Source organism: Acinetobacter sp. Gutcm_16 (genome assembly GCF_028649355.1).
Taxonomy (GTDB): Bacteria; Pseudomonadota; Gammaproteobacteria; order Pseudomonadales; family Moraxellaceae; genus Acinetobacter; species Acinetobacter johnsonii.
Window position 1 is genome coordinate 76,134 of record NZ_JAQSUV010000030.1, and the last position, 57,671, is coordinate 133,804.

Genomic DNA, 57,671 nt, shown 5'->3' on the forward strand with positions numbered 1-57,671 from the left:
GTTAGAGCACCGCACTCATAATGCGGGGGTCACAAGTTCAAGTCTCGTCATAGCCACCATTTTAAAAGACCAAGCTCTCAGCTTGGTCTCTTTTTTTGTGCGTAAAAAATAGATTTGAATATGTCGATATAAAAAAGCCCAAACAGATGTTTGGGCTTTTTTATTGGAACAGCAACTTATACGCCAGCTTTCCAGCCATTCATGATTGGGTAGCGACGTTCACGGCTAAATGCACGTGAGCTGATACGCGGACCAATTGCACCTTGGCGACGTTTGTATTCATTGAAATCGACCAAACGAATCACTTTTGCAACCACTTCAGCATCAAAGCCTTTGGCAATGATGTCATCTTGGCTCATATCTTCTTCGATATAGGCATACAAAATGGCATCCAGTACATCATATGGCGGTAAAGAGTCTTGGTCTTTTTGATCTGGACGTAACTCAGCTGACGGTGGGCGAGTAATCACACGCTCAGGAATCACAGGCTTGTCTGAAATGCTATTTCGGTATTTTGCAAGTTCAAACACAATGGTTTTATACACATCTTTCAGTACGGCAAAACCACCGACCATGTCACCATAGAGCGTGCAGTAGCCCACCGCCAATTCTGATTTGTTGCCTGTAGACAGGACCAAATTACCAAATTTGTTGGATAAACCCATCAGCAGTGTACCGCGGGCACGCGCTTGTAAGTTTTCTTCAGTTGCATCCGCAGGGCTGTTGCCAAAGAACGGATAAAGCGTTTGCATAAAGCTGTTTACAATCGGGTTGATTTCAGCAATCCCAAAAGTCACCCCCATACTCTTCGCTTGTTCAGCAGCATCTTCTACACTGATTTGAGCGGTATAGGTATATGGCATCATTACGGCTTGGACTTTATCGGCGCCAATGGCATCGGCTGCAATGGCAAGAGTTAGAGCTGAGTCGATCCCGCCAGATAAACCCAAAATCACCCCAGGGAAACCTGAGCGCTGCACATAGTCACGAGTCGCCATCACTAAGCTTTGATAAATCTCTGCCATAGTGTCTAAAGCAGGCGGCAGCGCATTGGCCTTAAAGGCTTGTTGTTCTGCTTCATATTCAGCGAAATACAGAGACTCTTTAAAGCTTTCTGCTTGAAGTACAATCGAACCATTTTTGGCAATCACGAAGCTTGTACCATCAAAGATCAGGTCGTCTTGACCGCCGACTTGGTTGGCATAAACCAAGTTGAGGTTCATTTGTTTCGCCAATGCAGACATGGTTTCAACACGGTGCTGTGGCTTACCGACTTCATATGGTGAAGCATTTAAGACCAAAGCCGTTTCTACATTGAGCTGTGCCAATTGTTGTACCGTTGAAAGTGACCAAACATCTTCACAAATCAACACACCAAACTTATGACCCAGATATTCAAAAACAAGATGTTGATGCCCTTCGGTGAAGTAACGCTTTTCATCAAACACGCTATAGTTTGGCAAGTTTTGTTTGTTATACACACCCAAAACTTGTCCATCTTTCATGACCGCAGCGGCGTTGTAGCGTTGACCATCTTCGGTTTGGTTGACAAAACCAAAGACCATCACAATGTCTTTTACTGTTTTAAGTTGTTCAAAAACTTGTTGCGTGCGTTTGGTTAGGCTTGGACGTAGAAGTAAATCTTCTGCTGGGTAACCAATGCTCGAAAGTTCTGGAAAAATAATTAAATCAGCATTTTGTTTTTTTGCTTCATTGGTCTGTTCCAACATTTTTTGGGCATTTGCTTCAAGGTTGCCAATGTGCGGAGAGAACTGTGCAAGTGCAATTTTAAAACTTTTCATTTCCAACTAAATCCTATACCTATAGGGATATACACGACGATTGAGTTTGTTATAGCTATAAGTTCTACGTGGTGTAAGTGACGATAAACAAATAGAAGTATTAATCAATAATAAGTGCGAATACTATATACGAAATGCGATTTTTTTTAAGGGATATTCTAAAAAAAATCCGTAAATGTCCTTAAAAAGAACAATTTATTCTAATGTCTTTATGGAGTGTGATTGTGTGGTTTCAACCGCTTTTACAAAAAATACAGCAAAAGTTTGAACTTAAAAATCGGCCCTTGACTGAAGCTGAGAAAAAGCTTGCCAGCAGTATTTTTGGGAACAGTCTGAACATGGATTCGGTTCGAATTATCGCGCATCGGGCAGTGTTGCCTCATTATGCGATTAGCCCGAATGGACATGTCTATTTTAATATCAAAGACTGGTGCGAAAACTTTGCCGATCAATCCATTCATCAACAAGCTTGGTTGATTCATGAGCTAACACATGTTTGGCAAATTCAACAGGGACTCGCTGTAGTCCGTAAGGCGCTTTTTAACCGTCAATACCGTTATGCATTCAAACAAGGCAAGCAGTTTTTAAGCTATGGGGTCGAACAACAGGCGCAAATGGTGCAAGACTACTTTCTCAAAAAACACTATGGCGAAGAGTGCTCAGCCTATGAACAGTGTATTCCCTTTTTGGCACACAAAGCCTCGTTCTGACCCCGATAGATAAATCTGTAGAGTGATTGTTAGACAACAGATTTTAAAGTCATAAATTGCAAATTATTTGAAGAAAAATGCCAGTGGCATAGGGGAAACGGCCTCTTATTTTGAATGCAAAGAGATGGTGAAAATCGTGAGATTGAGCCTGAAAAATGAGCTAAAAATAAGAAGGAATGTCCTATGCGTATCGCTCTTCCGTTGAAAGGCAAAGCCAGCCAAATTTTTGCAGGACCCGTATTCGATGCTGAAAAACAGTCTGCGATTATTCCGATTCGGCATATGAAATTTGACTTTGAAGCTGAGAAAATTGATCCCAAATTTTACTTAAATGCGGAGTTAGCCAGTGCTTACTTTGCATCACTCTCGATCTTTCTGACCTATGGTGAAGACTTGGTGATTGATACTGCCCGTTATCACCGCGATTTCCTCACAGACCCTGTATTAAAACAACGTGTGACGTCTTTGATTGGGCAGGAGGCATTGCATTCAAAGCTACATGAAGAATTGAACGATACTTTTAAACAGGTTGATTTGCCGGTTGGCATTTTTCGTTATTTAGCCGAAATCGTTTTTGATTACGGTTTTAACCGTTTACCACAACCGATGAAATTGTCTTTGATGGCAGGTATTGAACATTTTACCGCGGTGTTGTCTGAATACATGATGAACCATGAAGAGATTTTCTTTGATTCTCAAGATGAAAAGCAACGGGCGATTTGGATGTGGCACATGTTAGAGGAATCTGAGCACAAAGACATTGCATATGATGTGTTTCAATCACTTTCTAATAACTATGCTTTGCGTATTGCAGGCTTTTTTCCAGCCCTTATCACCATTTTGCTGCTGATTTCCATGGCGTCAGTTTTTGTCCCGTTTTATCGCAAACCGTCTAATTTGGTGAGTCTCAGTTATTGGAAGGATGTGCCGCGCAGTTTCAGCCTCTTGTTTGGGCTGAAACGAGGTGTTTATGGCAGTAGTTGGATGCATATTTTTGACTATTTACGTCCGAGCTTTCACCCGAATGACTATGACACTTCTGCATTTTTAGATTATTACAAAGAGCGTTTACTACACCCTGAAACAGGAGTATTAACCCCCTATTTCACTAAAGAATTTACTCCAGTACTGAAATCATAAAAAGGAGGTTATGACATGGGACTGTTGAGTAAAAAAAATAAACCAAGTGAAAAGGCTTACGCAGTTGTAACTGGTGCAGGTAGCGGAATTGGTCGTAGCTTTGCACTGGAACTGGCAAAGCGCGGTGGTGATGTCATCTGTTCAGATATTGATTTAAGCTCGGCACAGGAGACGGTAGATTTGATTCAGTCGATGACATCTACGTCAGCCTATGCAGTGCATTGTGATGTTGGATTAAAAGAATCTGTACACGCTCTGGCGGAGCAAGCGGAACAGCTTTTGGGACATCCTGTCACCTTGCTCATCAATAATGCCGGAGTTGGGCTAGGTGGTAAGTTTGATGAGGTGTCGCTGGGGGATTGGCAGTGGTGTATGCATGTCAACCTGTGGGGGGTAATTCATGGTTGCCACTACTTTGTCCCCAAATTTAAACAGCAAGGTTTTGGTGCCATCATCAATGTGGCATCAGCTGCGAGCTATACTGCAGCCCCTGAGATGACAGCGTATAACGTGACAAAGTCTAGTGTTTTGGCACTATCAGAAACCTTAGCTTCAGAACTTCATGCTTATAACATTGCAGTCAATGTGCTATGTCCGACCTTGGTGCCGACCAATATTATGAAGAATGGCCGCTTGCCGAGCCGCTATTCTGGACTGGCTGACAAACTGCTAATGAACCATGCGTTTACCACCAGTGATGCTGTTGTAAAAAAAACATTAAATCGCTTAGATGCAGGCAAGCTTTATACCATTCCTCAACCCGATGCCAAATTGTTTTGGTGGATGAAGCGGGCATCACCAAGCTTATACGTCAAGCTTTTAGGTTTGGGTTATCCACTGTTTAATCAAATCACAAAATAAGAATAGAGAAAAATGAATATGGAAACGCAATTAGAGATAGAGCAAGCAGATGTGCAAGCACCGTCTGATCAAATGCGAGATCAAACTACGACGCCAAAAAGTACGGAAGCTCAACCTAAGCAAACCCGTAAAAAGGCTGTGCTTCGTCCTAAAGCCGCACATACTTACGATACCATTGTTGTAGGTGCTGGGATTTCGGGCATTGCTACGGCTTATAAAATGAAACAAGTCGGCTATCAGGACTATCTGGTTTTAGAAAAGGCAGAGAGAGTTGGTGGTACGTGGCGTGATAATAATTACCCTGGTTGTGGCTGCGATGTACCTTCGGCATTGTATTCATTTTCCTTTGCACCTAGTCATCAATGGAGCCATTTATTTGCGAAACAACCTGAAATTTTAAGTTACTTGGAACAGGTGGTTGAGCAGTTTGAATTACAAGACAAAATCCGCTTTCAGCATGAGTTGCTCAGTGCAAAGTGGAATGAAGAGGCGAATATTTGGCAACTTGAAACTTCTCAAGGGACATATCAAGCACGAACCGTGATCTTTAGCACAGGGCCGATTACAGAACCATCTGTACCTAAGATTAAAGGGATAGAAGGATTTAAAGGAGAAATGTTCCATTCAGCCCGTTGGAAACATGATTATGACTTAACGGGAAAGCGGGTTGCAGTGATTGGAACAGGTGCATCTGCCATTCAGTTTATTCCACAAATTCAGCCGTTGGCGAAAGAGTTGATCGTATTTCAGCGGACTGCGCCGTGGGTTTTGCCCAAAGCGGATATGCAGCTCAATGCTACAGTGAAGTCGTTGGTCGCCAAATTCCCGATGATTCAGCAAGGCTGGCGGAAGAGTGTTTCCAGTATTTTAAATGGGATCAACTTTGGGCTACGTCATCCTTCACTGCTGGAGCCAGTCAATGTTTTAAGCCGTCAATTATTAAAATTGCAAATACAGAATGACGCCTTACGTAAAGCCGTAACGCCTAACTTTTCGATCGGCTGTAAGCGGCTTTTATTTGCCAACAATTATTATCCAGCACTGCAACAAGACAATGTCACGTTGTTGCCACAAGGTTTGGTCGAGATTGATGGGCAGAGTGTCATTGCGGCAAATGGGGAGCGATTTGAGGTTGATGTTATTATCTGGGGAACCGGTTTTGAAGTGGCACATCCTCCGATTGGGCAACGTGTATGGAATGCACAAGGCGAGCGATTGGCTGACCTTTGGAAGTACGGTTCTCCAGAAGCGTACTTGGGCACAAGTTTGGAAAATGTGCCGAATGCCTTTTTGGTATTGGGGCCAAATATCTTGGTCTATGACTCTTTTATTGGGATTGCTGAAGCGCAGATTCAGTACATTGTAGATGGTCTACTAAAAATGAAGCAGCAAGGCTTTAAGCGTATGATGGTAAAACGTGATGTTCTGCGTTATCACAATGCTAAGGTGCAAACCCATTTGAAAACCACAGTATTTAACCGAGGTGGTTGCTCAAGCTATTATTTGGATCAAAATGGGCGTAACTTCGCGGCTTGGCCGTGGTCATTGGCCGAGTTAAAGCAACATTTATCTGCGCTTGAGCTAAAACACTACGATATAGTTGAGGCTTAAGTAGCTTCATTAATAATAAAAAAACCTGAGTTTGTTCGGGCCTATTAATACTTTAAGAGCGTCATTCGTGAATGGTAGGTTTAGAGTTCAACATATAAAAAAACCACCCATGCGGGTGGTTTTTTGTCTATCAACGCAGACCGAATTAACGGTTGATGTCGCGTTGAACTTCGCCAGTGTAAAGCTGACGAGGGCGACCGATCTTGTACGGACCGCTGTGCATTTCTAACCAGTGGCTGATCCAACCAACAGTACGTGCAAGCGCGAAGATCACTGTAAACATTTCCGTCGGGATACCAATCGCTTTAAGGATGATACCTGAGTAGAAGTCTACGTTCGGGTATAAGTTACGTTTGATGAAGTATTCATCAGAAAGCGCGATACGTTCAAGTTCCATAGCAAGAGCAAGCTGTGGATCGTTGATGCCAAGCGCACCAAGAACTTCGTCGCAAGTTTCTTTCATTACTTTCGCACGTGGATCGAAGTTTTTGTACACACGGTGACCGAAGCCCATGAGTTTAACTTCTTTAGTTTTCACTTTTTCCATGAAGTCAGCAACGTTCTCTACAGTGCCGATTTCATCAAGCATCTTAAGAACAGCTTCATTCGCGCCGCCGTGAGCAGGGCCCCAAAGTGCAGAGATACCCGCAGCGATACATGCATATGGGTTCGCGCCAGTAGAACCAGCTAAACGTACTGTAGACGTAGAAGCATTTTGTTCGTGGTCTGCGTGAAGCGTGAAGATACGGTCCATTGCTTTAGCAAGGATAGGATCTACTTTGTAATCACGGTCTGCTGGAGTAGCAAACATCATGTATAAGAAGTTTTCAGCGTAGCTTAAGTCGTTACGTGGGTAAACAAATGGTTGACCAACAGTGTACTTGTAGCTCCACGCAGCCAAAGTAGGTACTTTAGCAATTAAGCGAATCGCTGTAATTTCACGGTGATCAACATTTTCGATGTCTAAGTTGTTGTGATAGAACGCAGAAAGCGCACCAACTACACCAACCATGATCGCCATAGGGTGAGCATCGCGACGGAAACCATTGAAGAAGCGGCTAACTTGATCGTGAACCATAGTGTGGTTACGAACTTTAGCATCAAATACTTCTTTTTGTTCAGCTGTTGGAAGCTCGCCATTGAGAAGTAAGTAGCAAGTTTCTAAGTAGTCAGCTTTAGTTGCTAATTGGTCGATTGGGTAGCCACGGTGTAAAAGCACACCTTTGTTACCGTCGATGAAAGTGATTTTAGACTCGCATGCAGCAGTAGCCATAAAACCAGGATCAAAAGTGAAGTGACCTGCGGCCAATACATCCTTAACGTCGATTACATCTGGGCCCAATGTGCCGCTGTAAATTGGTAATTCAATTTCTTTGCCATCAAGCTGTAAAACGGCTTTTTTGCCAGTTGCTTCAGACATTCAATAGATCTCCTGTCCTGGTGAATGATTTATCTGACTCGAAATACTCATCTTTTAATGCACGAATCAGACGGATTAAAAATTTGCTCTAAGAGTAGAGAGTGCTGAAATTTTGTCAATTATACTTATGGATAAAATGATGACTTCCGAAGTTATAGTTAAGATTTAATCCATTAAAATTTGCATAAAATCACAGCACCGACACACTATAATAAGTTAATTCAAGGAGCAAGTGCATAAATAAAAAATGTTGCTGGCGCAATTGTAAGCAGTTTTATATTGAAAAAAGCGCTTGAAAAGAAACAGAATTCAAGTCGTCATATATTTACATTTATTATGATTCTCGTAACTTACGCATCATTTTAAAAAGAAAATGCTGCTTTCGTAGTCATTGTTAAAAACAATAAGTGACTCAAAAAAAATGATTTAATTGTATAAAAAATAGCTTGTTTGGTATTTCGAAAACGATATATAAGTCACTTTTTTTATTTATACGGATGTGAAAAAATTGTTTTAATTAAAATTTATTACGAGATATTTCAATCTTGTAGGGGATTAATCTGTTGCACCAACATCATGCATATTTATGCCACTATATTAAAATAAAATAATGAACATTTTATATATAAATAAAAAATGATTAAAATAAAGCAGTGAAATTAGCCAGTTTTAAAAACAAGACTTTTTTGTGCATCTTTAGTCTAAAGTCGAATTTTACCGTTTTTGTATAAATTTTAGCGCTTGAATTTGGTGTTTATTTTATAAAAACCAACCATATAGCTGAGATTTGAAGCTAAAGTATTGTAGCGCAAGGTATTTATCTATGTGTTAATGATTCTTATTTAAAGAATTTTTATGCAAAAAGGCCAAGGGCATTGTTTGTATTTTGATAGTTCACGTCTTATAATTCAGTGTCGTTTTAAGTTCAAACGCTATTTAATTTAGAGTTTTAAAGTAGCTGCTGAACAATGCCAGCTTTCCTTCGAATTAATTCCAACAAACTCCGGATGGAGTTTTTACTTACAGGATGCCCGCTGTGAAAAGCAACAGACCTGTCAATTTGTCCATGGGTCAAGTTTTAGAAGTAAACTTAAAATCCCCTGTGGCTATTGCATCAATCTTACACCGTCTATCAGGTGTCATCGTATTTTTACTCGTACCGGTACTTCTATGGATCTTAGACAAGTCATTGTCTTCGCCTGAAGGATTTGCTCAAGTTCAGGCTATTTTTAATAGCTTCATTGTGCGTTTTGTCGTATGGGTATTTGTAGCCGGCTTAATTTTCCACTTTATTGCGGGCGTTAAGCACTTACTTGCAGATATCGGTATTGCTGAAGAACTGCAAAGTGGTCGTATCGCAGCTACTATTTCATTGATCTTGTCTGCAATCGGTATTGTTGCGGCATTTGTATGGATTGTTATCTAATGAAAAGTGCTACTGGTTTAACGGGTTCAGGTTCTCGCGATTGGTTTATCCAACGTGTAAGTGCTGTCGTATTAGCGGTTTATACAGTTGTTGTTTTAGGTTGGATCCTATGCAATGGCGGTTTTAGCTATGAACAGTGGTACGGCTTTATGATGACAGCTCCAATGAAGATTTTATCTTTATTGGCCGTCTTATCTCTTGTTGCACATGCTTGGATTGGTATGTGGCAGGTATTCACTGACTATGTGACTACTCGCCAAATGGGTCCTTCAGCTTCAGGTTTACGCCTTGTACTGACTTCAGCAGTAATTATTGCTGTATTTGCATATGCGATCTGGGCAATCCAGATTTTTTGGGCGAATTGATAGGAATAGATCATGGGCGCTATAACCCCTAAAGAAGATTACACAAATATTCCACACGAAACTTTCGATGCTGTCATCGTTGGTGGTGGTGGTTCAGGTATGCGCGCGTCTTACCAACTTGCTCAAGCTGGTTTGAAAGTTGCTGTTTTAACTAAAGTATTCCCAACTCGTTCGCACACAGTTGCAGCGCAGGGTGGTATTGGTGCATCTCTTGGTAACATGCAAGAAGATAACTGGCACTACCACTTTTACGACACTGTTAAAGGTTCTGACTGGTTAGGCGACCAAGACGCGATCGAATTTATGACGCGTGAAGCGCCACAAGTGGTTTATGAGTTAGAACACTTGGGTATGCCATTTGACCGTAACGCAGACGGTACGATTTACCAACGTCCATTCGGTGGTCACTCTGCAAACTACGGTGAAAAAGCGGTTCCACGTGCATGTGCTGCTGCTGACCGTACAGGTCACGCACTTCTTCACACGCTTTATCAAAGCAATGTGAAAATGGGTACGCAATTCTTTGTTGAGTGGATCGCGCTTGACCTGATTCGTAACGAAGCGGGTGATGTTCTTGGCGTAACAGCAATTGACCAAGAAACGGGTAAAATTGCAGTATTCCAAGCTAAAGCGACATTGTTTGCTACAGGTGGTGCGGGCCGTGTTTACCGTGCATCGACCAATGCTTATATCAACACTGGTGACGGCCTTGGTATGGCTGCGCGTGCAGGTATTCCATTGCAAGATATGGAATTCTGGCAGTTCCACCCAACGGGTGTTGCTGGTGCAGGCGTATTGTTAACTGAAGGTTGTCGTGGTGAAGGTGCAATCCTTCGTAACGATGCTGGTGAGCCGTTCATGGAACGCTATGCACCAACTTTAAAAGACTTGGCGCCACGTGACTTCGTATCACGTTCTATGGACCAAGAAATTAAAGAAGGTCGTGGTTGTGGTCCGAAGAAAGACTACATTTTGCTTGATATGACGCACTTGGGTGCTGAAACGATCATGAAGCGTCTTCCATCTGTATTCGAGATTGGTAAGAAATTCGCGAACGTTGACATCACCAAAGAGCCAATTCCAGTTGTACCAACAATTCACTACCAAATGGGTGGTATTCCAACGAATATCCACGGTCAAGTGGTTGTGCCTGAAGGTTCTGAAACTGAAGCATTTGCAGCACATTATGACAAAGATAGCGATATCTATTCGACTAATGCGGGCGATCGTAACTTTACGAAACCTGTTAAAGGCTTCTATGCAATTGGTGAATGTTCTTGCGTGTCTGTACATGGTGCAAACCGTTTAGGTACGAACTCGCTACTAGACTTGGTTGTATTTGGTAAAGCTGCGGGTGAGCACATCATTGACTACGTGACTAAACATCACGGTGATGAATACCAACCGCTTCCTACGACTGTACTTGAGCAAACTGTTGCACGTATCCGTAAATTGGATGACTCAACAACTGGTGAAAATGCCCAAGAAGTTGCAGATGCAATTCGTGACATCGTTCAAGACCATGCTGGTGTATTCCGTACAACTGCACTTCTTGAAGAAGGTGTGAAGCAGATTCTTGCGATTGAACCGCGTGTACGCAATATTCACTTGAAAGACAAATCTAAAGTATTTAACACTGCGCGTGTAGAAGCTTTAGAAGTTGAAAACTTGTATGAAGTGGCTAAAGCGACATTGATCTCAGCAGCAGCTCGTAAAGAGTGCCGTGGTGCGCATACGGTTGTAGATTTTGAAGAGTCGCCTGATCACCCAGCTTACCCATATGGCCGTCGTGATGATGAGTGGATGAAGCACACATTATGGTTCTCTAGCGATAACCGTCTTGAGTACAAGCCAGTACGTTATAAGCCATTGTCTGTTGCTGCAATTCCACCTAAACCACGTACATTCTAATTGGGAGAAGTAAGATGAGTAGAGGTACTCGTACATTTAATATCTACCGCTACGATCCTGATAAGGATGCAGCGCCGTACATGCAAACTTTCAAGTTAGAATTGACTGATAAGCACCGTATGTTGCTTGATGCACTTCTTGCATTGAAAGTACAGGATGAATCATTAACATTCCGTCGTTCATGCCGTGAAGGTATTTGTGGTTCGGATGGTGTAAACATCAATGGTAAAAATGGTTTAGCGTGTCTTTGGAACCTAAACGACTTACCAGAAGTGATCACAGTTCGTCCTTTACCTGGTTTACCAGTGGTTAAAGATTTAGTTGTGGATATGAATCAGTTCTACGATCAGTACAACAAAATTCATCCATTCTTGATCAACAACCAACCTGCGCCGCCAAAAGAGCGTTTACAGTCTCCTGAAGAGCGTGAACACTTAGATGGTTTATACGAATGTATTCTTTGTGCATGTTGTTCAACTTCATGCCCATCATTCTGGTGGAACCCAGACAAGTTCTTGGGGCCTTCAGCATTGTTGAATGCATACCGTTTTATCATCGACTCTCGTGACACAGCAACTCAAGAGCGTTTGGCTCGTCTAGACGACCCATTCTCGCTATTCCGTTGTAAAGGCATTATGAACTGTGTATCAGTCTGTCCTAAGGGTTTGAACCCAACTAAAGCAATCGGTCACATCCGTAACATGCTTTTAGATGTAGCGGGTTAATCTGTAGGCTGATTTATCAGTTAAAAAAAGCACACCTTCAGGGTGTGCTTTTTTATTTGTATAGCTATATTTTTGCAATTAAAAATAAAGTTGAGTGAAAGTGTGTGGTTGGCACTATTTTTGTTTGTGATAGGTGGCTTTTGTGAAAATTGCACCAGATTGGTGAAAAGCGCGGCGATTTAAAACAAATGTCATAAATAAGTGCAAGTATGAGTCTGCAAAAAAAGTTATGAAGATGTTAAGATAGATGTTGTTGATGGGGAGGGCATATTGAAAGATGATGCTCTCTTTTCGTATGTGTTTTTTGGAGTAGACTTTGGTCTACGTTGAAACTCAGTTTTATTTAAAGCACCATATATTAGATGAAATTTTGATATGTGTATTTCGCCAATTTATGAAAGGTATGTGTCAAAAAAATCAATTGAAATATGGGGAGTATGTTAAAATTTTTGCACGTTTATATTTAAAAAATGCGCGCTAAATATGTACATTAATTCAACATTTAAGCCGCATTAGAGCGAGTATAAATGAAGGGTTAGTCGCTTTAGAAAAAATAATGCAATGCCTTATTTTTTCTAAGTCGATTTGCAAAAAATTGCTCGGTTTTGGCCGGGTATGAATGAATGAGTGATGATGCCGCTGAGGGCGTTATGATTCATTGTCACATTGGGTAATTCTAATGTAGTGATAACGCCTCATGGCATCCGCCTTATGGGGACTAATGTCATGTTACCAATTTGACATTACTAATCATGGGTTCGCTTAAAAAGCATCCTGAAATGTTTTTGCAATAGGAAATGGGTCCACAAATGCAAGAAGTTGCTGACGCATTGCGTCTTGACACTGAACTTTCCGCTGATAGTGCAGCGTATATTGAAGAACTTTATGAGCAGTACTTGGCTGCACCAGACTCAGTAGAAGCTGACTGGCGTGCATACTTCGATAAATACCCGAAAGGTGATCAACCACACAGCAATGTACGTGAGCAATTCTTATTACTAGGTCGTAATTCAAGTCGTGTTCAAGCAGTGGTACAAAGTTCTGTTAGTACAGAACATGAACGTCGTCAAATTGGCGTACTACAACTGATCGCAGCGTACCGTAACCGCGGTCACCAAAAAGCGAAGCTTGATCCTTTAGGTTTGGCAAAACGTGAAATCGTGCCAGATCTTGACCTTGCTGCACATGGTTTAACCCAATCTGATTTAGACACTGTGTTCAATACAGGTAATCTTTTGATTGGTAAAGACGAAGCAACTCTAGGTGAAATGGTTCAAGCCATGGAAGCAACGTACTGTGCTTCAATTGGTGCAGAATACATGCACATTGTTGATACCAAAGAAAAACGTTGGATTCAACAACGCCTTGAAGGTGCGCGTGGTCAATTCAATTTCACTGCAGAACAGAAAAAACACGTATTAGAGCGTTTAACTGCGGCTGAAGGCCTAGAAAAGTTCCTAGGCAATAAATACGTTGGTGCAAAACGTTTCGGCGTGGAAGGTGGTGAATCTTTCATTCCAATGGTTGATGCTTTGATTCAACGTGCAGGTTCTGTAGGTTGTAAAGAAGTGGTCATTGGTATGCCGCACCGTGGTCGTTTAAACCTTCTTGTAAACATCATGGGTAAAAACCCAGCAGACCTATTTGGTGAGTTTGAAGGTAAGAGCTTACATAAAAAAGGTTCTGGTGACGTTAAATACCACCAAGGTTTCTCTTCAAATGTAATGACTCAAGGTGGCGAAGTTCACTTGGCATTGGCGTTTAACCCATCACACTTAGAAATCGTTGGCCCTGTGGTTGAAGGTTCAGTACGCGCACGTCAAGTTCGTCGTAAAGACATTGGTGGTGATGATGTTTTGCCAGTAATTGTTCATGGTGATGCTGCATTTGCAGGTCAAGGTGTTAACCAAGAAACCTTCCAAATGTCACAAACACGTGGCTATACAGTGGGTGGTACGGTTCACATTGTGGTAAATAACCAAGTTGGTTTCACAACATCTGATCCACGTGATGCGCGTTCTACAGAATACTGTACGGACATCGCGAAAATGATCCAAGCACCGATTTTCCATGTGAACGGTGATGATCCTGAATCAGTATTGTTTGTTGCACAATTGGCACATGACTTCCGTCATACTTTCCGTAAAGACGTTGTCATTGACATGTTCTGTTACCGCCGCCGTGGTCACAACGAAGCGGACGAGCCAGCTGCAACTCAGCCAATGATGTATCAAGTCATCAATAAGAAAACGACAACACGTGCGCTGTATGCAGACCAATTGGTTCAAGAAAGTGTATTAGACCGTGCTAAAGCAGATCAAATGGTTGAAGACTACCGTGCTGATTTAGAAGCAGGTAAGCACGTTGCAAATGCATTGGTACTTGAACCAAATACAAAAATGTTTGTAGATTGGGCACCGTACTTAGGACATGACTATACAGACGTATGGGATACAACATGTTCTGAAGATCGCTTGAAAGAGCTTGGTCGAAAAATGCGCGAGCTTCCTGAAGGTTTTGTGATGCAGCGTCAAGTTGCAAAAGTGATTGATGATCGCTTAAAAATGCAAACTGGCGAAATGCCATTGAACTGGGGTGCTGCAGAAACTTTGGCTTATGCATCTATTTTAGATGATGGCTATTTGGTTCGTTTGACTGGTGAAGACGTTGGTCGTGGTACCTTCTCACACCGTCATGCAAAACTGCATAACCAAGTGGATGGTTCAACATACATTCCACTTTGCCATATCAAAGAAAATCAACCACGTACTGCTATTTATGACTCATTGTTGTCTGAAATGGCGGTGTTAGGTTTTGAGTATGGTTATGCAACGACTCTGCCTAAGAGTTTGATCATTTGGGAAGCACAATTTGGTGACTTCGCAAACTGTGCACAGGTGGTAATCGATCAGTTCATCGCATCAGGTGAAACCAAGTGGGAGCGTGTGTGTGGTTTAACCTTACTTCTTCCTCACGGTTTTGAAGGTCAAGGCCCAGAGCACTCATCTGCACGTTTAGAACGTTTCTTACAGCTATGTGCTGAAGACAACATGCAAGTGATGACACCGACTACGCCTGCACAGATTTTCCATGCTTTACGTCGTCAAGCGATTCGCCCAATTCGTAAGCCAATGATCATCATGTCACCGAAGTCTTTACTTCGTCACAAGCTTGCAACGTCTACTTTAAGTGAACTTGCAAATGGTACATTCCAAACTGTGATTGATGAAATCGACAACATCAACAAAGCAGACGTAACACGTTTAGTGCTTTGTGGTGGTAAGGTTTACTATGACTTGCTTGAGAAACGTCGTGAGCAAGAGTTGAATAACACTGCAATCGTTCGTATTGAACAATTGTATCCATACCCTGAACAACGTATTGCTGAAGTTCTTGCTCAATATCCAAATGTGAAAGACATTGTTTGGACGCAAGAAGAGCCGAAGAACCAAGGTGCTTGGTTATTTATTGCTCCTCGTCTATATGATGATGTAATGAAGTCGGCTAAACCAGTACGTATCAGTTATGCAGGTCGTGAAGCTTCTGCTGCACCGGCTTGTGGTTCACCATATTTGCATGCAAAACAACAAGCTCAGCTCGTAAATGACGCTTTAGCGATCGTAGCTGAATAACAGGAGATTCTTAGTAATGGCAACCGAAATTAAAGCACCGGTATTCCCTGAGTCAGTTGCGGACGGAACAATCGCAACTTGGCACAAACAACCAGGTGAAGCAGTATCACGTGATGAAGTGATCTGTGATATTGAAACAGATAAAGTTGTTTTAGAAGTTGTTGCTCCTGCTGACGGTACAATTGCATCGATCATTAAAGGTGAAGGTGACACTGTTCTTTCAAATGAAGTGATTGCACAGTTTGAAGAAGGTGCTGTATCTGGCGCTGCGCAAACTGAAGCAGTTCAGTCTGAAGCGAAAGTAGAACAAGCAGTTACTCAAACTGAAGCGGGTGCTGCACCAGTCGTTGAACGTGCTCAAGTTGCTGATCAAGCGCCTGCTGTGCGTAAGGCATTGACTGAGTCTGGTATTCCAGCTGCTGATGTTGCGGGTACAGGTCGTGGTGGTCGCATCACAAAAGAAGATGTAGCAAATCACCAAACTAAACCAGCAGCTCCAGCTGCAGCACCATTAAGTGTTGCTGTGGGTGAGCGTGTTGAAAAGCGTGTTCCTATGACACGTCTTCGTAAGCGTGTTGCAGAGCGTCTACTTGCTGCAACGCAAGAAACTGCAATGTTGACAACGTTTAACGAAGTGAACATGAAGCCAATCATGGAAATGCGTGCTCAATACAAAGACGCATTTGAGAAGCGTCACGGTGCGCGTCTTGGCTTTATGTCTTTCTTTGTTAAAGCGGCAACTGAAGCGCTTAAACGCTACCCAGCAGTTAATGCTTCAATTGACGGTGATGACATTGTTTACCACGGTTACTATGACATCGGTGTAGCAGTATCTTCTGAGCGTGGTCTAGTTGTACCTGTACTTCGTGATACAGATCGCATGAACTATGCTGAAGTTGAAAATGGTATCCGTGACTTTGCTTACAAAGCACGTGATGGCAAATTGGGCATCGAAGACATGACTGGCGGTACATTCACCATTACTAACGGTGGTACTTTCGGTTCATTGTTGTCGACTCCGATTTTGAATACACCACAAACTGCGATTTTGGGTATGCATAAAATCCAAGAGCGTCCAATGGCTGTAAACGGTCAAGTAGAAATCTTACCGATGATGTATTTAGCGCTTTCTTATGACCACCGTTTAATTGATGGTAAAGAAGCAGTTGGTTTCTTGGTAACAATCAAAGAATTGTTAGAAGAACCAGCTAAATTGATCCTTGACCTTTAATTCTAAAGAATAAAACATGGGCTTAGAGCGATCCTCTAAGCCCATTTTTGGAGATAAAAATGTCTCAACAATTTGATCTTGTTGTAATTGGCGGTGGCCCAGGTGGCTATGAAGCAGCGATTCGTGCAGCGCAATTAGGTTTTAAAGTTGCTTGTATCGAAAAACGTATTCACAAAGGCAAACCATCTTTAGGTGGTACTTGCTTAAACGTGGGTTGTATTCCTTCTAAAGCTTTACTTGATTCTTCTCACCGCTACGAAGATACAGTTCATCATTTAGATGATCACGGTATTACAACAGGTGAAGTGAAGTTTGACTTGGCTAAACTTCTTGATCGTAAAGATAAAATCGTAAACCAATTAACTATGGGTATCGACGGCCTTCTTAAAGGGAATGGTATCGAATGGTTAAAAGGTACTGGTAAATTACTTGCTGGTAAAAAAGTTGAGTTTGTTTCTCATGAAGGTGAAACTCAAATTTTAGAGCCAAAATATGTGATTCTTGCATCTGGTTCTGTGCCTGTAAATATTCCTGTAGCTCCTGTTGATCAAGACATTATTGTTGATTCAACTGGTGCTTTAGAATTCCAAGAAGTTCCTAAGCGTTTAGGTGTTATTGGTGCTGGCGTAATTGGTTTAGAACTTGGTTCAGTATGGCGTCGTTTAGGTGCTGAAGTTGTTGTATTTGAAGCAATGGATGCATTCTTACCAATGGCTGATAAAGCATTGGCTAAAGATTACCAAAAATTATTGACTAAACAAGGTTTAGACATTCGCGTAGGCGCTAAAGTTGCAGGTACTGAAGTTAACGGTCGTGAAGTAACCGTTAAGTACACGCAAGGTGGCGAAGAAAAAACTCAAACTTTCGATAAATTAATTGTTTGTGTTGGTCGTCGTGCTTATGCAGAAGGTTTATTGGCTGATGATTCAGGTATTAAACTCACTGAACGTGGTTTAGTTGAAGTGAACGATTGGTGTGCAACTTCTGTTGAAGGTGTATATGCAATTGGTGACTTGGTACGTGGTCCAATGCTTGCGCATAAAGCAATGGAAGAAGGCGTAATGGCTGTTGAACGTATTCACGGTCATGCTGCACAAGTCAACTATGACACAATCATTTCTGTAATCTATACACACCCAGAAGCGGCGTGGGTAGGTTTAACAGAAGAGCAAGCGAAAGAAAAAGGCCATGAAGTAAAAACGGGTCAATTCGGTTTCGCTGCAAATGGTCGTGCAATGGCTGCTGGTGAAAATGCAGGTTTCGTGAAGTTCGTTGCAGATGCAAAAACAGATCGTTTACTGGGTATGCACGTGATTGGACCAGCAGCGTCTGATATCGTTCATCAAGGTATGATTGCACTTGAATTTGTATCAAGTGTTGAAGATCTTCAATTGATGACATTTGGTCATCCAACTTTCTCTGAAGTTGTGCATGAAGCTGCACTTGCAGTGGATGGTCGAGCGATTCACGCAATTCAGCGTAAACGCAAATAAGACAACGAAAAGAGCGACTACGGTCGCTCTTTTTTGTTTCAGGTGTTGTCTTCTCATGAAGAATCATCTAAAAATAAAGACAAGAAGTTTTAAAAATCCAAAATGGTTACTGTGATAGTAACCAGTTTCGGTGCAACAAAAAGTAAATAAGCAGTAATAAAAAGGTTAGTCGATGAATTTACATGAATATCAAGCTAAAGCGCTATTAAAAAAATATGGTATGCCTGTCCAAGAGGGCGTACTTGCCACCACTCCAGACGAAGCAGTAAAAGCCTTTGATCAAATAGGCGGAAAATTTGCTGTCATGAAAGCCCAAGTGCATGCGGGTGGTCGTGGTAAGGCGGGTGGCGTAAAAGTTGTAAAGTCAGCAACGGAAGCTGCTGAATATGCAAAAAGCATCATCGGGACCAACCTTGTTACCTATCAAACCGATAGCCATGGCCAACCTGTAAATAGCGTACTTGTCGCGGAAGATGTTTATCCTGTAGAGCGTGAGCTGTATTTAGGTGCAGTGGTTGACCGCTCAAGCCGTCGTGTGACCTTTATGGCTTCGACCGAAGGTGGCGTTGAAATTGAAAAGGTTGCTGAAGAAACCCCTGAAAAAATTATCAAAGTTGAAGTCGATCCTTTGGTTGGCTTATTGCCATTTCAAGCACGCGAAGTTGCATTTAAGTTGAACCTTAAAGATGGTCAAGTGAATCAATTTGTGAAAGTGATGTCTGCTGCGTATCAAGCATTCATCGAGAATGACTTTGCTTTATTTGAGATTAACCCACTATCTGTGCGTGAAAATGGTGACATCCTATGTGTCGATGCCAAAGTGGGGATTGACTCAAACGCGCTGTACCGTTTACCAGAAATTGCTGCGCTGCGCGATAAGTCACAGGAAAATGAACGTGAGTTAAAAGCGTCTGAATTTGACCTTAACTACGTCGCGCTTGAAGGCAACATTGGCTGTATGGTTAATGGTGCAGGCCTTGCGATGGCAACCATGGATATTATTAAACTTTATGGCGGCCAACCTGCGAACTTCCTTGATGTCGGTGGTGGTGCAACTAAAGACCGTGTGATTGAAGCGTTTAAAATTATTCTGGCAGATACCTCTGTACAAGGGGTATTGATTAATATCTTCGGTGGAATTGTACGTTGTGACATGATTGCTGAAGCAATTATTGCAGCGGTTCAAGAAGTAAATGTGACCGTACCTGTAGTTGTTCGTTTAGAAGGGAACAATGCTGAATTGGGTGCCAAATTACTTGATGAATCAGGTTTAAAACTTATTTCTGCAAATGGCTTGTCGGATGCCGCAGAAAAAATTGTTGCTGCAGTAAAAGCGTAAGGAGTATCAATATGAGCGTATTAATTAATAAAGACACCAAAGTATTGGTACAAGGTTTTACAGGTAAAAACGGTACATTTCACTCAGCACAAGCACTAGATTATGGAACTAAAGTCGTTGGCGGGGTAACTCCTGGTAAAGGTGGCACAACCCATTTAGATTTACCTGTATTTAACACCATGAAAGATGCAGTTGCAGGCACAGGCGCAGATGCGACTGTGATTTATGTGCCAGCACCGTTTGTATTAGATTCAATTATTGAGGCAGTGGATTCAGGTGTTGGACTGATTGTGGTCATCACAGAAGGCGTGCCAACTTTAGACATGCTCAAAGCTAAGCGTTATCTTGAAACCAATGGTAATGGTACGCGTCTGATTGGTCCAAACTGTCCGGGTATTATTACTCCGGGTGAATGTAAGATTGGGATTATGCCGGGTCATATTCACCAACCGGGTAAAATTGGTATTATCTCGCGTTCAGGCACGTTGACTTATGAGGCGGTTGCTCAAACGACGAAACTGGGCTTAGGACAATCCACCTGTATTGGTATTGGTGGTGATCCAATTCCGGGCATGAACCAAATTGATTGTTTGAAACTGTTCCAAGAAGATCCGCAAACTGAAGCGATAATCATGATTGGTGAGATTGGTGGTACGGCTGAAGAAGAAGCAGCTGAATATATTCAATCGCATGTGACTAAACCTGTGGTGGGTTATATTGCAGGTGTAACAGCACCGAAAGGCAAGCGTATGGGACATGCGGGAGCAATTATTTCTGGTGGTAAAGGTACTGCTGAAGAAAAGTTTGCAGCATTTGAAAAGGCGGGGATGGCGTATACACGTAGCCCAGCAGAACTCGGTTCAACGATGTTCCAACTTTTAAAGGATAATGGTTTAGTTTAAGCTTTTTATATTTTAAAGGAAAAAGCCGTAGGTGTTAATTGCACATGCGGCTTTTTTGTGGGGAGTATTTTAGTTTGCTCTAAGACAAAAAATAATATGAGGGTTTAAAGTAACTTAATCCCTGTTGAAAATTATATTCTGCCGCATTGAAAAAGCCATACTGAACAAAAGATAAAATGGTGAAATTAGAGCAATATTTGCTATGTACCTACCAATCTGAGTATCGATAAATATTTAGTGAGCACTGTTTCTATAGAGGACTATGCTATATTCATAATTAAAATAATTCTTTTGAAGACATAGTATTGCAGATGTTGAAGCCGATTCATTTATTATTTTTCCGCTGCTTATTCTTATTCGGATTGGCGATGAATAGCGCTTATGCTGAAAATGAAGATGTCTATTTGGCAGAGTCTTTGAGTGATGATATCTTCCACCATTATCAGCAGTTAGCTGCACAACATGATGAAGAGGAAAACGATTATACATTGATCAATAATGATTTTTATGAGAATGAGTATATTCGCGTATTTAACTACACGGCTTACAATTCGGATAGTTTGAGTCATAAATTGGGGACAGGGGAGTTTCACGGTTCTGACTTGGATATGCTTGGTGTTTCTTTTGGGTATGGTATCGAAATTAAAGTTAATAAAAGAAATAAAGTTGGATATGAGTACCTTTCAAATTTTCCTTATGATCGTGGGCAATTGATCCGTTTCTTTTGGGTGTTTTTGCACTAAATAGCTTAATTCTATTTATTCATAAAAATTTTTTTCCGTTACTGTTTAGAATGTTTTCACTCAATTGTAAGGTCTAGGATGTTTACATTAATTCTTTGAATTCACTAGTGGCGAGTGAGTCGACTTAAGAACGAAGATAACTTAAATTTTTATAATAGATGATGGGCTTACTGTGCTGAGTGAATTCTTAGGTTTATCGTTTTAAAAGCTTAAATGTGTATTTTGTAGAAAGTTGAATATTAAAGCAGATGATAAAAACGCGACAGATCGTCGCGTTTTTTGATTGTAAGTATAACTACTATTGAGCTTTGCTTTGCGGTTTTAAGCTTTGGGTTAAACCATTGATGTCACCGCCTTGAATCCCCAGTTCATTCATCAAACTGTCGATTAGTGGTGCTTGGGTACGATAGCGTAGCGCACTATTCACCACTTGATCAGACAAAGCAACTTGTGAAGATTCCGCACTATCACCTCCAGTTGTTGCTGAACCGACATTGCCTAAACCGTTAACCTGTAGAATTTTGATGTCATCAATGTTTTCCATCGGCTTAACACTTTCACGAATGATTTCAGGTAAGTATTTTAACAATGCTAGGCGAATTTGCATTTCAACTTGCTCAGGAGATAAGACGTTGTTGGCTTCATTGACAGCACGTGTACCATCTGCGTCGACTTGGTATTGTTTTTCCATTGCTTGAGCCAACAGTATTTTGGCATCCGCTTCACCTTTGGCTTTTAAGCGAGCTTGTTCGGCTTGAGCTTCCGCTGCAATACGAACGGCTTCGGCATCATCGGCAGCGGCTTGTTTGCCTGCTTCTGCTGCAACCGTAATCGCAATTGCATCTTTTTCTGCAGCTTGCTTCGCCGCAACCAACTCAACTGCTTTTTGACGCTCAGCACGCTGTGTTTCACGTACGGTAATCACTTCTTCTTCGGCTTTAACCGCCTCAGCACGTGCACGGTCAGCAGAAGCTTTGGCTTCAGACTCTTCGCGCGACTTTTCAGCAATTGCAATGGCACGTGACTGTTCCGCCAGCTCGATGGTTTTCTTTTGTTCAACCTGTGCTTGTTCAATAATTTGTGATTTTTGAATGTTTTGGCTTTCCACATCACGTGCTGCACCAATACGCTTTAACTCGACTTCACGCTCAGCTGCAATACGTGCTTCTTCTGCTTCACGTTTTTTCTCTGCCTCTTGAGAGGCAATTTCAGCCAATTGTTCTGCACGGCGAATTGCAATTTCACGCTCTTGTTGTAGTTTTGCGTATTCTTCTTCACGAATGATTTGTAGACGTGCCTGTTCTGCTTCTAAGTTTTTGGTCTTAATGGCAAGGTCAGCGTCTTGCTCGATGTGATTACGTTTACGACGGCGGTCTTCAATTGTTTCAGTCAGCTTAGTTAAACCTTCGGCATCGAATGCATTTTGAGGGTTAAAGTATTTGAAACCTGTTTGGTCTAAACCTGTTAAAGATACAGTTTCAAGTTCTAGACCATTTTTATGTAAGTCTTCGGACACCACTTGTTGTACTTTTTGCACGAAGTCCACGCGTTTTTCATGCAACTCTTCCATCGCCATTTCAGCTGCTACTGCACGCAAGGAATCGACAAATTTACCTTCCACAAGGTTCTTCAACTCATTTGGAGACATGGTTTTTTGTCCCAAAGTCTGCGCAGCCACTGCAATTGATTCAGCCAAAGGCTTTACACGCACATAGAACTCAGCCATGACATCGACACGCATACGGTCACGGGTAATGAGCGCTTGGTCATCAGCACGGCGAACCTCTAAACGTAGCGTGTTCATGTTGACAGGAATAATTTCATGTAATACAGGCAGTACAATTGCACCGCCACCTAAAATGACTTTTTCGCCGCCAAAACCGGTACGTACGAAAGAGATTTCTTTGCTGGAACGACGGTACAGACGGGCAATAATAATGCCGATAATAACCAGAGCTGCAAAGATAATCCCTGCAAGAATAAGAATGTTATAGAAATTGTTGCTGAGCATAAGGGTCCCGATTTTATTTAAAGTTATAAGTACAAAATGAAAGAATTAAAGTGAAATGGCTTTAAAGCCAATCTTGGTTTTTTGAGTCAAAATGACTTCTTGACCTTGAGAAAAATGAAGGTCTGTTTCAGGTTCAACCAGTACATAGTGCGTTTGCCCGAACTGATCTTGAACTCGTGCTTGAGCCGGTGAGTTGACTTTAGCCTCACCTAAAATAATCAGTGCTGTTCGTCCAATCAGCTCTTCACTGTAAATTGCTGTGGTTTCATCTTGTGGCAAAATTCTAGCAATCAGCATGGCGCTGTAACGAATCATAGGCATCGAAAGTATGAGGCAAAGTGGTGCCATGATCCATGCACTCCAATAGCTTCCCGTCCAAGTTTGAAGAATGGACTGTAGAATAAAGCCACTTAAGCTATATAAAGTGAGGAAGATAATCAGCCAGACTAAAAGAGGGACACGGCCGATAAACAACCAATCCAGCAGGGCATTGAGCCAACCTTGATCGGCATCTAGTGCAATGTCGACGTCTTTAGTACTGCCTAGGTCATCAGGTAGAAATTGGTCAAGTAGGCCTTGTGAGCCGCCCCCTAATACCAATAAAATCAATTCGAGCAGTCCCAACAAAAACATCAGACTGAGACAAATACTAAAAATTAAATTGGATGGGTGAGTAAATAATTCCCACATTCTAAAGGTTCTCTATTTTTATGCTGTTATCAGTTAAGTGTAAATTTTTAAAAAGAATTGTATTGAAATTGGGCTTTAGCATAGCATTCAAAAAACAGAATGTCTAAGTTTGTTGGCACGTAAAGAGAGAGCGGTTTAATTGTGATTTGACAAATTTTAGGCAAAAAAATACGCAATGATTGGGGTATTCATTGCGTAGAACTACGAATCTGTTGTTACACAGTTTCGGTAAAAAGGAGAAACGTTATATCTCAGGGTTAATCTAAGCTATGGACTCATCATAAGGGCTGTGCATTCTTATTTCATGAGTATTCACGTTAATTACTGTAAATTTAGGTTAACAAACGACACTAAATGTCAGTTTTTGAGATGCATGTGGCTTATTTTTGTTTGTTTAGTGATCAAAAAAGCCTTTCTCAGTGAGAAAGGCTTAAATATGCGCTTTAGTTTAAGCTGGGTTTAGAAATGAAACACCCCTAAACCCGATTTAACTTCATCTAGAGTCTGTTGAGTGATATCACGACATTTGTCTGTACCAGTCTTCAAAATATCCATGATGTAATCAGGATCTTTCGCAAGTTCCATACGACGTTCACGAATTGGCGTGATCAGCTCTTTCAATACGCCTTCAAGACGTTTTTTCACCGTACCATCGCCCAAACCGCCACGGCGGTAATGTGCTTTCAGTTCTTCAACTTCTTCTTTGTTTGGATCAAACGCATCTAAATACGTAAATACGATATTACCTTCAACCTGACCTGGGTCTTCAACACGCAGGTGGTTCGGGTCGGTGTACATCGCATTAACAGCTTTTTTAATGTCTTTATCGGTTGCATCCAACACAATGGTATTGCCTAAAGATTTCGACATTTTGGCTTTACCATCAAAGCCGGGTAAGCGGCTCATATTGGAAAGCAGAGCCTTACACTCAGGTAGTAATTCCTGACCAATCTGACGATTTAAGCGACGTACGATTTCATTGGTCTGTTCGATCATTGGAATCTGGTCTTCACCTACAGGTACAACAGTTGCTTTAAATGCGGTGATATCTGCTGCTTGTGCAACTGGGTAGCATAAGAAACCAGCTGGAATATCTCGTTCGAAACCACGCATCTGAATTTCAGACTTGATGGTTGGGTTACGTTCTAAACGAGACACGGTCACAAAGTTGAGATACAACATGGTGAGTTCATTCAGCGCGGGTAAGCTCGACTGCACGCAAATGGTGGTTTTGGTTGGGTCGATCCCGACTGCTAAGTAATCTGTGGCAACTTCAAGAATATTGCGGCGAACTTTTTCAAAGTTATCTGCATTGTCAGTAAAGGCTTGCGCATCGGCCAATAATAAATGCTGATGGTGTGAATCCTGCAAACCCACACGTGAACGTAAAGATCCGACAAAGTGCCCTAAATGAAGTTGTCCCGTTGGACGGTCGCCTGTCAAAATAACAGGACGGTTGTCTTGATTACTCATTATCTATTTCCAAAGTCGTCGTAGCGACATGCTATTTTCAAAGAATGCAGACATTGTACGGCATAATCTTTTTCAATGTCAGTCTTAAAAAAACTGCAGTGAAAAAATTATAAAATCAGTTAAATTTCAAAAAACAAATATTCAAAAGCTTAGATCACAGATTAAAATGTCAAAATTCTCAAGATGGATAAAAATAAATGGCGAGTAGCTTATTAATATTACTAGATGATATTGCCACGATATTAGATGACGTTGCGGTCATGAGTAAAATGGCGGCAAAAAAAACGGCGGGTGTTTTGGGGGATGATTTAGCACTCAATGCACAACAGGTCAGTGGGGTTCGTACTGACCGTGAGCTGCCTGTGGTTTGGGCCGTGGCAAAAGGCTCTTTTGTTAATAAATTGATTTTAGTCCCTGCAGCGCTGTTGATTAGTGTGGTTGCACCGTGGCTGATCACGCCACTGTTGATGATTGGTGGTTTATTTCTATGCTATGAAGGGGTAGAAAAAGTCCTGCATAGTTTGCATCACAAAAAAGCCAAAACCGAAGAGGAAGCCAGCCAAGAATTAGCTGCGATTGAAACGGATATGGCGACTTTTGAGAAGGATAAGGTCAAAGGCGCGATTCGTACCGACTTTATTTTGTCGGCAGAAATTGTGGTGATTTCACTGGGGACTGTAGCGGCAGCAACTTTTTCAACCAAAGTTATGGTGTTGTCTGTAATTGCTATTTTAATGACCGTCGGTGTGTATGGTTTTGTGGCGATGATTGTCAAAATTGATGATTTAGGGCTGTATCTAACTCAGCAAGCCTCTTCATTTAAGCAAACTATTGGCCGTGGTTTATTGGCTTTTGCACCAAAGCTGATGAAGATCTTAACCATCGTGGGCACTATCGCGATGTTTTTAGTGGGTGGTGGCATTATTTCCCACGGCGTACCTTTATTGCATCATTTCACTGAAGGTTCAGTGGATTATGCTGAACATATTCCAACTGTGGGCAGCATTGTGGGAGCATTAACCCCAACACTGATTAATTTAGTGATCGGTTTTGTCGCTGGTTTGATTGTATTGGCTATTGTGAGGTTGATTAAAAAAGTTTGGCCGAGTTCAAAAAAGGCATAAACTGGATCGGGTCAGCATGAATTAAAAGAAGGAAAAGTGCTATGCGTTGGAAGGGACGTCGTGTCAGTAGCAATGTCGAGGATCGTCGCGGTGGTGGCGGTGTCAAGGCGGGTGGCATCAGTATTTTAGGGCTGATCGTGGCCTTTGTGGCATGGAAATTTCTAGGAGTCGATCCGCAGCAAGCCTACCAAGCCACTAAACAAGTGACCGCACAAACTGGAGCGGCAGAAACTCAAGGTTTGGATAACCCAACGCCTGATCAGCAGGAAGCGATGGACTTTGTCGGTACGGTACTGGCCGACACTGAAGACACATGGAGTCAAATTTTCCAACAGCAATTGGGACAACAATATGTTCCACCGAAGTTGGTGATGTTTTCAGGGGTGATCAATTCGGGTTGTGGTACTGCTCAGTCTGCAATGGGGCCGTTTTACTGTCCAGCAGATCAGAAAGTGTATATCGACACGACATTCTTTAAAGACATGCGAACTCAAATGGGGATTGGCGGTGAGCAAAACCAAACGGAGTTGGCACGCCAAGATCAAGCGGGTGACTTTGCTCAGGCTTATGTAGTGGCACATGAGGTTGGACATCATATTCAGACCATTTTAGGTATTTCTGAACAAGTGCAAAAGGCTCGTGCACAGGGCTCAAAAGCGCAAGGCAATGCTTTATCGGTACGCCAAGAGTTACAGGCTGACTGTTTAGCGGGGGTATGGGCGCATCATAACAATCAACGGACTCAGTTCTTAGAGCAAGGCGATGTTGAAGAAGCGATGGATGCGGCACATAAGATTGGTGATGATTACCTACAAAAACGGGCAACAGGGCAAGTGGTGCCTGATAGCTTTACCCATGGAACCAGTCAACAGCGTATGACTTGGTTTAGCACGGGCTTTAAGTCGGGGCAAGTTGAAAGTTGTGATACTTTTAATCAAGCCATTTAAGCCATAAAAAAAGAGGTGATTAATCACCTCTTTTTTTATTTCAATCAATTCTTTCTATCGGTTTAAGAACTGCTTAAAGTTTCGAGCAATACGGACGCTCACATATAACGCAATACAGGCAAATAACAACACCCCAAACACCACATACTTTAAGTTGCTCATATCCGCGCGGTAAAACTGCTGAATTTGCTCAGGCGTATAACGCAATGTTTTAACATCTTGTGTCCGTGTATCGAGATAACTGACTTGCTGAATATAGTTAAATTGCCCTGCTTTGAGTAGTTCAATTGACTGAATTTGGCGGGTATGTTGTTCGTTGTAGTCATCTACACAAATGTCGGTTAAATAATGATTACAGCTGAGTTTGGCGATATAACCCTGATTGGCCACATGCAAATAAATATGATCATCGGGTGCTGAAAGTAGAACCAGAGTTTGATCGGGACGAGAGTTCATTTTAAAACTTTGTGCTGAGGCAAAAGTTTGCTCGGCTTGTAAAATTTCTTTGGTTTTTGCAAAGCAGGTCAGAAACAACGCAAAGGTGGTTAGGAAAATAATCAGTGCGAAGAACATCCGAAAGATGGTTTTAAAAGTGAATTGCATAGGAGATCAAACTTGGCCAAAGGGAAAGTTCACGCATAAAAAACATGCATATGCGCTATGTTAATTCATCATCAGGAGAAATGTTAAAAAAATTATTTTTTTCGGGCGTTGATGTGAAAAATGATTAAAATATTTCGAGCATCAATGTGTATGAAATGAATTTTTATTCCATAGATAAGCACTGAAAGCCGCCATCTCCCCAACCGCCCAATTTGGAAGTTCAATGGGAAATTATTTTTTTCTACAAGTTTTTACCGTTATTTTTGCATTATCCATTGCAACGACTATTTTCAATAAACGTATTTTAGGTTTTCCCCAAGCCATTGGCGTCCCCATCGTTTCTGCCATTTTTGTCTTTATTTTACAGTGGGGCGCGAGCCTGTTGAGTGGTAATCAGTTTATTACCATCAATATTCATAACATTGAAGAAGCGGTTCGTCACATTGATTTTTATGACTTTTTAATCAATGGCGTGATTTGCTTCATTTTGACCTCTTCTGCACTGAAGTTCAAAGTCTCAGATTTACGTAGTTATTGGAAGCCGATCAGCATTTTAGCCAGTATTGCGTTGGTACTGTGCGCCGTGTTCTTTGGGGTGGTGCTCTACGGTTATCAGTTCATTATTGGGCAGCATGTCGATTTATTGGTGCTTTTGCTGTTGGGGGCTGCATTGGGTGCAACGGACCCGATTGGGATCAAAGGCGTGCTCAGTTCTGTACGCGCACCGCATCACTTAATGGTCAAGCTCGAAGGCGAATCACTGTTTAATGATGCCATGTGTATTGCCTTATTCATGACGCTCTTAAACGTCTTACAAGGTGAAAACTTTACCGTCATGGGCGTGTTGCAGACCTTACTCTATGAAATTTTTGTCGCCGTCATTATTGGTTGGGCCTTTGGTTTAGGGATATTGCGACTACTACGTGGTAAGCACGAAATGGAGTCTCTCATTTTGACCACCGCACTCTTGGCCTGCGGTTCGTACTTGGTTGCACTGTTTGCCCATGCTTCAGCACCGATTGCTTGCGTCATCGGTGGTTTGATTGTAGGGAACAAATGGAAAGAAATTTTACAAGAGCGCGAAATACGTGAAGTGAACCATTTTTGGCATACGGTTGAAGGGATTATTAACTCGTTCTTATTCACCTTAATTGGTTTGGAACTGTTTATTTTAGATCTCAGCTTTAGTCTGATTTTTGGTGGCATCGTCGCTTTTATTATTCTGCATGCTTCACGTTTTGCAGCGAACTATTTATCTTTTGCCTTTTTTCCCTCTTTCCGTAAGAAAAGCTATAACGGAAGTTTGGCGATTTTGTCATGGGGGGGGGTGCGTGGAGGGATCTCCTTAGCATTGATCTTAGCGGTAGCTAACGTGCCTGAGCTAAGTGAATATAGCAGTATTTTGATTGGTTATACTTTTATCGCCGTGTTGCTTTCAGGCATGGTCTGTGGCCTAGGATTACCTGCTGTGATGAATGCGTTTTACTACAATCCGAATGAGGAAAAGACAGGTTTTAAAGGCTGGTATCAACGTCTGTGTAATAAAATGAACCGTAAAGGCTTTAAGTACATTATTGGTGAAGATGCACAGGGTTTTGAGACGATTACTGTCTATCAGCCTGAAGCATTGATCGATGTTAAAGCAGATGACGGCATTGCTGCGGTGCATAACCCTGAACGAGTTCAGGAAGTGAAACGTTTGGAAAGTCCTGATAACTTTTAGTGATTTGCTCAACCAAAAAGCCCCTGTATTGGGGCTTTTTAGAATGAATGAGCTGGTTTATTTGAATCATATAACGATGTCATTATGGAATACTTAGAATAGGGCACATTTGAAATGGCAGAATCGATAGTCAAAGAACTGGCACCGATGATTTTTCAGGTGATTGCCCAGATTCCTTATGGGCGGGTAGCCAGTTATGGACAAATTGCACGTTTAGCAGGCATTCCCAAACATTCGCGTTTAGTGGGCTATGTACTAAAACATATGGATGTAGACAGTACTTTGCCTTGGTATCGGGTAATCAACTCCCAAGGGAAAATTAGCCTAAGTAAGCTGAATGATCAGGGACAGAACATTCAAGCACAGTTACTGATGTCTGAAGGTATTTTAGTGATTGGGGGAAAAGTGAAAATGAAAGAGTTTCAATGGAATATTTGAAATAGAAATGCTCTACCTCTGTGGAAGTAGAGCACTCGATGTATTACTGACGAACAACTAAAACAGGAATGTGCGCCTCACCTAAAACACTTTGTGCAACACTGCCTAGGAATAAACGTTTTAAACCTGTACGGCCATGAGAGCCTATGACAATCAGGTCTGCTTTAGATGTTTCAGCTTCTCTGATAATTTCACGGTGCACCACCTGACCTTCCAGTAGTTTTGCTTCAACAGGAATACCCAGATCGCTAAATTTAGCTGCTGCTTCGTCAAGTGTTTTCAAAACTGAAGTACGCGCACGTTCAATTAAGTCATTGGTTTGAGTTGCAGAAATGTATTCAGCTGCAATGTAAGGGTCAAGTGCAAGTACTTGAACGACTGTAATTTTGCCGCCAAATGCTTTTGCAAGTTCAGCGGCTTGCGCAACTGCTGCATATGAAGTTTCGGAACCGTCTACAGGGACTAAAATGTTTTGGTATGCCATGGTTGTTTCTCCTTATTATCAACTGATTATACGTGCAGATTTCTGTTCTAATGTATCACGGGTTAAATACAGCTTATATCTTGATAATAGCTGTATTTTTTAAAGAATAAAACCTAGTAAATTCATATGGATATTTGCATATGAAATGCTAATTTCTCACTTCTAAATTAGCACAAAAGCGTGTGAATAATAATCAATTTAACACTAAAGTTGAATGTAAATGTAGTGTTTAAGAAACATAGGCTTTGTCTAAAAAATAGCTTATATTTATGAATGGCTTATGTGTAGTTTTCTGCTTAAGGCGAAACGGTTCTGCATCAGTCGCGTGATAACGACTGAAAAGACATTCGTTATCTTTGAGGTGGACTGAAGTGTGAAAATTTTAGCGCTTAAGTTGGATTTGGTTAAATTATCACTAGATGGGGGAATGGCTTTCATTGAAAATAAAATATTTAGAAATTAATGAAAAGCTCTAATTAAATTAATCAAATTCAGATGGTGGAAAAAAGCAACCTAATCTAAGGATATGTTTTTATTTTTAATTAATTTGTAGGTGAAGAAAAAACATCCTCCTAAATAAAATACAATAAAAAATATTTTCAAATAATTCTCTTTCTTATATTTTTTATTGAAATAGATTTCATCATAAATAATATCGTTATTTTTAAGGTAAAAAGCATATTTTCTTGAGAAAAAATTGCTTTCAATATATTTGATATAAACCTCTTGATCAATTTTATTATAAAATGGGAAACTTAATTCTGAAATTGAACATTCAACTAGAATTGTCGATTTATTTTCTTTGTTTTCTAATGTTAGACTGTTATAAGATGATGGTTCAATTACACTATCCCTTCCAGTCATACTCCCCATTTGCCGTGTTCTAATTTTTGTTTCTTTAATCAAGTAGTAACCTTCAAAAACTTGACCATTATTCCAATAATAATTGGGATTTTTATAGAGTAATGATAGACAAGCATAAATTAAGCCTAGTAGCATTACTAGAATGATAAAAAAAGATTCTATTTTCTTATTTTCTAGATAAGCACATACAGAAAAAAGAACACCTCCATTAAATATTAATATATATGAGAAATAGCTTTCAAAAAATAAGAATGTAATAATTATTTGAAAACTAAAATAAATATAAATAATTTTATGTTTTAAAAATTTCTCCATATTGTGTAACTCCTATTTCTTAAGCAACTAATTATTCTTTTTCTAGATTTTTAAATAAAATATCTGATTTTTAATCCTAAAATATTGTTTCATTCGAGACGATTATTTGGTTCTATTTAAACCATTACTAGGATTATGAAGGAATCATCTCATGAAACTCTCTAAAAAATAAAGACTTACTATACGTCTAAAGGAGATTTTTGATGTCCGATATGATATTTATAGTTCTAAACACTGATAAAGTTTTTCTACATCATCTGTTTGTAACTGCTCCCGCATTTTTAAAAACTGCTTTTCATCTAAGTCATAGAGCTTCAGTGCAAGCAGTTTTTCTATATCTGCTTCAGGAAAGCGATACTTAATAATTTGGGCAGGTACTCCACCCACAACGGCATAGGGTGGAACATCTTTGGTCACGACAGCACCCGTTGCCACCACTGCACCTTCACCGAGTGTTACTCCCTGCATAATCATGGCACGTGAACCAATCCAGCATCCATCTCCAATGATGGTATCACCAGCGGGCACAAAACTACGTGTATCAAAAGGAAAAGCCGAAATCCAGTCAGTACGATGCAGTTGGTTACCACCCATCATAATGACGCATTCTGCGCCAAAACAGACGAAGTTGCCGATATAGAGTTGATCAATTGGTTTGTCTATGGTCGAGGGCTTATCATGCAAATAACGCACGACACAACGTTCAAAACCTTGATCCCAATACGCTGAATAGTAAGAGTAATTCCCTTTAATGTGAATATTCGGATTCTTCACCGTTTTAGAGATGAACTCAAACTCACACCAGTGTTTGACAGGAGAATTAATCAGTGGCTCAGACATAAAAAGACAGCGTTGAAGAGTGTGAGAAATTATAACAAATAAAAGTCTTGCTTTGATAAAGAGGGGAAATGAATACCCTAAATCTATCTCATTCTTGGAGTGAAATTTCCCACGTGGATAAGAAGAGGGCTAGGAAGAGCTATTTGGTAAAATACAAAAACAAAAAACCCCTCAATCGAGGGGTTTCTACAGCCGTAAATATCAAAGAAACTTAGATATATGCAACTTTCACAATTTCGTATTCAACTTCACCCTGAGGAGTTTGAATTTTTACCTCATCGCCTTCGCTTTTTCCCAAAAGGCCACGTGCGATAGGAGAGTTCACTGAAATTTTATTGATTTTAAAATCAGCTTCGTCGTCACCCACGATCATATAGGTCTTTTGTTCTTCGGTGTCTAAGTTTTCGATAGTGACTGTCACCCCAAAAACCACGCGACCGTTCTGTTCAAGTTCTTTTACATCGATAACTTGAGCCGCACCCAATTTACCTTCGATGTCTTGAACACGACCTTCACAGAAACCTTGTTGCTCACGTGCAGCATGGTATTCCGCATTTTCTTTTAAATCCCCGTGCTCACGTGCTTCAGCAATTGCCGCAATAATACGTGGACGTTCAATACTTTTTAATTGATGTAATTCTTTCTCTAAGGCTAATTTGCCTTGGGGAGTCATAGGATAACGTTGCATTGTTGTCCCTCAAGTCTATGAGTGTAAAAAATATAGGTTTATAAATGAAAAAAAGCCCGCCACCGAGAGGTGACGGGACTTCTCGGTAAACGAATTAACCTACAGTTTGTAAATCTTGCAAACGGTATACATCCATTGGCAATTGAATCGCAAAAGCTTGGCATACAGCATCAGCACCGTTCAAGGTCGTAGTGTTATACACTTTCGCTTGAAGCGCTGAACGACGAATCGAGAACGAATCTTGTTGAGCTTGTTTGCCTTCAGTTGTATTGATAATGAGGTGAACTTCGCCATTTTTCAAGCGGTCCACGATATTAGGACGGCCTTCAGTGACTTTATTTACACGTTCACACTCAATACCCGCAGCTTTAATGAACTCATAAGTACCGCCAGTTGCAAGTACTTTGAAGCCAAAGCCTACCAGTTGCTTCGCAATACCAACAGCACGAGGTTTGTCTGAATCACGCACAGAGATAAATGCATGCTTCACTTCGCCCTCTGTAGGAAGACCTGGTACGCGTTCATTCGAGCCTAACACAGCTTTGTAGAATGCTTCACCAAATGTTTTACCAACACCCATTACTTCGCCTGTAGATTTCATTTCAGGGCCAAGAATAGGGTCAACACCCGGGAACTTGTTGAACGGGAACACCGCTTCTTTTACAGAGAAGTGAGTCGGGATGATTTCTTTAGTGAATCCTTGAGATTCTAAAGACTGACCCGCCATACAACGCGCAGCAACTTTCGCTAAAGACTCACCGATACATTTAGAAACGAATGGCACAGTACGAGACGCACGTGGGTTCACTTCTAGGATGTAAACGTCTTCGCCTTTCACAGCAAACTGTACATTCATCAAACCAACAACGCCAAGCTCTTTCGCCATAGCAACGGTTTGACGACGCATTTCGTCTTGGATTTCAACTGAGAGTGAGTATGGAGGAATCGAACATGCTGAGTCACCTGAGTGAATCCCTGCTTGTTCAATGTGCTGCATAATACCACCAATCACAACGTCTTTACCGTCAGATACACAGTCTACGTCAACTTCGATCGCATCATCTAAGAAACGGTCAAGAAGAACTGGCGCTTCATTTGATGCTTGTACCGCATCACGTAAGTAGCGTTTAAGCTCTTCGTCGTTGTATACGATTTCCATCGCACGACCACCGAGTACATAAGAAGGACGCACCACCAGTGGGTAGCCTACTTTCGATGCTTCAGCCATACCTTCTTCAGCAGATTTTACAATGCTGTTGTTTGGCTGGCGAAGTTGAAGACGTTGAATCATTTGTTGGAAACGTTCACGGTCTTCTGCTCGGTCAATCGCATCTGGTGATGTACCGATAATTGGCGCACCTGCTTCTTCTAAAGCACGAGCCAATTTAAGCGGAGTCTGACCACCATACTGAACGATAATGCCTTTTGGCTTTTCAGTACGAACGATTTCAAGTACATCTTCCAAAGTGATTGGTTCGAAGTACAAGCGATCTGAAGTGTCGTAATCCGTTGAAACTGTTTCAGGGTTACAGTTCACCATGATGGTTTCATAGCCATCTTCACGCATTGCAAGCGCCGCGTGCACACAGCAGTAATCGAATTCGATACCTTGACCAATACGGTTAGGACCACCACCGATCACCATGATCTTATCTTTATCAGATGGGTTTGATTCACACTCATCATCGTAAGTTGAGTACATGTAGGCAGTGTCAGATTCGAATTCTGCTGCACAAGTATCCACACGTTTGTAAACTGGCGTCACGCCCAAGTTCCAGCGGTGCTTACGGAATTGTTTTTGTGAAATACCCATCAAGTTCGCGATGCGAAGGTCAGATAAACCTTTACGTTTGAACGAACGGATGTTGTCTGCGTTTAGATCACCAAAACCTAAAGTTTTGATTTCATTTTCAGTTTTGATGATGTCTTCGATTTGGATCAAGAACCATTTATCGATTTTCGTCGCTTGGAACACGTCTTCTAAGGTGAAACCATGACGGAATGCGTCAGCCACATACCAAATACGCTCTGGACCCGGAACTTTAAGTTCAACCAAGATCTTTTCTTTCGCGCCTTCAGTTCCTACTGCGATTTTTTCATCAAAACCACACGCACCCACTTCAAGACCACGAAGTGCTTTGTTTACAGACTCTTGGAAGTTACGACCAATGGCCATTACTTCACCCACAGATTTCATCTGTGTGGTCAGTGTTGCGTCTGCTTGTGGGAATTTTTCGAAGTTGAAACGTGGAATTTTTGTTACCACGTAGTCAATTGCAGGTTCGAACGAAGCAGGAGTCGTTCCGCCCGTGATGTCATTTTTTAATTCATCAAGGGTGTAACCAACTGCTAGTTTCGCTGCAATTTTTGCAATCGGGAAACCAGTTGCTTTTGATGCAAGGGCAGATGAACGCGATACACGCGGGTTCATCTCGATGATCACCATACGGCCAGTATCTGGACAGATACCGAACTGAACGTTAGAACCACCTGTCTCAACACCAATTTCACGAAGAACTGCTAAAGATGCATTACGCATCAATTGATATTCTTTGTCTGTCAATGTTTGCGCAGGCGCAACAGTGATTGAGTCACCTGTGTGCACGCCCATTGGGTCAAAGTTTTCGATTGCACAAACGATAATACAGTTGTCGTTTTTGTCACGAACAACTTCCATCTCGTATTCTTTCCAACCAATTAAAGACTCATCAATCAATAATTGTTTGGTTGGAGAAAGATCGAAACCGCGTTCACAGATTTCAAGGAATTCTTCTTTGTTATAAGCGATACCGCCACCTGAACCACCCATCGTGAATGACGGACGGATAATCACAGGGAAGCCGAAGCGCGCTTGAATCTCTAGAGCTTCTTCCATGTTTTCAGCAATCGCAGCTTTTGGACATTCAAGACCAATTTTACGCATTGCTTCATCAAACAGTTTACGGTCTTCAGCTTTTTCAATCGCTTCTTTAGTCGCACCAATCAATTCAACATTGTATTTTTCTAAAATACCGTTGGCATCCAGTGCAAGCGCACAGTTCAATGCTGTTTGACCACCCATTGTAGGAAGGACAGCATCTGGACGCTCTTTTTCAATGATTTGAGCAACAGTCTGCCAAGTGATTGGCTCAATATAAGTTGCGTCTGCCATCGCAGGGTCGGTCATAATGGTTGCTGGGTTAGAGTTTACCAAAATAACACGGTAGCCTTCTTCACGAAGAGCCTTACATGCTTGCGCACCTGAGTAGTCAAACTCACATGCCTGTCCGATGACAATCGGACCTGCACCAATAATTAAGATACTTTTAATGTCTGTACGTTTAGCCATGATCGCTTCCTTAATTACTTCTTAGATGCTTCGATAAGTTCGATGAAATGATCGAACAATGGTGCGCAGTCATGCGGACCAGGGCTTGCTTCAGGGTGACCTTGGAAGCTGAACGCTGGTTTGTCTGTACGATGAATCCCTTGAAGAGTTTGATCGAACAAAGACTTGTGCGTAGCTTTCAAGTTTGCAGGAAGAGTTTCTGCATCCACTGCGAAGCCGTGGTTTTGAGAAGTAATCATCACTGTGCCTGTTTCCATGTTTTGAACAGGGTGGTTAGCACCGTGGTGGCCATGCGGCATTTTCACCGTTTTTGCACCTGAGGCAAGTGCAAGAATTTGGTGACCCAAGCAAATACCAAAGACAGGTAGGTTGCGAGCGTCTTCTACAATTGTTTTTACAGCTTCAATTGCGTAGTCACATGCAGCTGGGTCGCCAGGGCCGTTCGATAAGAACACGCCATCTGGATTCAATGCAAGCACGTCAGCAGCAGGGGTTTGTGCAGGCACGACAGTGAGTTTACAACCGCGGTCTGCAAGCATACGTAAGATGTTGGTTTTGACACCGTAGTCGTATGCAACAACATGGAATTTAAGTTCAGGTTGTGTGAAGCCTTTGCCTAATACCCAAGAACCTTCTGTCCATTCGAAACCAGTTGGGTCACAGCATTCTTTAGCTAGGTCTAAACCATTTAAACCACCAAATGCGCGTGCTTTTTCTAAAGCCTGCTCTTCAGTAATATTTTCACCAGCAAGGATGCAACCATTTTGCGCACCTTTGTCACGCAAAATACGGGTTAATTTACGCGTATCAATATCTGCAATTGCGACAACATTATGTTCTTTTAAGTATTCGCCTAAAGATTGCGTTGATCGGAAGTTGCTATGCAATAAAGGTAGGTCACGAATAATTAATCCGTTGGCCCATACTTTATGAATTCGACCTGACTCAGCGTCTTCATCATTACAACCTGTGTTACCGATATGAGGGTAAGTTAAAGTCACAAGTTGCTGTGCATAACTCGGGTCAGTCAAAATTTCTTGATAGCCAGTCATGGCAGTGTTGAAAACGACTTCACCAGTCGTACTACCCGATGCACCAATAGACGTTCCTTTAAAGATCGTACCATCGGCAAGGGCTAAAATTGCTGGGGTGCTCAAACCAAAGCTCCTGAAATTTAGGCTGTAAAAAAGCGAGTAGACGAAAAAAAAGGAAGGCTATCTAAAAACCTACCCTCCCTATGTCTGCTCGCTTGAACTTAACATGGCACTATACGCAACTTCACTAACAAAGTCCATGCCAATAAGATGGAATTAACAAGATAAAGTGCTTTTATTTTGTAGCGGATACTGTTTCTAAGTTTTGTAAAGAAAAATGTAACAACAAATAATTGTCTAACAAATCAAAATCTAAATTTTATCGAATCACGCTAAGCTGTCGCTGTATATATAACAACAGGAATAACATCATGACTGAACAAGACAAAGTGACCAAACCAAAGCCAGCGTTGAAAGAAGTTGTTGCAGAAAGCACTGAAAAGCTTGAGCAAGTGGCGAAAGAAGCAACAGAGCAGGTCACTGAAGCTGTAGTTGAAAGCAAAGAAAAGCTTGAAGCTGAAGCGAAGCAGTTGAATGCCAGTGTGCAAGAGCAACTCCGCCAGTTTAAACAAGATCTTTTACTGCGCTTAGAAACCATTAAAGGGCAGTTATCGAACTCTCAAAAAGACTTAACTGAACTAAAAGAGTTTGTTAAAACTGAGTTTACGGCTGTTTTAGATGACTTGACCAAACTAGGTAAAGAGTTAAAAGGTGATGTCAGCGAAATTTCAGTAAAACATAAAGATCAGTTGACTGAAACTTTCAAACGTTCAAAAGAACACACCTTAGATGCATGGAATAAGGTTTCAAGCAAGTAATCTCGCTGTACGAGGCTCAAGATTAAGTGCATAAAAAAGTGAGGTCATGGCCTCACTTTTTTATTGATCTGATTTATTTGTCTGGATTAAAACTGATGCAACCAATCACGTTTATTGTGAAAGTCAGCTTGTTGGCCACTATGCTGCATGGCATAGAACTGTTGACCTTGTGACGTATTCAACACCGCGGATAAACCCAGATATAGGTCAGCCCATTTGAGTTTGTGTTGCAGCATAAATTCAGTCAGATCAATGCTGACATTTAAACCATAGTGGGTGCGCTTCAATTGATTGAGTTCAATATCGTAAGCGATCTGTGGCGGCATATCTTCAGGATAACGATATTCCTCAAACTGATAGGCCTGCCAAGCTTGCGAAGGGGAGAGATTGATCTCGCGATAATAATCTTCGCCTTTTACCCCGATAAAGACTTCAAAACAGGTGTTTTCCCATAAAAAGTCTTGACGAGGATTTGCATTCACGACTTCAGGCCAGTGCATGTACAAATTGGGATCGCGTAACCAAAAGCCGATATTGAGAGCATATGGGCTTTGTTGTTCAATCGCACCAACAAGCGAAATAGCTTGAAAGCGACGATCAAATGCACTGAGTTCGTAACTTGCCATAAAAAACTACAATTATTTTGCTGCGTGAGCGAAACGAACTAAATTAGACAATTTGGCATTTTGTTTCGCCGCTTTTTTGTAAAGCAAAGCAATTTTACCAATGGTCTGTACAATTTCTGCACCTGTAGTTGAGGCAATTTCTGCAATGATTGCAGCGCGCTCTTCACGGTCTTCACCCGCGATTTTGACTTTAATCAATTCGTGGTCGTTTAAAGCACGTAAAATTTCTTCAACGACATTTTCAGTCAGACCTGAACCGCCAAGCATTACCACAGGGTTTAAAGCATGACCGATTTGACGCAAACGCTTGCGTTCCTGAATGGATAAAGTCGCCATAAAGATAACCTAATTTTAAAAACGGCTTAGTATAACAAACTGCGAAATTAAACGCTGTATATTCTGTGGAAATAATCGATTTAGATAATAGAAAAAAACAACTAAAACCCAAGATTTGGATACAGATGTATACTGCAAGCCTAGAGAATTTAACGTACAATTAAGTTTAAGAAATTTTAATGTTTTAGAGAGATATGGCAACACGCATTACCAACCAAAAGTTATCCAAAAGTAGCCGTGCGTGGATGAGAGAGCACCTTGATGATCATTTTGTGAAAAAAGCGCAAAAAGAAGGTTATCGAGCACGTGCAGCTTATAAGTTACTTGAAATTCAAGAAAAATATAACATCATTCGTCCAGGCATGACCGTGGTTGATTTGGGTGCCGCACCTGGAAGTTGGTCACAAATTGCAGGAAAGTTGGTCGGTGATCGAGGATTGGTGGTTGCATCTGATATTTTGGAAATGGATGCACTCCCAGATGTGACCTTCTTGCAAGGTGACTTCCGTGAGCAAGAAGTATTCGATAAATTGTTAAATATTTTAGATGGACGTAAAGTAGACGTTGTAATTTCAGATATGGCCCCCAATACTTCAGGTAACAAGGCTGTAGATCAACCTCGCCAGATTTACCTCTGTGAATTGGCCATCGATTTTGCTACGAAAGTGCTCGGTCCAAATGGTCAATTTGTTGTAAAGGTATTCCAAGGTACAGGCTTTGACGAGTTCCGTAAGCAAGTAGTCGACAACTTTGATGTGTTAAAGACAGTAAAACCTGCTGCATCACGTGCCCGATCTAAGGAAGTATTCTTAGTTGGGCAAGGCCGTAAGAAGGCTTTCAAATAAAGTTTACTTGCCAAGTCGTTAAAAATTGTGCATTTTGTACCTTTTTATTATTTTGCGAAGCTGATCTTCAGCAGAAACTTTAAGGTCACCCGATAGGGCATGATCAAATTAGATTGATATGGGAATAAAGCTTTGAGCGATCTCTTCAAGAATGCCATATTGTGGCTAGTGATACTGGGCGTACTGATCCTTATTTTCAGTAATGTCAGTAGCAATGAAAAGCCGACAGCGATGAATTATTCAGAGTTTGTTGCTGCGGTGAATGCTGGTCAAATTAAGCAAGTGACAATTGATGGCGAACGAATTCATGGCCAAAAATCAAACGGTTCAGAGTTTGAAAGTATTCGTCCTGCGGTTCAAGACCCAGAGCTTATGCCTAATCTGATTAAAAATAACGTTGTCGTTGAAGGTACTGCACCTGCACGTCAAGGTTTATTGATGCAACTTTTGATCGCAAGCTTCCCTGTACTTTTAATCATTTTGTTATTCATGTTCTTTATGCGCAACATGGGTGGCGGAGCAGGTGGTAAAAACGGTCCAATGAGTTTTGGTAAGTCAAAAGCAAAAATGTTGGCAGAAGACCAAATTAAAGTGACTTTTACCGACGTCGCTGGCTGTGATGAAGCAAAGCAAGAAGTTGTAGAAATTGTTGATTTCTTAAAAGACCCTTCAAAATTTAAACGTTTAGGTGCAACGATTCCTAAAGGCGTGTTAATGGTGGGTCCACCGGGTACAGGTAAAACTTTACTTGCAAAAGCAATTGCAGGCGAAGCGAAAGTACCATTCTTTAGTATTTCTGGTTCTGACTTTGTTGAAATGTTCGTGGGTGTGGGTGCGTCTCGTGTCCGTGACATGTTTGAACAAGCGAAACGTCATGCACCATGTATCATCTTTATTGATGAGATTGATGCTGTGGGTCGTCATCGTGGTTCAGGTACAGGTGGTGGTCACGATGAGCGTGAGCAAACCTTGAACCAAATGTTGGTGGAAATGGACGGCTTTGAAGGTAATGAAGGTATTATCGTCATTGCTGCTACAAACCGTGCCGATGTACTGGATAAAGCTTTACTCCGTCCAGGTCGTTTTGACCGCCAAGTAATGGTTGGTCTGCCAGACATTAAAGGTCGTGAGCAAATTTTAAATGTTCACATGAAAAAATTACCTTCAGTGACTGGTGTCGATGTACAGGTGCTTGCACGTGGTACGCCGGGCTTCTCAGGTGCACAATTGGCGAATCTTGTGAACGAAGCTGCATTATTTGCTGCGCGTCGTAACAAGAACACTGTCGATATGCATGATTTTGAAGATGCAAAAGACAAGTTGTACATGGGCCCTGAACGTAAGTCGATGGTGATTCGTGAAGAAGAGCGTCGTGCAACCGCGTATCATGAAGCTGGTCATGCGATTGTGGCTGAAATTCTACCGGGTACAGACCCTGTACACAAAGTGACCATTATGCCGCGTGGTTGGGCGTTGGGCGTAACATGGCAGTTGCCTGAACATGACCAAACCAGCCACTATAAAGACAAAATGTTGAATGAACTTTCAATTTTGTTTGGTGGTCGTATTGCTGAAGAAATCTTTATCAACCAAATGTCGACAGGTGCTTCAAACGACTTTGAACGCGCAACTAAAATGGCACGTGCGATGGTGACTAAGTACGGTATGTCTGACAAACTTGGTGTAATGGTGTATGAAGATGATTCTCAGCAATCATTCATGGGCAGCATTGGTAGTCGTACGATTTCTGAAGCAACGCAGCAGCAAGTAGATGCTGAAGTTCGCCGTATCATCGATGAGCAATACCATGTAGCACGCAATATCTTGGAAAACAATAAAGATATTGCTCATGCGATGGTGAAAGCTTTGATGGAATGGGAAACGATTGATCGAGAGCAAATTCGTGACATTATGGAAGGTCGTGAGCCACAACCACCAAAAGTGTATGTTGCAGAAAATCCTGTGATTGATGTAACTCCAACAGATGGTCCAAGCACACCGCCACCATTACCATCAGCAACTTAATTTTTAAAAGTTAAAATAAAAAACCACCTTCGGGTGGTTTTTTATTGCGCGACTATTCACTACTGATGAAGAAAAATAAGCGCGTAAAAGTGGGGAACGCGTTAAGATAACGCGAGTTGAACTGGAGAATATCACATGCAATTGATGGCTTTGCCAAAGAAAATCCTACGTTGTGGTGAGCTATCACTCGATCTATCGGTACCGCATGTGATGGGTATTTTAAATGTGACGCCAGACTCGTTCAGTGATGGCGGCAAACATAATGGCAAAGCACAAGCGCTTGCGCATGCTCAGCAAATGATTGCGGATGGGGCGACAGTCATCGATGTTGGGGGGGAATCTACACGTCCAGGTGCCTCTGTAGTTGAGGTTGAAGAAGAGATTCGTCGTGTCGTCCCAGTGGTGGAAGCTTTGGCTGAACTTGATGTGGTCATTTCAATTGATACCTCTCAACCTGAAGTGATTCAAGCTGGAGTCGCAGCAGGCGCACATATCTGGAATGATGTGAGAGCATTAACACGTCCGAATGCTTTAGAGACGGCAGCTAAACTGAATATTCCAGTGATTATCATGCATATGCGTGGTGAACCAACCACCATGAATGGTTTAGATCAATATGATAATGTCACTCTAGATGTCATGACTGAGCTTTCCCAGCGCGTGTCGGATGCACTCAAGGCTGGTGTCAAAGCTGAAAATATCATGATTGATCCGGGTTTTGGCTTTGCTAAAAATGCAAAGCAGAACCTTAAGCTTTTAAAAGAATTCCATCAGCTAAATCAGCTCGGGTATCCTATCTTGTCCGCATTGTCACGAAAGCGCTTTATCGGAGAAGCTTTAGGCGGGGCCGATGCAGGGCAGCGGGCCGTGGGTTCTGTAGCGGGACATTTGTTGAGTATTCAACAAGGCGCGTGTATGGTGCGCGCCCATGATGTTAAAGCCATGAGTGATGCGATCAAGGTTTGGCAAGCGATGAATATGGCTTAATGGGGCGGCGGAATGCGGAGCTAATGATTTAATTTGAAAATTTGATCTATATCAGATTGTTAGACTGGCAGCATCTTCAGATGCTGCTTTTTTATTTGGTGATTTGTTTGGTTTATGTTATACAGACTCGTTTTTTAAGTTTCTCATTTTGAGTGCCTGTATGTTTGCAGATTTACTTCTCCCTATGTTTGATGATGAATATTATCCCGATATTCTTGTTGCTGAAGTGAAGCAGCATGTCGAGACTTTTGCTAAAAAAATTGTAAAAGCAAAATCTGAGGGTGATATTTATCAATATGCCAATGCCACAGTGGCTGAAATTAATGAAATGAAGCCACATTTTGAAGATCTAGATTCGTCATTAGATGATTCTGCTGCCGATTTTATTGCTGAAGCGATGATGATGGTGGTACAAGATGCTGGGTTTATGGATATTGAAATGGAAGAATTGGTGGTGAACAGAGAGTGGTGAGTCACTCTCTCATTTCAAGTTCTGTTGGTTTTGCTTTAGAAGCTGAGATTGCTGTTATAACTCATCTAAAAGATCGGTGAGATGACAACTTTGGTTCAAATGTTCATCTCCAATCGCATCGACTGTCATCACGTATTCGCCTTCGACCATTTCAGCATTTGCACTGAGATTCAGCCAAAATTTTGGATGCTTTTTCATGAGCTCACGAATATGTTGCTCATCTTTAGTATGATTAAAGCTTAATTTAAAATGAGCATCTACTGATTTACACGCATGTAAATAGAGTTGACGGTCTTTTTCAATAATTGTGCCTGCAAACAAGTCATAAAAGGTATCGCTATCTGTTTGCTGTGAGGTGGGGTTTGCATGGCTGACGTTTGCAAAAACTAGGCTCAGGATAATGAAGGTATTCTTTTTCATATTGTGATTGTTATGTGCTTCGATGCATAAATTATAGACATAAAAAAACCAGCATATCGCTGGATTTTTTTATTGCACCATCTTAATTAGCTTAAGAATGGTGCCCGAGGCCAGACTCGAACTGGCACGCTTTGTGGGCGGGGGATTTTAAATCCCCTGTGTCTACCGATTTCACCACTCGGGCATGAGCGCAATAATAGAGGACGAAATAAAAGTTGGCAAGTCTATTTGTGATTATTTGCTTTCTTTTCAATCAATTCAGCGGTTTATGTTTAAAAAATAGCAAAATTATCTGTCTGCACTTGTTCAGGCGTCATAAAAATGTCATCGACTTGAGATATGGATGTCATCTTTTTCGCATAAATTTCAAGTCCATATCGTCTTTAGGCAATCCACATGACAAAAAAAATGAACCGCCGAGAACTTATTCAAAAAACTTTGGCAGGATTTGGTGCTTTATCTTTACCTATTTCACTGACCGCTTGTGGTGATGACGCCGATTCAAACACACAGCCCACTACGCAAGTGCAGTTTTTGCATGGGGTTGCCAGTGGTGATCCTTTACAAACTCAAGTTATCATTTGGACACGCGTAACACCATCGGATAGCAGTGCGCGTTTAGAGGTGCTGTGGGAAGTGGCAAAAGATGCAGACTTTAAACACATTACAGCAACAGGAAAGGTGCTGACTACAGCTGCACAAGATTTTACGGTGAAAGTGGATGTGACGGGACTTGCTGCGGGGCAAGTTTATTTCTACCGTTTTAAATCGGCGTCGACATATTCAATCACAGGGCAAACCAAAACTTTGGCAACGCAAGTACAGTCGGTACAGTTTGCCGTATGCTCATGTTCAAATTATCCAGCGGGTTATTTCCATGTTTATAAAGAAATTGCAAAACAGGATGTGGATGTTGTGATTCATTTGGGGGATTACATTTACGAATATGGTATGGGCGGATATGCAACGGAAGAGGCTGTAGAGATGGGGCGTGCACTGGCGGATGATAATAGCTTAGAAATTATTCGCTTAGATGACTATCACAAACGTTATGCTTTATACCGACTAGATGCAGATTTGCAGGCCGCGCATCAACGTCATCCTTTTATTGTGATTTGGGATGACCATGAACTCGCAAATGATACATGGGAAAAGGGTGCTGAAAATCATCAGTCAGATACTGAAGGCGATTTCCTTGAACGTAAACTTGCGGCACTGGCGGCCTATTTTGAGTGGATGCCAATCCGTCCGCTTTCTGAAAAAGATCATTTGAATATTTATCGCCAGTTTAACTTTGGTAATTTAGTGCAGTTGAATATGTTGGATACGCGTATTCTAGCGCGGAGTAAACAGTTAGATTATGCAGATTATTTAACCGCATCGGGTTTGGATGTTGTGCGCTTTACTACAGATATGCAAGACCCAAATCGAACGTTACTGGGGTTGAATCAACGCGCATGGTTAACACAGCAACTTGCGAGCTCTAAAGCCACATGGCAAGTTTTGGGTCAGCAGGTGTTGATGAGCAAAATGCTTGTTCCAGCCGAGATGTTACAAGTGCTCAGTGCAATCAGTAGCGGCGCGTTGACTCCAGAGGTTTTGGCGCAGGTGAATCAACTCATTAAAGAATTAGTAGAAATAAAACTTCGTTACTTAAATCATGATCCATCTTTAACAGTAGAGCAGTTGTCTCGTATTAAAACTGTGGTTCCTTACAATTTAGATGCATGGGATGGTTATGCGGTTGAAAGGGAGACGCTGTACGGCACACTGCAGTATTTAAATAAAAAAGTCGTGGTCTTGGCTGGTGATACACATAATGCTTGGGCTTCGGACTTACACGATTTAACAGGGCAATTTGTGGGTGTGGAGTTAGCGACAAGTTCAGTTTCCTCGCCAGGTATGGAAAAGTATTTGTCTATTCCAATGCAACAACTCCAAGAGTTTGAGTTTGCTTTTACAACCTTGATTGATGAGCTGAGTTATTGCAATTTAAATCAGCGCGGTTATTTGAAAGTCCGTTTTACCGCAGAGCAGGTGCAAGCGGATTGGATTTTCGTAGATAGTATTAAGCACAAAGAATACATCGTTGACGAAACTCGCTCGCATCAAGTGATATTAGACTCGACATTATTGCCAGTCAGTGCATTAAAACAAACGGCATAAAATGACCTTAGAAAAACCGAGCATCATTGCTCGGTTTTTTATAATTTTTCATCGATATAACTGTCGAGATCGATGTGCTTAATCTGCTTACAGTAAGCATGCTCATACTTCAGCAGTTGCACATATAAATCTGCTTCATGCCCCAGCTGGGTTTTCCGTGCCTGATAATCTTCAGATTGATGGGAGCTAAAGCGCAACTGGAATCGAGATTTGACCGTTTGCTTATAGGCCCAAAAACAGACACGTCTGAGTTGTTGTAACTGATGATGTTCAACCGACTGGCTGTGGTCTCGAAATAAATTTTCTTTATAGAAGCGCACAAAACCAAAGTTCACACCAAAATAAAACAAGATCCACATCAGCAAACTGCTTTCAAGGAACATCAGATTTAGTCCACTTAAAAGAATCACTGCAGCGAGTTTGATGGGCGCATGGCGTTGCAGTTGATACAGGGAGTTTGATGAATGTTTAATTTGTTTAATGACAAAAGGTAAGACCCACATCAGCACCAGTAAAATACTGATAATGGCATAACTGTGACTTTGGAGTGGATCGAGATTCTCCAAGTGAGTTAAGTAAAAATCTTTCAGAATTAAGCTGATTGGAATAAAAATCATCACCGCCAAAACCCACGGAATAACTTCACGCTGGTCATCTAAAATACCGCGTGTTTTGATTTGACTATAAAGCAAGTAATTACGTTTAAATGCGGCAGGGTAAAGGGTCTCTAATTGTTGCAGTAACAGTTGAACTTGTTTGGATTGCATCGTCAAAAAAAAGAGCGTATGAGAAAAATAGCCTTTACTATAGTAGATTTGGAAGGGGATGGCTCAAAAAAATACGTGAAACAGAATATTCACAGAGAAAAGCACAACAATTTCGCTTTTTCACTCTGAATTATGCGAAAATGTCGGATTCAATTTTTTTGTCTAAGGGCAGTTCATGACTGATCATTCTCCTGAATCTTTAAGTGATATCGAAATTTTAGACATTTTGCAGTCTATGAAAGAAGATGAGCTTGATACAGAGGCAAAAGAAGAGATTCGTAAAGGCGGTAAAGCGGGTCGTCAAGAAGCACATAAACTTGCGATTGTGGCTTTGAACCAATCTTTTGAAAGTAAGTTTGTTGAAGCTGTAGCTTTGGCGTTGGGTCTGAATGAAGGTCAAGCCAAAAAAATTCGCTATAAGAAAGACCGCATCCGTATTTTAAAAGTACGTGGGATTGATTACATGGCGATTGATGGTGCGGAAACAGCACAGGTCTTGTCACAAGTTGCACAAGCCATTGTACGTGAAGATGCGACCGTGACACATGATTTGCACAACATCTTCCCATTTTGGAAAGAAGGCTGGCCAATGGTTCAGTTTGACAGCGCATATAAAATTTTATCTGAAGATATTAGCATTCACTATCAAGCGACTTTAGATAAATTGCTTGAATTGTATGGTCGTTAAGGTCGCAGTATCAAAGCACCTTCGGGTGCTTTTTTATGGGCTTCTATTTAACTATGAAAAATCCAAGCCAGTAATAAGCTGATGGGCCAAATAAACAGTCGCCACCATGTAATCAGTGGATTCCAGAAATACTGTCCAAAAGACAGAGTCTCGTTAAAGCTTCGTTGTCCACGTTCATAAGCATAAGGTGTAATCCGCCATGCTAAAATCAGCAAAACAATCGCACTTACGATCAGCAGCGTGTGGCCGTATTGAGCAAAATAATAATAAATCAGATAGAGCGCAGAATAAAAGAAAGTACATGCCAACACAGCGGGCAATGAAAAAGACATAGGTTTGACTCTATTGTATTGTTATATCAAGGTATTATAAATGAAAATACCCGATGTGATACATCGGGTATTTATCGGTTGTTGAACTTAAGGTTTGTTATAACTCAGAGTAGGTTTTAAATTAACCCAGTGTTGAATAAAGTGGGAAAATACCAAAGATCATCGCTGTAACCAGCATCACTAAACAAGTAATCACCGCCCACTTGATGGTAAATTCTTGGTGTTCACCAAAGTTAATTCCTGCCAACCCACAGAGTAAGTAAGTCGATGGAACCAATGGGGACAGTAAGTGTACAGGTTGACCAACAATCGATGCACGAGCCATTTCCACAGGAGTGATACCATAGTGTCCGGCGGCTTCAGAGAGTACAGGCAGTACGCCAAAGTAGAAGGCATCGTTCGACATAAAGAAGGTCAGCGGCATACTAATCACAGCCGTGATTGGTGCTAAATATGGCCCCATACTTTCCGGAATAATGGCAACCAATTCTTGAGACATGGCTTCAACCATACCTGTGCCCGACAAAATACCAGTAAAAATACCTGCAGCGAAGATAATCCCGACCACAGCTAAGGCACTGGCAGAGTGGTTACCAACCAAACGCTTTTGCATGTCTAAATCTGGATAGTTCACCACCAAGGCAATACACAGCGCCACCATGAACAGAATGGCCGCAGGTAAAACACCCATCACTAAGCAGACCATCAAGACCAAAGTCAGTAGTGCGTTAAACCATCTTAAGTGGGCACGGTTAGCTTCTGGTTCTTGCGAAATCTGAATACTGTCACCATGGCTAATATCTAATTCCACAATACCAATGCGTTTACGCTCCATACGGCCATACATAAAGCCGAGGAAGTATAACCACCCAATTGCAACCAGCATTGGTAAAATCATCGGAACAAAGACATCGTTTGGATCGACATGCAATGCCGTTGCAGCACGTGCTGTTGGTCCACCCCATGGCGTTAGATTCATGATTCCGCTCGCAAGCATCATTAGACAAGCCATAATTAAAGGACTCATACCAATACGCTTATACAACGGTAGCATTGCGGCAACACAGATCATATAAGTGGTTGAACCGTCACCATCCAAGGAAACAATTAAAGTCAGCGTAATGGTGCCGAGGGTCACTTTTAAAGGATCGCCTTTAACCTGCTTTAAAATCCACTTCACTGAAGGGTCGAATAAACCCGTGTCGATCATAATTGCAAAATAAAGGATTGCGAAAAGAAGCATTACGCCCGTAGGAGCGAGCTTTTTAATGCCTTCCATCATCATATTGCCAAGTTCAGCAATATCAAATCCAGCAAGGTTGTCAACAAAGAGACTTAAAACATAAGTAAGTAATGCAAAAATGATAGGGATTAAAGTTAAAGCAACAAGAGCGCTCAGTCGTTTGGACATGATTAAGTACATGAAGCACATAATCATGCCTAAACCTAAAATGGTCAGCATGGATCAATCCTTTGAACGTGTTAAGTCTGTTTATTCATCAAGTGACAGCGATAGTATGCAATTCAGCATGATTTTTAAATGCTCTTAAACATATGTGATTTTTCGTTCTATTTTTCTAATAAATAATATATATCTATAAAGTATGGTTAAGATACTTATTTTGTATAACTCCATATACTTACAACTGAAGCCATAAAAAAACCTTGCAGTTGCAAGGTTTTGATTCAAGGCGATGTTTCTATTCATCGACTGTTTTGGTTTCAGGTTGTAGTGCTTCTTCAAGTAAACGCGTCACTAAAAGTTGGTCAATCTTAAAATGGTCGACATCGACCACTTCAAATTTAAAGCCTGCGTATTCTACGGTATCAGCAGGGCGTGGAATTTTGCGTAGACGGTACATCATAAAACCAGCCAAAGTTTCATAATTTTCTTCATCTGGCATTTCATCAATGGCCAGTGCATGCTTCATGTCTTCAATCGGCGTGCTACCATCAATCAGCCATGAATTGTTATCACGTTTAATAATCTGTTGTTCAGCTTCAATAGGGGTGACCCAGTCGCCCATTACCGTAATCATAATGTCTGACAGGGTGATGACGCCCACGACCAAAGCATATTCGTTAATCACAACGGCAAACTTTTCTTTGGTGGAGCGAAAACGGTCTAATAACTCAGACAAGGTTAATGTGTCTGGAATGGTGAGAACATTACGAATGGTGCTTTCATTGAGTTGCAGTAAAGATTGATTATTCAAAATACGGACCAGAATGTCTTTGGCATCGACATAGCCAATTACATCGTCAATATTTTCACTACAGACTAAAAACTTAGAATAAGGATATTCAGCCAATTTTTGACGAATACTGGCTTCGGATTCATTTAAAGTAAAATACACTACATTTTCACGCGTAGTCATACTTGAAGGAACGTTCCGCTCTTCAAGCTCAAATACGTTTTCAATGAAATGATGTTCTTGCTTTTGTAGCACCCCAGCTTGCGCACCCGCATCCATCACTGCAGAAATGTCATCAAAGGTAATGTTGTCATCACGTGTGGTATTCACTTTAAACAGGCGGAATAACAAGTTGGCAAGGGCATTAATAATCCAAGCCAAAGGTTTGCAGACCTTAATAAACACCTGAATGGGGTTAATCACCGCAATAGAGATTTTTTCAGGGGCAATCATGGCCAAACGTTTTGGCATGAGGTCAGCAAACAAAATAAATAGCGAGGTGACTAAAGTGAAAGATAGCGCAAAGCTAATAGTTTCAGACCAAGGGCCAGTATAAAAACGAGAAACAAAGCTCATGAAGTAAGGACGAAAAGCCCCTTCACCTAAAATACCGCCCAAGATTGCTACTGCGTTTAAGCCAATTTGTGAAGCGGCAAAGAAGTCAGCAGAATTTTCTTGTAAATTCAAAACTTTCTGTGCGCGATCATCGCCCGACTCAGCCAAGATTTTCAGCTTGACCTTACGTGCTCCTGCCAGTGCAATTTCTGTCAGAGACAAGAAACCCGCCCCAGCAATCAGGACTAGAATGATAACTATGTTTTGAAAAAGGCTCACGGAATCCACCTGTGATTCATCGTTATTATGAATATTTTTAACACAAAAAAATAAAGACAGTAATCACTTACTGTCTTCTATCATACCTGAGTTATTGGTATGAAAATGAATTATTTAGAGCTTGAATGCTTAATAATGTGAGAATTGCGAGTTATTGCCTAAAAACTCACGATTTTCTTCCTCAATCATTTGACGTGCCACATACAAAATTAGCTGTCTGAGCCAGCGATGTGCAGGATGGTGATGCAACAGTGGACACCATGCCATTTTCAACTCAAATTCTGGAATATAAAAAGGTGGATCTTTAATCAGGAGATTTTGACTTTTGGCTTGTAGGCGTGCAATACGGGTAGGTAAAGTCGCGACTAAGTCTACATTTGAAGCCAATAGTGCAGGCATTTGATAATGTCGAGTGAAGACCGAAATTTTACGTTTCTGTCCAATACGCTCTAAAGCTTGATCAATCCAACCGAGGCCTGCTTGTTTTTCAGGGTTAACACCGAAACCAACGCCCATACCTGTTTTAGAAACCCAAATATGCTGTGCATCAAGGTAACTTTTTAGGTTTAAGTTGCTGGCAGCGGGGTGTTTACCGTTGAGCAAACATGAAAAACTGTCACGCCAGACCAAAACTTGGTGGAAGCTTTGTGGAATTTCGTTAAATCGGTTAATCGCTAGATCAACTTTACCTTGTTCCATATCACGATATGACACATCACTTGGAGTTAAGAAGTCTAAAACCACATTGGGAGCTTCAGAACGTAATGCTTTAACGAGGCGGGGAACTAAGGTTGCTTCGGCATAATCCGAAGTCATAATACGGAAAACACGATTTGAGGTATAAGGACGGAACTCGGTACGAGGTTCCAAAATCATGGAGAGATCAGAAAGAGCGTCACGTATGCGGGGTTGTAATTCTAAAGCCCGTTCGGTCGGTGTCATACCTTCAGAAGAACGAATGAGCAGGGGATCATTAAATAAGTTACGAAGACGACGTAGAATATTACTCATTGCTGGTTGGGTGACACCCAATTGTTCAGCTGCTCGGGTTACATTTTTTTCGCGTAAAAGTACGTCCAAGTAAATTAAGAGGTTTAGATCAACCCGCTCCAGATTCATAAAATAAATACCGAGAATAAAATCATGAAATTATTTGCATTATGCCATAAGCCATCGGGCTTGTGTAATAAACTGACGAAAAAAAAAGCATCGGGTTGTATAAAGAATACCCCCTTCATTTTCTCAGAAAATGGGTTTTTATGCTTAAAAACGGAGAGCATATTAGTCCTAAGCAATGTCTCAATATGCGTAAATTGAGGATCAGATTATCGCCTAGAAAATGGCTTGAGATGGCTTATTGTTGGTTGAATAAAAGCGTGATAAATACTCTTTTTGCTGAATATTGAACTTTTGTCATTTGGGTCAAATTAAGTATTGATTTTCGGTTTGAACTCTTTTTTTCAACGGCCGAGACTTAAGTCTAATGAAGAAATATTCGACAAAGTATGTATTTTTTACGGTTTTCTTATTTTATTTAAGTTTAATAATAACAAATACTTGTCTTTGATTTTTCGAAATATAATTAGACTTTTATCTATATATTTTTTAAATAAATACTGAAAATTAATGCAGAATATTGGATTAATTTTTTCTGTCAATCTAATCTGTATTCATCGCAACGAAGCGCTCTAAATCTAAGCAAAAGCTTGAGGGTCTGATTTTAGCTTTTCGTTGAAGAAAATCCTAATATTATTACAGGAAATATCATGACTACATATCAAACAGCGATTGATGCAATCCGCGAATTAAAAGCAAAATTCGGTAGCACTTGGGCAGACATCAGTCCTGAAGATGCTGCGCGTATGCAAATCCAAAACCGTTTCAAAACTGGTTTAGATATCGCTAAATACACAGCTGCAATTATGCGTCGTGATATGGCTGCTTATGATGCTGACTCTAGCAAATACACTCAGTCTTTGGGTTGCTGGCACGGTTTCATCGCACAACAAAAAATGATTGCGAACAAAAAATACTTCGGTACGACTGAACGTCGTTACATCTACCTTTCTGGTTGGATGGTTGCTGCGCTTCGTTCAGAATTTGGTCCACTTCCTGACCAATCTATGCATGAAAAAACTTCAGTACCTGCGTTGATCGAAGAAATCTACACGTTCTTACGCCAAGCTGATGCTAAAGAATTAAACGACCTTTTCCGTGCGCTTAAAAAAGCAAACGAAGCAGGCGATACTGCTAAAGCTGCTGAAATCACTGCACAAATCGACGGTTTCCAAACTCACGTTGTGCCAATTATTGCGGACATCGATGCTGGTTTCGGTAACGAAGAAGCGACTTACTTACTTGCTAAGAAAATGATCGAAGCGGGTGCTTGTGCACTACAAATCGAAAACCAAGTATCTGACGCGAAACAATGTGGTCACCAAGCTGGTAAAGTAACTGTTCCACACGAAGATTTCATCTCTAAAATCCATGCATTACGTTATGCATTCTTAGAAATGGGTCTTGATGACGGTATCATCGTTGCGCGTACTGACTCTGAAGGCGCTGACTTGACTCAAAAAATCCCAGTGGTTAAAGAGCCAGGTGACATCGCTTCTCAATACATCGGTTTCCTAGACACTGTTGAAATTGACATTGCTGATGCTCAAGAAGACGAAATCCTAATCAAGCGTGATGGTAAATTACACCGTCCTAAGCGTTTGGCTTCTGGTTTATACCAATTCCGTCCAGACACTCAAATTGACCGTGTTGTTCTTGACTGTGTATCTAGCCTTCAAAATGGTGCTGACCTTCTTTGGATCGAAACTGCGACTCCAAACGTTGACGAAATCGCGCACATGGTTAACCGTGTTAAAGAAACAGTTCCAAATGCGAAACTTGTTTACAACAACTCTCCATCATTTAACTGGACGTTGAACTTCCGTCAACAAGCTTACGACCGTTGGGTTGCTGAAGGTAAAGACGTTTCTGCTTACGACCGTGCTAAATTAATGAGCGCTGAGTACGATGCAACTGAATTAGCTGCTGATGCTGATGAAAAAGTACGTACGTTCCAAGCAGATGCTTCTCGTGAAGCGGGTGTGTTCCATCACTTGATCACACTTCCGACTTACCACACTGCTGCGCTTTCTACTCATGAGCTTGCACAAGGTTACTTCGGTTCTGAAGGTATGTTGGCTTATGTTGCTGGCGTACAACGTAAAGAAATCCGTGGTGGTATCGCTTGTGTTAAACACCAAGCAATGGCGGGTTCTGACATCGGTGATGATCACAAAGAAATCTTCTCTGGTGACAACGCTCTTAAAGCGCACGATGATGCTAAAAACACAATGAACCAATTCGCTGCTCACTAAGCACTGAACTGATTCAAAAGAAAACCCTGCGAAAGCAGGGTTTTTTTTATGACTTAATTTTGAGCTTGTTGAACAGTTTGAGCGTGAAATATTGAACAAAAATGTTAAGGCATCAGAATCAGTAGCCAAACAATAAAGATAATACTTAAAGAAACAAACTGTGCAGCACTGCCCATGTCTTTGGCATTTTTTGAAAGCTCATGCCGCTCCAGAGAAATACGGTCTACAATCGCCTCAATCGCTGAATTGAACAATTCAACGATAATTGCAAGTAAACAAACGGCTACCATGAGGGCTTGTTCTAAGCGACTGACATCACAGAAAAAGCTTATTGGAATCAGAATCAGGTTAATCAATAGGACTTGGCGAAAAGCTGCTTCGTGCGCAAATGCGGCCTTAAAACCTGAAATGGAATAATGAGTTGCATTAAAAATACGTCTAAAACCTGACTTGCCTTTGAGTGGGGAATATTGGCTCATACCATCAACCATTTTAAAATTTCAGCCACAATACATGATCTATATTAAAAGTCACTTAATTATAGTATTCAAAAACTGCTTAATCTATGTATACCTAAAATAAGAGAAAAGAGATTAAAAAGCCTGCTTTTTAATCTCTATAGTTAAAGGGTGGATATGGGTTGGAAGTAAACGAGATGCTCAGTTGTCTGGTTTGCTTCGTAGATGATCTATTCTATTTTTTCAAAAAAGCATCGGCGGCTTGACGACCTAAAGCGGGATCATCGGTAAAGACACCATCCACTCCCGCTTTAAATAAAATCTCAAACTCTGCCAGTGCGCCTTTTTCGCACTTTTCAGCGGCAATGGCGCTACAGTCTAAATAGTCTGGCAAGAAATTGTTTTCAGGGCGTAGGGTATAAGGATGTACTTTTAAGCCCACTGCGTGTGCATCGTTCACAAAACTGGTCGGGGTCGCCGGCTGAGTATTCGGCACGATATAGGTTTTACTTGGCCCAACACCATGCGCATAACTTGCGACATCTTTTAGCCCTTGAGGTGTTGCCATATCACTATAGCGGAGTGTTGATTTGGCAAGCACAGCATCGGCAGGTTGTTCGGACTTGCCGCCATAGAGTTGAATAATTTTGGCATGTCGAATCGATTTTAATTGATCCAACTGTTGACGCATCTGTTTTAAGTTGCTGACTTCAAACGACTGGATATAGACTGGTGCAATGTCACGACTATAGGTGTGTTTGGCCAGCGTGGTTAATAAGCGTTGCTCCATGGCCAAATTGAGACCTTGGAAATAGCTGGGATGTTTGGTTTCGATATACAGGCCCACAATTTTTCCTGTCTTTTTATAGTGCGCATCTACGAGTTCAATAATTTCATCTAAAGTGGGCAGATCAAATTGATCATTATATCGGACATTTGCTGGACGAATCTCTGGAATACGTTCTCGTGCCTTCAGTTGCTTCAGCTCGTTTAAAGTAAAGTCTTCAGTAAACCAACCTGTGTAAGTCACGCCATCAACGACTTTACTGGTCTTCCGTTCTGCAAACTGCAGTAAGCTGCTGACATTGGTGGTTCCTCCGATTTCATTTTCATGGCGAGCGACTAAATAACCGTCTAGAGTTGGCACCAAATCAGGCTCAATAAAATCCGCACCATCATCAATCGCTTTTTGATAAGCGGCTAAGGTGTGTTCAGGGCGTAGCGCGCTGGCGCCGCGATGTCCAATAATAAGTAATGTAGGCTCAATGTATTCGGCGTTGTTTGATGGTGGCTGGGATGCTGCATTGTCTTTCTCATCATGATGACAGCCCAATAAGCCTAAAAAAATAAAACTCAATAATGTTCTTTTTAACATGTGTTCCTCAACATTTTATTGTGGTGTTGCGGACTCAGTGTTCAATTTTAATATCTCAGATCAATGACAAATTGCGAAAAATTACAGGATGTCATCAATTGGTCAAAAAGCTTTCTTCATAGTTTCTTCATATTTAGCTCTAATGTTCTATTTCATGTTGTTAAGTCTTGTTTTTTAATGATTCGTCATAGAAGATCAAGCATGAAGTGATACCAGTTTCTAGATCTAGCCTCAGACCCAAGAGTACCGCAGACCCATGCTGTCTAAATTTTTTATTCATCGTCCAATTTTTGCTGGTGTGCTGGCGATTATCGTGATGGCATTTGGTTTATTTGCCACCTTTCAGTTGCCTGTAGAGCGCTACCCCGATATTGCACCTCCGCGAATTACGGTGAGTGCAACATATACAGGTGCGTCGGCAGAGACGGTGGAGGAGAGCGTTACTCAGGTTTTAGAGCAGCAAATTAAAGGGATTGATCATTTACTGTATTTTAGTTCGAGCAGTGACTCGAATGGCCGTAGTCGAATCAGCATTAGTTTTGAAAATGGAACAGACCCAGATACCGCTCAGGTTCAAGTTCAAAATGCCATCAATGGGGTGATTAACCGTTTACCAGAAGATGTACAGCGTCAAGGGGTCAATGTCTATAAGTCGCTTGGCGATACGCATATGGTGATTGGCCTATATGACCAAACAGGCAAAAGCAGCAATATTGCACTGTCAGATTATATGATGACGCATTTGGAGCAAGATTTAGCCCGTATTGATGGGGTGGGTGAGGTTGATGTTTTTGGTGCACAGTATGCCATGCGCTTATGGCTGAATCCACACAAACTGCGTCAATATGGACTGATGCCAAGCGATATACGTGCAGCGGTTGAAGCGCAAAATACGCAAGTGGCCGCAGGGGCAATTGGCGAGTTACCCAGCCTGTCAGACCAATATTTAAATGCCAAAGTCACCTCCGGTACACGTCTAAAAACCGTTGAAGAATTCGAAAACATCATTGTTAAATCGACCCG

The 57,671-nt window shown here is 41.4% G+C and carries 49 protein-coding genes and 2 tRNA genes (2 of these 51 cut by a window edge); 28 read left to right on the forward strand and 23 right to left on the reverse strand.

All coding sequences use genetic code 11. The features are described from left to right. A tRNA-Met gene (locus PTT44_RS08200) sits at nucleotides 1-59 on the forward strand; it begins 82 nt to the left of the window's first position. A gap of 117 nt (nucleotides 60-176) precedes the next feature. On the opposite strand, the gene PTT44_RS08205 is transcribed toward PTT44_RS08200, so the two are convergent. After that, a complete protein-coding gene (locus PTT44_RS08205) occupies nucleotides 177-1,802 on the reverse strand; it encodes an NAD+ synthase (RefSeq protein ID WP_168158163.1) in 1,626 nt (541 codons plus the stop codon). A gap of 203 nt (nucleotides 1,803-2,005) precedes the next feature. On the opposite strand from PTT44_RS08205, the gene PTT44_RS08210 reads away from it, so the two are divergent. From PTT44_RS08210 to PTT44_RS08225, 4 genes are all read left to right on the forward strand, one after another. Further along, on the forward strand, nucleotides 2,006-2,512 hold the full coding sequence (locus PTT44_RS08210; RefSeq protein WP_168158162.1) for a type IV secretion protein Rhs: 507 nt from the start codon (nucleotides 2,006-2,008) through the stop codon (nucleotides 2,510-2,512). Nucleotides 2,513-2,695: 183 nt separating this feature from the next. Then, entirely contained in the window at nucleotides 2,696-3,652 is a 957-nt protein-coding gene (locus PTT44_RS08215) for a metal-dependent hydrolase (RefSeq protein ID WP_168158161.1), read from the forward strand. A 15-nt stretch (nucleotides 3,653-3,667) separates the two neighbouring features. Continuing rightward, nucleotides 3,668-4,513 (forward strand): SDR family NAD(P)-dependent oxidoreductase, encoded by an 846-nt coding sequence (locus PTT44_RS08220; RefSeq protein WP_273795609.1) that lies wholly within the window; start codon nucleotides 3,668-3,670, stop codon nucleotides 4,511-4,513. A gap of 18 nt (nucleotides 4,514-4,531) precedes the next feature. Continuing rightward, nucleotides 4,532-6,124: a flavin-containing monooxygenase gene (locus tag PTT44_RS08225; RefSeq protein WP_168158159.1), complete on the forward strand. Its 1,593-nt coding sequence runs from the start codon at nucleotides 4,532-4,534 to the stop codon at nucleotides 6,122-6,124. Between the two features lie 145 nt (nucleotides 6,125-6,269). Here the strand turns inward: PTT44_RS08225 and gltA are convergent, their stop codons facing one another. Beyond that, nucleotides 6,270-7,544: a citrate synthase gene (gene gltA / locus PTT44_RS08230; RefSeq protein WP_004695551.1), complete on the reverse strand. Its 1,275-nt coding sequence runs from the start codon at nucleotides 7,542-7,544 to the stop codon at nucleotides 6,270-6,272. A 1,027-nt stretch (nucleotides 7,545-8,571) separates the two neighbouring features. On the opposite strand from gltA, the gene sdhC reads away from it, so the two are divergent. From sdhC to PTT44_RS08280, 10 genes are all read left to right on the forward strand, one after another. Continuing rightward, on the forward strand, nucleotides 8,572-8,970 hold the full coding sequence (gene sdhC / locus PTT44_RS08235) for a succinate dehydrogenase, cytochrome b556 subunit (protein WP_005400408.1): 399 nt from the start codon (nucleotides 8,572-8,574) through the stop codon (nucleotides 8,968-8,970). Next, nucleotides 8,970-9,335 (forward strand): succinate dehydrogenase, hydrophobic membrane anchor protein, encoded by a 366-nt coding sequence (sdhD, locus tag PTT44_RS08240; protein ID WP_004695554.1) that lies wholly within the window; start codon nucleotides 8,970-8,972, stop codon nucleotides 9,333-9,335. The genes sdhC and sdhD overlap by 1 nt, the downstream gene beginning before the upstream one ends. A gap of 12 nt (nucleotides 9,336-9,347) precedes the next feature. After that, the gene (locus PTT44_RS08245) at nucleotides 9,348-11,246 is read left to right on the forward strand and encodes an FAD-binding protein (RefSeq protein ID WP_010327291.1); all 1,899 of its coding nucleotides are present in this window, start codon (nucleotides 9,348-9,350) and stop codon (nucleotides 11,244-11,246) included. Nucleotides 11,247-11,260: 14 nt separating this feature from the next. Then, the gene (locus tag PTT44_RS08250) at nucleotides 11,261-11,971 is read left to right on the forward strand and encodes a succinate dehydrogenase iron-sulfur subunit (protein WP_005400410.1); all 711 of its coding nucleotides are present in this window, start codon (nucleotides 11,261-11,263) and stop codon (nucleotides 11,969-11,971) included. Between the two features lie 809 nt (nucleotides 11,972-12,780). Next, the gene (locus PTT44_RS08255) at nucleotides 12,781-15,603 is read left to right on the forward strand and encodes a 2-oxoglutarate dehydrogenase E1 component (RefSeq protein WP_168158302.1); all 2,823 of its coding nucleotides are present in this window, start codon (nucleotides 12,781-12,783) and stop codon (nucleotides 15,601-15,603) included. A gap of 16 nt (nucleotides 15,604-15,619) precedes the next feature. Next, nucleotides 15,620-16,834 carry a 2-oxoglutarate dehydrogenase complex dihydrolipoyllysine-residue succinyltransferase gene (odhB, locus tag PTT44_RS08260; RefSeq protein ID WP_062033969.1) on the forward strand — a complete coding sequence of 405 codons (1,215 nt, stop codon included), beginning with the start codon at nucleotides 15,620-15,622 and terminating at the stop codon, nucleotides 16,832-16,834. 59 nt (nucleotides 16,835-16,893) lie between these two features. Then, on the forward strand, nucleotides 16,894-18,327 hold the full coding sequence (lpdA, locus tag PTT44_RS08265) for a dihydrolipoyl dehydrogenase (protein ID WP_234950551.1): 1,434 nt from the start codon (nucleotides 16,894-16,896) through the stop codon (nucleotides 18,325-18,327). A 172-nt stretch (nucleotides 18,328-18,499) separates the two neighbouring features. Further along, on the forward strand, nucleotides 18,500-19,666 hold the full coding sequence (gene sucC / locus PTT44_RS08270; protein ID WP_062033971.1) for an ADP-forming succinate--CoA ligase subunit beta: 1,167 nt from the start codon (nucleotides 18,500-18,502) through the stop codon (nucleotides 19,664-19,666). Nucleotides 19,667-19,677: 11 nt separating this feature from the next. Beyond that, nucleotides 19,678-20,568: a succinate--CoA ligase subunit alpha gene (sucD, locus tag PTT44_RS08275; protein ID WP_159152588.1), complete on the forward strand. Its 891-nt coding sequence runs from the start codon at nucleotides 19,678-19,680 to the stop codon at nucleotides 20,566-20,568. Nucleotides 20,569-20,879: 311 nt separating this feature from the next. Beyond that, nucleotides 20,880-21,311: a hypothetical protein gene (locus PTT44_RS08280; protein WP_159152587.1), complete on the forward strand. Its 432-nt coding sequence runs from the start codon at nucleotides 20,880-20,882 to the stop codon at nucleotides 21,309-21,311. A 298-nt stretch (nucleotides 21,312-21,609) separates the two neighbouring features. Here PTT44_RS08280 and PTT44_RS08285 read toward each other — a convergent pair whose 3' ends face one another. The 3 genes from PTT44_RS08285 to trpS all read right to left on the reverse strand — a co-directional run bounded on the left by PTT44_RS08285 (nucleotide 21,610) and on the right by trpS (nucleotide 25,485). Next, nucleotides 21,610-23,322, reverse strand: a complete 1,713-nt coding sequence (locus PTT44_RS08285; protein ID WP_168158157.1) for a flotillin family protein — start codon at nucleotides 23,320-23,322, stop codon at nucleotides 21,610-21,612. A 45-nt stretch (nucleotides 23,323-23,367) separates the two neighbouring features. Then, nucleotides 23,368-24,012 carry a YqiJ family protein gene (locus PTT44_RS08290; RefSeq protein WP_005400418.1) on the reverse strand — a complete coding sequence of 215 codons (645 nt, stop codon included), beginning with the start codon at nucleotides 24,010-24,012 and terminating at the stop codon, nucleotides 23,368-23,370. Nucleotides 24,013-24,471: 459 nt separating this feature from the next. Next, nucleotides 24,472-25,485, reverse strand: a complete 1,014-nt coding sequence (gene trpS, locus PTT44_RS08295) for a tryptophan--tRNA ligase (protein WP_004695576.1) — start codon at nucleotides 25,483-25,485, stop codon at nucleotides 24,472-24,474. A gap of 197 nt (nucleotides 25,486-25,682) precedes the next feature. Here trpS and PTT44_RS08300 point away from each other — a divergent pair, with 197 nt between their 5' ends. Together PTT44_RS08300 and ypfJ are read left to right on the forward strand one after the other, a co-directional pair. Then, nucleotides 25,683-26,609: a DUF808 domain-containing protein gene (locus PTT44_RS08300; protein ID WP_168158156.1), complete on the forward strand. Its 927-nt coding sequence runs from the start codon at nucleotides 25,683-25,685 to the stop codon at nucleotides 26,607-26,609. A gap of 41 nt (nucleotides 26,610-26,650) precedes the next feature. Next, the gene (gene ypfJ, locus PTT44_RS08305) at nucleotides 26,651-27,556 is read left to right on the forward strand and encodes a KPN_02809 family neutral zinc metallopeptidase (RefSeq protein ID WP_168158155.1); all 906 of its coding nucleotides are present in this window, start codon (nucleotides 26,651-26,653) and stop codon (nucleotides 27,554-27,556) included. 54 nt (nucleotides 27,557-27,610) lie between these two features. Here the strand turns inward: ypfJ and PTT44_RS08310 are convergent, their stop codons facing one another. Continuing rightward, nucleotides 27,611-28,159 (reverse strand): hypothetical protein, encoded by a 549-nt coding sequence (locus tag PTT44_RS08310; RefSeq protein ID WP_168158154.1) that lies wholly within the window; start codon nucleotides 28,157-28,159, stop codon nucleotides 27,611-27,613. A 223-nt stretch (nucleotides 28,160-28,382) separates the two neighbouring features. Between PTT44_RS08310 and PTT44_RS08315 the strand changes: the two genes are divergently transcribed. Then, nucleotides 28,383-29,882, forward strand: coding sequence for a cation:proton antiporter (locus PTT44_RS08315; RefSeq protein ID WP_078425320.1), 1,500 nt, complete (start codon nucleotides 28,383-28,385; stop codon nucleotides 29,880-29,882). Between the two features lie 114 nt (nucleotides 29,883-29,996). Continuing rightward, nucleotides 29,997-30,320, forward strand: coding sequence for an MGMT family protein (locus tag PTT44_RS08320; RefSeq protein WP_168158138.1), 324 nt, complete (start codon nucleotides 29,997-29,999; stop codon nucleotides 30,318-30,320). Nucleotides 30,321-30,363: 43 nt separating this feature from the next. Here the strand turns inward: PTT44_RS08320 and PTT44_RS08325 are convergent, their stop codons facing one another. The 6 genes from PTT44_RS08325 to carA all read right to left on the reverse strand — a co-directional run bounded on the left by PTT44_RS08325 (nucleotide 30,364) and on the right by carA (nucleotide 37,996). Beyond that, nucleotides 30,364-30,804, reverse strand: coding sequence for a universal stress protein (locus PTT44_RS08325; protein WP_168158137.1), 441 nt, complete (start codon nucleotides 30,802-30,804; stop codon nucleotides 30,364-30,366). Between the two features lie 513 nt (nucleotides 30,805-31,317). Then, nucleotides 31,318-31,983 (reverse strand): hypothetical protein, encoded by a 666-nt coding sequence (locus tag PTT44_RS08330; protein ID WP_168158136.1) that lies wholly within the window; start codon nucleotides 31,981-31,983, stop codon nucleotides 31,318-31,320. A gap of 219 nt (nucleotides 31,984-32,202) precedes the next feature. After that, nucleotides 32,203-32,823 (reverse strand): CatB-related O-acetyltransferase, encoded by a 621-nt coding sequence (locus tag PTT44_RS08335; RefSeq protein ID WP_168158135.1) that lies wholly within the window; start codon nucleotides 32,821-32,823, stop codon nucleotides 32,203-32,205. Between the two features lie 211 nt (nucleotides 32,824-33,034). Next, nucleotides 33,035-33,511, reverse strand: coding sequence for a transcription elongation factor GreA (greA, locus tag PTT44_RS08340; RefSeq protein ID WP_004695598.1), 477 nt, complete (start codon nucleotides 33,509-33,511; stop codon nucleotides 33,035-33,037). A gap of 94 nt (nucleotides 33,512-33,605) precedes the next feature. Then, nucleotides 33,606-36,839, reverse strand: a complete 3,234-nt coding sequence (gene carB, locus PTT44_RS08345) for a carbamoyl-phosphate synthase large subunit (protein WP_010327274.1) — start codon at nucleotides 36,837-36,839, stop codon at nucleotides 33,606-33,608. Nucleotides 36,840-36,853: 14 nt separating this feature from the next. Then, nucleotides 36,854-37,996 (reverse strand): glutamine-hydrolyzing carbamoyl-phosphate synthase small subunit, encoded by a 1,143-nt coding sequence (gene carA / locus PTT44_RS08350; RefSeq protein WP_004695603.1) that lies wholly within the window; start codon nucleotides 37,994-37,996, stop codon nucleotides 36,854-36,856. 308 nt (nucleotides 37,997-38,304) lie between these two features. Here carA and PTT44_RS08355 point away from each other — a divergent pair, with 308 nt between their 5' ends. Beyond that, nucleotides 38,305-38,751, forward strand: coding sequence for a hypothetical protein (locus PTT44_RS08355; RefSeq protein WP_010327273.1), 447 nt, complete (start codon nucleotides 38,305-38,307; stop codon nucleotides 38,749-38,751). Between the two features lie 86 nt (nucleotides 38,752-38,837). Here PTT44_RS08355 and PTT44_RS08360 read toward each other — a convergent pair whose 3' ends face one another. After that, the gene (locus PTT44_RS08360) at nucleotides 38,838-39,377 is read right to left on the reverse strand and encodes a DOMON-like domain-containing protein (RefSeq protein WP_005400429.1); all 540 of its coding nucleotides are present in this window, start codon (nucleotides 39,375-39,377) and stop codon (nucleotides 38,838-38,840) included. 12 nt (nucleotides 39,378-39,389) lie between these two features. After that, on the reverse strand, nucleotides 39,390-39,713 hold the full coding sequence (yhbY, locus tag PTT44_RS08365; protein ID WP_004982701.1) for a ribosome assembly RNA-binding protein YhbY: 324 nt from the start codon (nucleotides 39,711-39,713) through the stop codon (nucleotides 39,390-39,392). A 194-nt stretch (nucleotides 39,714-39,907) separates the two neighbouring features. Here yhbY and rlmE point away from each other — a divergent pair, with 194 nt between their 5' ends. The 4 genes from rlmE (at nucleotide 39,908) to PTT44_RS08385 (ending at nucleotide 44,042) form a co-directional block, all read left to right on the forward strand. After that, the gene (rlmE, locus tag PTT44_RS08370) at nucleotides 39,908-40,558 is read left to right on the forward strand and encodes a 23S rRNA (uridine(2552)-2'-O)-methyltransferase RlmE (RefSeq protein WP_004695608.1); all 651 of its coding nucleotides are present in this window, start codon (nucleotides 39,908-39,910) and stop codon (nucleotides 40,556-40,558) included. A gap of 132 nt (nucleotides 40,559-40,690) precedes the next feature. Beyond that, nucleotides 40,691-42,583, forward strand: a complete 1,893-nt coding sequence (ftsH, locus tag PTT44_RS08375) for an ATP-dependent zinc metalloprotease FtsH (protein ID WP_005400430.1) — start codon at nucleotides 40,691-40,693, stop codon at nucleotides 42,581-42,583. 135 nt (nucleotides 42,584-42,718) lie between these two features. After that, on the forward strand, nucleotides 42,719-43,570 hold the full coding sequence (folP, locus tag PTT44_RS08380; RefSeq protein WP_216076686.1) for a dihydropteroate synthase: 852 nt from the start codon (nucleotides 42,719-42,721) through the stop codon (nucleotides 43,568-43,570). A gap of 160 nt (nucleotides 43,571-43,730) precedes the next feature. Then, on the forward strand, nucleotides 43,731-44,042 hold the full coding sequence (locus PTT44_RS08385; protein ID WP_004982696.1) for a DUF5713 family protein: 312 nt from the start codon (nucleotides 43,731-43,733) through the stop codon (nucleotides 44,040-44,042). A gap of 54 nt (nucleotides 44,043-44,096) precedes the next feature. Here the strand turns inward: PTT44_RS08385 and PTT44_RS08390 are convergent, their stop codons facing one another. Together PTT44_RS08390 and PTT44_RS08395 are read right to left on the reverse strand one after the other, a co-directional pair. Next, entirely contained in the window at nucleotides 44,097-44,462 is a 366-nt protein-coding gene (locus PTT44_RS08390) for a hypothetical protein (protein WP_168158134.1), read from the reverse strand. Between the two features lie 98 nt (nucleotides 44,463-44,560). Further along, nucleotides 44,561-44,646 (reverse strand) — tRNA-Leu (locus PTT44_RS08395). Nucleotides 44,647-44,858: 212 nt separating this feature from the next. On the opposite strand from PTT44_RS08395, the gene PTT44_RS08400 reads away from it, so the two are divergent. Continuing rightward, nucleotides 44,859-46,628: an alkaline phosphatase D family protein gene (locus PTT44_RS08400; RefSeq protein WP_168158133.1), complete on the forward strand. Its 1,770-nt coding sequence runs from the start codon at nucleotides 44,859-44,861 to the stop codon at nucleotides 46,626-46,628. Nucleotides 46,629-46,666: 38 nt separating this feature from the next. Here PTT44_RS08400 and PTT44_RS08405 read toward each other — a convergent pair whose 3' ends face one another. Then, complete coding sequence (locus PTT44_RS08405; protein WP_168158132.1) at nucleotides 46,667-47,395, reverse strand: hypothetical protein; 729 nt, start codon at nucleotides 47,393-47,395, stop codon at nucleotides 46,667-46,669. Nucleotides 47,396-47,570: 175 nt separating this feature from the next. Between PTT44_RS08405 and PTT44_RS08410 the strand changes: the two genes are divergently transcribed. Further along, nucleotides 47,571-48,083 (forward strand): hypothetical protein, encoded by a 513-nt coding sequence (locus tag PTT44_RS08410; protein WP_168158131.1) that lies wholly within the window; start codon nucleotides 47,571-47,573, stop codon nucleotides 48,081-48,083. A gap of 47 nt (nucleotides 48,084-48,130) precedes the next feature. On the opposite strand, the gene PTT44_RS08415 is transcribed toward PTT44_RS08410, so the two are convergent. The 4 genes from PTT44_RS08415 to PTT44_RS08430 all read right to left on the reverse strand — a co-directional run bounded on the left by PTT44_RS08415 (nucleotide 48,131) and on the right by PTT44_RS08430 (nucleotide 52,563). After that, nucleotides 48,131-48,415, reverse strand: a complete 285-nt coding sequence (locus PTT44_RS08415; RefSeq protein WP_168158130.1) for a hypothetical protein — start codon at nucleotides 48,413-48,415, stop codon at nucleotides 48,131-48,133. Nucleotides 48,416-48,536: 121 nt separating this feature from the next. Beyond that, nucleotides 48,537-49,877, reverse strand: a complete 1,341-nt coding sequence (locus tag PTT44_RS08420) for a CitMHS family transporter (RefSeq protein WP_004982682.1) — start codon at nucleotides 49,875-49,877, stop codon at nucleotides 48,537-48,539. A gap of 238 nt (nucleotides 49,878-50,115) precedes the next feature. Then, a complete protein-coding gene (locus PTT44_RS08425; RefSeq protein WP_168158129.1) occupies nucleotides 50,116-51,444 on the reverse strand; it encodes a hemolysin family protein in 1,329 nt (442 codons plus the stop codon). A 129-nt stretch (nucleotides 51,445-51,573) separates the two neighbouring features. Continuing rightward, nucleotides 51,574-52,563: a LysR family transcriptional regulator gene (locus PTT44_RS08430; RefSeq protein ID WP_005400438.1), complete on the reverse strand. Its 990-nt coding sequence runs from the start codon at nucleotides 52,561-52,563 to the stop codon at nucleotides 51,574-51,576. Between the two features lie 647 nt (nucleotides 52,564-53,210). Between PTT44_RS08430 and PTT44_RS08435 the strand changes: the two genes are divergently transcribed. Then, complete coding sequence (locus PTT44_RS08435) at nucleotides 53,211-54,815, forward strand: isocitrate lyase (RefSeq protein ID WP_005400439.1); 1,605 nt, start codon at nucleotides 53,211-53,213, stop codon at nucleotides 54,813-54,815. Between the two features lie 104 nt (nucleotides 54,816-54,919). On the opposite strand, the gene PTT44_RS08440 is transcribed toward PTT44_RS08435, so the two are convergent. Together PTT44_RS08440 and PTT44_RS08445 are read right to left on the reverse strand one after the other, a co-directional pair. Beyond that, nucleotides 54,920-55,294 carry a diacylglycerol kinase gene (locus PTT44_RS08440; RefSeq protein WP_058870076.1) on the reverse strand — a complete coding sequence of 125 codons (375 nt, stop codon included), beginning with the start codon at nucleotides 55,292-55,294 and terminating at the stop codon, nucleotides 54,920-54,922. Between the two features lie 214 nt (nucleotides 55,295-55,508). After that, nucleotides 55,509-56,648 (reverse strand): glycerophosphodiester phosphodiesterase, encoded by a 1,140-nt coding sequence (locus tag PTT44_RS08445; RefSeq protein ID WP_273795612.1) that lies wholly within the window; start codon nucleotides 56,646-56,648, stop codon nucleotides 55,509-55,511. A 256-nt stretch (nucleotides 56,649-56,904) separates the two neighbouring features. On the opposite strand from PTT44_RS08445, the gene PTT44_RS08450 reads away from it, so the two are divergent. Beyond that, on the forward strand, nucleotides 56,905-57,671 hold the 5' end (the start) of the coding sequence (locus PTT44_RS08450) for a multidrug efflux RND transporter permease subunit (RefSeq protein WP_168158127.1). 2,338 nt of this gene lie beyond the right edge of the window; only the first 767 of its 3,105 coding nucleotides appear in the window; the start codon lies at nucleotides 56,905-56,907; the stop codon falls past the right edge of the window.

Coding starts and splice junctions, on each gene's coding strand:
- PTT44_RS08205 (WP_168158163.1), bottom strand. CDS start 1,802: ATGAAAAGTTTTAAAATTGCACTTGCACAGTTCTCTCCGCACATTGGC.
- PTT44_RS08210 (WP_168158162.1), top strand. CDS start 2,006: ATGTCTTTATGGAGTGTGATTGTGTGGTTTCAACCGCTTTTACAAAAA.
- PTT44_RS08215 (WP_168158161.1), top strand. CDS start 2,696: ATGCGTATCGCTCTTCCGTTGAAAGGCAAAGCCAGCCAAATTTTTGCA.
- PTT44_RS08220 (WP_273795609.1), top strand. CDS start 3,668: ATGGGACTGTTGAGTAAAAAAAATAAACCAAGTGAAAAGGCTTACGCA.
- PTT44_RS08225 (WP_168158159.1), top strand. CDS start 4,532: ATGGAAACGCAATTAGAGATAGAGCAAGCAGATGTGCAAGCACCGTCT.
- gltA (WP_004695551.1), bottom strand. CDS start 7,544: ATGTCTGAAGCAACTGGCAAAAAAGCCGTTTTACAGCTTGATGGCAAA.
- sdhC (WP_005400408.1), top strand. CDS start 8,572: ATGCCCGCTGTGAAAAGCAACAGACCTGTCAATTTGTCCATGGGTCAA.
- sdhD (WP_004695554.1), top strand. CDS start 8,970: ATGAAAAGTGCTACTGGTTTAACGGGTTCAGGTTCTCGCGATTGGTTT.
- PTT44_RS08245 (WP_010327291.1), top strand. CDS start 9,348: ATGGGCGCTATAACCCCTAAAGAAGATTACACAAATATTCCACACGAA.
- PTT44_RS08250 (WP_005400410.1), top strand. CDS start 11,261: ATGAGTAGAGGTACTCGTACATTTAATATCTACCGCTACGATCCTGAT.
- PTT44_RS08255 (WP_168158302.1), top strand. CDS start 12,781: ATGCAAGAAGTTGCTGACGCATTGCGTCTTGACACTGAACTTTCCGCT.
- odhB (WP_062033969.1), top strand. CDS start 15,620: ATGGCAACCGAAATTAAAGCACCGGTATTCCCTGAGTCAGTTGCGGAC.
- lpdA (WP_234950551.1), top strand. CDS start 16,894: ATGTCTCAACAATTTGATCTTGTTGTAATTGGCGGTGGCCCAGGTGGC.
- sucC (WP_062033971.1), top strand. CDS start 18,500: ATGAATTTACATGAATATCAAGCTAAAGCGCTATTAAAAAAATATGGT.
- sucD (WP_159152588.1), top strand. CDS start 19,678: ATGAGCGTATTAATTAATAAAGACACCAAAGTATTGGTACAAGGTTTT.
- PTT44_RS08280 (WP_159152587.1), top strand. CDS start 20,880: ATGTTGAAGCCGATTCATTTATTATTTTTCCGCTGCTTATTCTTATTC.
- PTT44_RS08285 (WP_168158157.1), bottom strand. CDS start 23,322: ATGCTCAGCAACAATTTCTATAACATTCTTATTCTTGCAGGGATTATC.
- PTT44_RS08290 (WP_005400418.1), bottom strand. CDS start 24,012: ATGTGGGAATTATTTACTCACCCATCCAATTTAATTTTTAGTATTTGT.
- trpS (WP_004695576.1), bottom strand. CDS start 25,485: ATGAGTAATCAAGACAACCGTCCTGTTATTTTGACAGGCGACCGTCCA.
- PTT44_RS08300 (WP_168158156.1), top strand. CDS start 25,683: ATGGCGAGTAGCTTATTAATATTACTAGATGATATTGCCACGATATTA.
- ypfJ (WP_168158155.1), top strand. CDS start 26,651: ATGCGTTGGAAGGGACGTCGTGTCAGTAGCAATGTCGAGGATCGTCGC.
- PTT44_RS08310 (WP_168158154.1), bottom strand. CDS start 28,159: ATGCAATTCACTTTTAAAACCATCTTTCGGATGTTCTTCGCACTGATT.
- PTT44_RS08315 (WP_078425320.1), top strand. CDS start 28,383: ATGGGAAATTATTTTTTTCTACAAGTTTTTACCGTTATTTTTGCATTA.
- PTT44_RS08320 (WP_168158138.1), top strand. CDS start 29,997: ATGGCAGAATCGATAGTCAAAGAACTGGCACCGATGATTTTTCAGGTG.
- PTT44_RS08325 (WP_168158137.1), bottom strand. CDS start 30,804: ATGGCATACCAAAACATTTTAGTCCCTGTAGACGGTTCCGAAACTTCA.
- PTT44_RS08330 (WP_168158136.1), bottom strand. CDS start 31,983: ATGGAGAAATTTTTAAAACATAAAATTATTTATATTTATTTTAGTTTT.
- PTT44_RS08335 (WP_168158135.1), bottom strand. CDS start 32,823: ATGTCTGAGCCACTGATTAATTCTCCTGTCAAACACTGGTGTGAGTTT.
- greA (WP_004695598.1), bottom strand. CDS start 33,511: ATGCAACGTTATCCTATGACTCCCCAAGGCAAATTAGCCTTAGAGAAA.
- carB (WP_010327274.1), bottom strand. CDS start 36,839: ATGGCTAAACGTACAGACATTAAAAGTATCTTAATTATTGGTGCAGGT.
- PTT44_RS08355 (WP_010327273.1), top strand. CDS start 38,305: ATGACTGAACAAGACAAAGTGACCAAACCAAAGCCAGCGTTGAAAGAA.
- PTT44_RS08360 (WP_005400429.1), bottom strand. CDS start 39,377: ATGGCAAGTTACGAACTCAGTGCATTTGATCGTCGCTTTCAAGCTATT.
- yhbY (WP_004982701.1), bottom strand. CDS start 39,713: ATGGCGACTTTATCCATTCAGGAACGCAAGCGTTTGCGTCAAATCGGT.
- rlmE (WP_004695608.1), top strand. CDS start 39,908: ATGGCAACACGCATTACCAACCAAAAGTTATCCAAAAGTAGCCGTGCG.
- folP (WP_216076686.1), top strand. CDS start 42,719: ATGCAATTGATGGCTTTGCCAAAGAAAATCCTACGTTGTGGTGAGCTA.
- PTT44_RS08385 (WP_004982696.1), top strand. CDS start 43,731: ATGTTTGCAGATTTACTTCTCCCTATGTTTGATGATGAATATTATCCC.
- PTT44_RS08390 (WP_168158134.1), bottom strand. CDS start 44,462: ATGAAAAAGAATACCTTCATTATCCTGAGCCTAGTTTTTGCAAACGTC.
- PTT44_RS08400 (WP_168158133.1), top strand. CDS start 44,859: ATGACAAAAAAAATGAACCGCCGAGAACTTATTCAAAAAACTTTGGCA.
- PTT44_RS08405 (WP_168158132.1), bottom strand. CDS start 47,395: ATGCAATCCAAACAAGTTCAACTGTTACTGCAACAATTAGAGACCCTT.
- PTT44_RS08410 (WP_168158131.1), top strand. CDS start 47,571: ATGACTGATCATTCTCCTGAATCTTTAAGTGATATCGAAATTTTAGAC.
- PTT44_RS08415 (WP_168158130.1), bottom strand. CDS start 48,415: ATGTCTTTTTCATTGCCCGCTGTGTTGGCATGTACTTTCTTTTATTCT.
- PTT44_RS08420 (WP_004982682.1), bottom strand. CDS start 49,877: ATGCTGACCATTTTAGGTTTAGGCATGATTATGTGCTTCATGTACTTA.
- PTT44_RS08430 (WP_005400438.1), bottom strand. CDS start 52,563: ATGAATCTGGAGCGGGTTGATCTAAACCTCTTAATTTACTTGGACGTA.
- PTT44_RS08435 (WP_005400439.1), top strand. CDS start 53,211: ATGACTACATATCAAACAGCGATTGATGCAATCCGCGAATTAAAAGCA.
- PTT44_RS08440 (WP_058870076.1), bottom strand. CDS start 55,294: ATGAGCCAATATTCCCCACTCAAAGGCAAGTCAGGTTTTAGACGTATT.
- PTT44_RS08445 (WP_273795612.1), bottom strand. CDS start 56,648: ATGTTAAAAAGAACATTATTGAGTTTTATTTTTTTAGGCTTATTGGGC.